The sequence below is a fragment of the Haloarcula rara genome, from assembly GCF_029338235.1.
In the GTDB taxonomy this organism is placed as follows: domain Archaea; phylum Halobacteriota; class Halobacteria; order Halobacteriales; family Haloarculaceae; genus Haloarcula; species Haloarcula rara.
On sequence record NZ_CP119785.1, the window covers coordinates 1,819,769 to 1,876,009 of the forward strand.

Sequence of the window (56,241 nt, forward strand, 5' to 3'; positions counted from 1 at the left end):
AGATGCGAGAGCTTCTGGACGCGGACGGCGCGGAGATAATCGACATCCGCTCGCCGGCGGCGTTCCGGCGGGGCCACATCCCCGGCAGCGAGAACGTCCCGCTGCCCTCGCTGGTCGACAGCGTCGAGCAGTTCGACGACGCCGAGCGGGTCGTGACGGTCTGTCCGAAGGGGAAATCCAGCGTCCAGGCCGCACGGCTCATCGCTTCCTACGAGGGGTTCGACGGCCGCGTCGAGAGCTTCGAGCCGGGGCTGACCGGCTGGGAGGGCGGATTCGAGGAGGGTGACGGGGCGGCCAGCGACGGTGGGACAGACGAAGGGGCGGGCGCCGAAACGACGCACGCCGACGAAGGGGCGGGCGCCGAAACGACGCACGCCGACGAAGGGGCGGGCGCCGAAACGACGCACGCCGACGAAGGGGCGGGCGCCGAAACGACGCACGCCGACGAAGGGCCCGACGCGCCGTTTTGAGTTCGCTGGGCTCTATATTCTATTGGGGGCTGTTTCGTCCGCGGATGCTCGGTCCGGTAAACCGGTAGTATCAGGCGTTTCTCCAGGCGAACTGTGGGGGTCGCGATAGCTACCGGAGTTCGCTCAGCCGACTGCCAAGCACCTCTCGAATCGCCCCGCTGTCCCCGCCGATACGGACGAGCTGATACCCCGCGTCGATGGCCGCCTGGGCCGCCATCGGGTCGTTCTGGATGCGGCCGATAGGCACGTCGGCAGCGAGACAGGCCTCGAGCGTGCGGTCGATGGCCGCCTCGACGGCGTCGTCGGTGTCCGCGAGCGGCTCGCCGTCCGACAGCGACATCGAGAGGTCCGCCGGCCCGACAAAGGCAAAGCCCAGCTGGGGCACCGACAGGAGCTCCTCGATGTTGTCGACGGCGCGCTGGTTCTCTATCATCGTCCCGACCAGCACCTCGCTGTCCTCGCCGCCGACGAAGCTGTCGACGTAGCCCGCCCACTCGCCCGACCGTCCCACGCCGACCCCGCGGTCGCCCACCGTACCGTCGTACGCGAAGTAGGCGGCCTCGACTGCCGGGCGCAGCTGGTCGGCGGTCTCGATGCGGGGCAACAGGATAGTCCGTACACCGGCGTCCAGCACCTTCCGGACGAGGGTGGGTTCGGGCTTGGGCAGCCGGACCAGCAGCTCGATGCCGCCCGCCTCGGCGGCCCGCGTCAGCGCCGCCAGCGCGGTGCTGTCGTAGGGGCTTGGCCCGCCGTGTTCGAGGTCCAGCCAGACGTAGTCCAGGCCGACGTCGCCCATGATCTCGATGACCGTCGGCGAGTAGGTCGCGGCCGCGGCGCCAAAGACCGTCTCGCCCGATTCGAGCGCCCGTCGAAGCCCATTTTCGCTTCTCATGGTGTTCGCTCCGCAGTGGCGCTCGCTGGCCCACCGGGGCGCGCCACCGCGCCGGACGCGACGGTCCGGGGCCGCCCTGACCGGTCGAGACGCTGTCGGCACGTAGCCGCTGTGTGTGGCATAAACTAACATATCACTGGCGACGACTTAAAATGTAGCCCGAACGACCAGTCCGCCGGCTGCCAGGTCGGGGCGAGCGTGGCGCTGTCCCAAACCATAATGTGGCAGAAAATGTTATACAATTTATGAGTCACGCAGACAGCGCGCTCGCAACGGACCTCCTCGTCATCGGGGCCGGTCCGGGCGGCTACACGGCGGCGATTCGGGGCGCTCAGCGGGGACTGGATGTCGCCCTGGTCGAGCGGGAGACGGTCGGCGGCGTCTGTATCAACCACGGCTGTATCCCGGCGAAGTCCCTCATCCACGCCGCCGGGTTCCAGCGGGACATCCAGCACTGGAACGATATCGGCATCGAGACGGGCGAGGTGTCGGTTGACTTCGACGCCGTCCAGGCCTGGAAGGACGACGTCATCGAGCAGTTGACCGACAACATCCGCGCGGGGCTGGACGCCCACGACGTCCGGCTTCTGGGCGGGACGGCGCGCTTTCGGGACTCTTCGACCGTCGTCGTCGAGGGCGAGCGGGGCGACCGAACTGTCGAGTTCGACCACGCTATCGTCGCGACCGGCTCCGAGCCCCTCGAACTCCCCGGGCTTGGGTTCGACAACGACCGCGTCATCTCCTCGCGAGAGGTCCTCCAGCTCGATTCGGTGCCCGACGAGCTCGTCGTCGTCGGCGGCGGGTACATCGGGATGGAGGCCGTCACGAAGTTCGCCAAGTTCGGCTCGTCGGTCAGGGTCGTCGAGGCCCGCGACCGCGTCCTGATGATGTTCGAAGAGGAGGTCGTCGACACCATCCAGGAGACCAGCGAGATGTACACCGACGGCATCTACACGAACGCGATAGCCACGGGGCTGGAGTACGACGAGGAGGGCCGGCCGGTGTTACTCGTCGACCACGACGGCACGGAACGGCGGTTCTCGGCCGACTACGTCATCGTCGCGGCGGGGCGGGACACGACGGCGGCCCGGGACCGTATCGCCCTGGAGAACACCGACGTCGAGCTGACCGAGGCGGGGTACATCGAGACGGACGACCAGCTGCGGACGACAGACGAGAACATCTTCGCCGTCGGCGACGCCGCAGGCGAGCCGTTCCTGGCTCACGTCGCCTACGAGGAGGGAAAGGTCGCCGCCGCCGCTGCGGCCGGCGACGACGCCGCGCTGGGCACCGACTACCTCCCGTCGGTGATGTACACCGACCCGGAGGTCGCGGTGGTTGGAAAGAGCGAGTCCGAGGCCCGCAAAGCGCACGACGACGTGCTTGTCGGCCGGGTGCCGATGTCCACCTCCGGGCGCGCGCTCTCGGCGAACAAACCCGCGGGCTACGTGAAGGTAGTCGCGGCCCCCAATGGTGAACTGCTCGGCGCACAGATTGTCGGCGCCCGCGCCTCCGACACCATCGCCGAGGCGACGCTGGCGCTGGAACTCGACGCCACCGTCGACGACCTCAGGGGGACGGCCCACGCCCATCCGACTTTCCCCGAGGCGCTTGCGGACGCCGCCGCCGACGCCGTCGGAGAGTCGATTCACTCCCACTAGCGCCGTTTGGCCCTGCTATCTCACATCCGTGACTGCCGGCCTGCAGACCGCACACTGATTGCCACTTGCTAACACATCCAAACAGCTATGGACATTTAGCTTTATAGTCATATCATGCAGTCTACAGGCAACGAGGCAGTACGCATCGGACTGAACGGCTTCGGGCGCATCGGACGCACCGTCTTCCGGGCGGCGCTTCAGGACGACCGCGTCGACATCGTCGGTATCAACGACGTGATGGAAAACGAGGAGATCGCCTATCTGGCGAAGTACGACACGGTGATGGGCACGCTCGACGGCGTCGAACTCAGCGACGGTGAGCTGGTCGTCGAGGACCACGACTTCGCCGCGCCGCTGTACGGCGAGACCTCGCCGGCGGACCTCCCGTGGGACGACCACGACGTCGACGTCGCCTTCGAGTGTACCGGTATCTTCCGCACCCGCGACGACGCCAGCCAGTATCTCGAGGCGGGCGCCGACAAGGTGGTCATCTCCGCGCCGCCGAAAGGGTCGGACCCGGTCAAACAGATCGTCTACGGCGTCAATCAGGACGAGTACGACGGCGAGGACATCGTCTCGAACGCCTCCTGTACCACCAACTCCGTCACCCCGGTCGTGGACGTCCTCGACGAGCAGTTCGGCATCGAGTACGGCCAGCTGACCACCATCCACGCCTACACCGGCTCCCAGAACCTCGTCGACGGGCCGAGCGGGAAGCCCCGTCGCCGCCGCGCGGCCGCCGAGAACATCATCCCCACGACCACCGGCGCCGCGAAGGCGGTCACCGAGGTCCTCCCGCAACTGGAAGGGAAGCTCGACGGGATGGCCATCCGCGTCCCGGTCCCGGCGGGCTCGATAACCGAACTCCTCGTGAATCTCGAGGAAGACGTGACCGCCGGCGACGTCAACGCGGCGTTCCGCGAGGCGGCCGACGGCCACCTCGAGGGGGTCATGGGCTACACCGACGAATCGGTCGTCTCCTCGGACATCGTCGGGCTCCCGTTCTCGACGTACGTCGACCTCGACCTGACGAACGTGGTCGGCGGGATGACCAAGATATTCACCTGGTACGACAACGAGTACGGCTTCTCCAGTCGGATGCTCGACGTCGCCGAGCACATCTCCGAGACGTAAACCGAAGCTGCGGTCGGGGTGGGTGACTCGTGCCCGTCCGGGCCGACACCCGCGCTCTGTGTTACCGGTCGTCCTGACCGCCCTTCTGTATCGCGTCGTCGTAGATAACGCCGCGTTCAGCGTCCAGCGTCACCACGTCGCCCTCGGTGGCTTCGTCGGAGACGGTCGCGCCGGAGACCATCGGAATCGACAGCTCCCGGGCGACCACTGCCGCGTAGCCGGTCGTGCCCGCCTGGGCGTCGACGATGCCGGCTATCCGCCCGGTGTCACCGGTGAACTCCCCGTCGAAGTGTTTCGGCACACTGAGTATCGCACCCTCGGGCACGTCGTCGAGGTTCCCGTCACCGACCCGGTGGAAGGGCCCGGAAACGAGCCCCGGAACCACCGACTCCCCCCGGCCGACGGTCTCGGAGGCGACGTGGATTTTCAGCATGTTCGAGGTGTTGACCCCTTCGAGTTCCGTCATCATCCCCGAGAGGACGACGACCGTGTCGCCGCTCTCGACGGCCCCCGTCTCCAGGCCCGACTGGACGGCGCTGTTGATGACGGCACCCGCGCCCTCGGCGGTGTAGGGCGTCGTCGCGGGCGTGATACCCCACGAGAGGGTCAGTCGGCGCTGTACCTCCACGTTGGGCGTCGAGGCGACGATGGGAATCGACGGCCGGAACTTCGCGGCCTTGAGCGCGGTGTAGCCGGATTCGGAGGCGGCGACGATGGCGTCCGCGCCGATGTCACGCGCCAGGAACCGGGCCGAGCGAGCCAGCGCGTCGGCCCGCGATGGGTCGGCGTCCGGGACGTGCTGTTCGCGGTTCTCGCTGTACTCCGGGGCGTCCTCGACGTCCTGGACGATGTTGGCCATCGTCTCGACGACCCGCACCGGATGCTCGCCCATGGCCGTCTCACCGGAGAGCATCACGGCGTCGGTGCCGTCGAGCACGGCGTTGGCCACGTCGGAGGCCTCCGCGCGCGTGGGCCGGCGCGCAGTGGTCATCGAGTCCAGCATCTCCGTGGCGGTGATGACCGGGACGCCCGCCTCGTTGCACTTGCGGATGATACGCTTCTGTATCATCGGGACGTCTTCGAGCGGGAGCTCCACCCCGAGGTCGCCGCGGGCGACCATGATGCCGTAGGACGCCTCGATGATGGAGTCGATGTTGTCGACGGCGATGTCCCGTTCGATCTTGGAGATGATGGGGATGTCCGCCCCGAGTTCCTCGAGCGTCGACTCGATTTCGCGGACGAAATCCCCGTCACGGACGAACGAAGCCGCCACGAAGTCGACCTCTTTCTCCGCGGCGACCTCCAGTTCGGTCTGGTCTTTCTCGGTGACGGTCGGCAGCCCCAGTTCGACGCCCGGGACGATGACGCCCTTGCGCCCGCCCAGTTTCCCACCGTTCCCGACGGTCGCCGTGATAGTCTCGCCGTCGACCTCGTCGACGGTGGCCGCGATACGGGCGTCGTCCAGCAGGATGCGGTCGCCCGGCTCGACCGCGGAGATGTCGTGTGAGAGCCCTATCTCCTCCGGCGTGGCCTCCGTTCCGACGACGAACCGCACCGTTGACCCGTCCGTCAGCTGGATGGGTTCCGCAAGCGGTGCCGTCCGGACTTCGGGACCGGGGAGGTCGTGCATCACCGCGACCGGGGCCGCGGTGTCCTCGTCGACCTCGCGGACCCGGTCGATGACTGTCCGGCGGTCCTCGGGCGTGCCGTGGCTCGCGTTCATCCGGGCGACGGCCATCCCGGCCTCGGCCAGCCCGGTCAGCGTCTCCACCGAGTCCGAGGCGGGGCCGATGGTACAGACGATTTTCGCCGACCGCATCTCAGGCCTGCTCCTCGATGCGCAGCAGTTCGTTCAGCTTCGCGGTCCGCTCGCCCCCGACCGTTCCGGTCTTGATGAAGGGGGCGTCCGTGCCGACCGCGACGTGGGCGATGGTGGTGTCCTCGGTCTCGCCGCTCCGATGTGAGATGACCGACTCGATGCCGTGCTCGGCGCCGCGTTCGATGGCGTCGATGGCGTCGGTGACCGTCCCGATCTGGTTTGGCTTGATGAGGATGCTGTTGGCCGACCCCGTCTCGATGCCCTCCTGCAGGCGCGAGGTGTTGGTCACGAACAGGTCGTCACCGCAGACGAGCGTCTGGTCGCGGACCCGGTCTGTCAGTTCGGCCCACTCGTCGAAGGCGTTCTCGTCGAGCGGGTCCTCGACGTACTTCAGACCGTACTCGTGGACCATCTCCTCGACGTAGTCTATCTGTTCTGCGGTCGATTTCACGTCGTCGTCGTAGACGTACTCGCCGTCCTCGTGGAGCTCGGAGGCGGCCATGTCCAGCCCGAAGCCGATTTCGAAGCCCAGTTCGTCGGCGACGGTCGCGGTGGCGTCGTCGACGATGTCGAACGCCTTCGCGTCGTCGATAGGCGGCGCCCACGCCCCCTCGTCGCCCTTGTTCGTCGGGATACCCTCGGCCTGGAGCAGCTCCTTGATGTGAGCGTGGACCCGGGCGTTGGCGAGCACGGCGTCCTCGACGCTCGGTGCGCCGACCGGCACCGAGAGGAACTCCTGGATGTTGGTCGCCTCGGCGGCGTGGGCCCCGCCGCCGATGACGTTCCCCAGCGGCGTGGGGGTCGTGTTCCCGCGGAAGGTCCCGCCGAGATGGTTGTACAGCGGGATACCGATGCTGTCGGCGCCGGCCTTGGCGGCGGCCATACTGATGGCGACGGCCGAGTTGGCACCGATCTCCGAGAAGTTCGTGGTCCCGTCGGCCTCCCGTAGCGCGGCGTCGACCGCCCGCTGGTTCTCCGCGTCGACCTCGCTTACCAGGTTCGGGACCGCTTTCTCCTCGGCCCGCTCGATGGCGTCGGCCGCGTCCAGTTCGATGGCCTCGTGTTCGCCCGTCGACGCCCCGCTGGGCGCCGCCGCGCGGCCGAAGCCACCGCTCGTCGTCGAGACGTCCGCCTCGACCGTCGTGTTCCCTCTCGAATCCAGTACGCGTCGCAGTGTGATGTCGGTGATGCGTGTCATGGGTGCTCCGAACGGGAGCTGTGTGACCGGTCAGTGAGTATTACCACAGATGAATTTCACTCCCGCTGTCATTTACTTCAAACATCGCGATAAAAGGTGTTCCGGTGGTTCTGGTCCGGGACGGTCGCTTACATGACTCTCCTGCGGTGGGGCAGTGAGTCGGCATCGAGGCGGGTGGCGCCTCGCTTCACTCAGTCGGCGCTTGCTCCGCGGGTCGCGTCGACTCGCGGCTCCGCTCCCCGCGTCGCTTTCGAGGCTTCCTTCGCTGTGCTCAGGAAGCCTCGCCCTGCTCCACGGTTCCCGGTGGTCACCGTTCCGGTACGAGGGCTCGTTCGCGTTGCTCACTCGCCCTCGCTCACCACGTCCTCGTCGGTCGGGCCCTGCCCGTCGAACTCGGCGACGACCTCGTCCAGCCGTGCCGGGTCCTCGACGTGGGGGAGCCGTTCGTCGGCGGTCGTCGACTCGGCGTCGACGCCCAGCTTGTCACAGGCCAGGTCGGCCGCCGCTTCGGCCATCTGCCGGTAGGTGGTCAGCTTCCCGCCGACGATGCTGGCCATATTCTCGACGCCGTCGTCCGCGTGGTCCAGCAGGAAGAAGCCACGGGAGATACCGCGGCCGCCGCGGGCCTGCTCGTCGGGCGCGAACAGCGGTCGGATGCCCCACCAGGTCCGTATCTCGGGGGCGTCTTCCACCGGCGGGAGCATGTCCCCACACTCCGCTCGGGTCCGCTCGACCTCGGTCTGGTCGGTCTCGTAGTCGTCCGGGTCGTCGACGTCGACGCTCGTCGTCCCCAGTACCACCTCGTCCTCGTGGGGGACGACGATGTCGCCGTCGTCCGGGTCCCGACAGCGGTTCAGCACTGGGTCGAGGTCGTCGTACTCGACGGAGACCATCACGCCGCGGTTGGGTTGCATCTCGACGTCCAGCCCGGCCATCTCGGCCAGCCGTCCCGCCCAGGCCCCGGTCGCGCTGACGACGTAGTCGGCCTCGATGGTGTTGTCGACGCTGCCACCGACCTCGACGCCGGTGACCGTGTCGTCGTCGACGTCGATGCCCTCGACCGGCGCGTGGGTGTGGACTGTCGCGCCGTGGTTTCGGGCGTCGGCGGCGTTTGCCGCACAGAGCCGCGACGGGTAGATGACCGCGTCGGGCACCGTCATCGCCCGGACGGTCTCCTCGGCGAGGTTCGGGACCCGCTCGCGGGCCTCGTCGCCGTCTAGCTCCTCGACCGGGATGCCGATGTCTTCGCAGGCCGCCCGTTTCTCGTCGAAGTAGTCGGGGTCGTCCGCCTCCAGCTGGACGAACAGCCCCCCGGTGTCGCGGATGCACGCGCCCGCGATGTCCCGGAGTATCTCGTTCTCTTCGAGACACTCCTCGGCCCCCACGCGGTCAGCTTCGGCGTAGCGGGCACCGCTGTGGAGCAGTCCGTGGGAACGCCCGGAGGTCCCGCTGCCGATGCCACCGCGTTCGACGAGCGTCACGTCGACCCCGCGCAAGGCGAGGTCGCGAGCGATTCCAGCGCCGGTTGCACCGCCACCGACGACGAGTACGTCTGTCTCCTGTGACATACCTTGCAATTAGGACAATTGACATATCATTTTATCGACGCTGCTGCAACTGGTAGCTATCGGGCGAGTACGCCCGGCGCCGCCGCTCACTGGTCACGGAATGGTGGCTCAGTTGAACGTCTCGTCACAAGGGGCTCAGCGGGGGTAACTGTTCGTCATCGCCACCACTGTCTCGTTCACTTTCGTCGCTGAAAAGTTCGTCTATTACCGAGGGACTGTTACCGAGATTCAAGGCCCTACAGCGGTACCGTCTCCAGTGTGAAACGACCTACGGCGCAACGGGTGCGTCACTGTCGGTGTCGAGCCCGTGCAACGGGACATCACCGGAGAACTCGAATTCATCGTACCAGACCGTCGGTCGTTTTGCTCGCCCCTCGTCTTCCAGTTCGATGAGCCCGTAGTCGGCAAGTTCGTGAACGTTTTCGGTTACTTCCGGGGGATGTCGATCGACGATACGTGCGAGTTCGCGGATGCTCGTGGGCTCGTATTCGACGATGGCTTCGAGCAGTTCGAGATTCGTGGGTCGGAAGATACGGCCGAACGTTGCGAGGCTCTCGATGCTGAGTCGGGACGGGTTCGGGTCCACCTCTTCTCCGTCGTCGATGGATGCGAGCGTCTCTTCGAGGCCAGTTCGGTTGGGGCGCGTGCCGATCGTGATGTGGAGCGTTTGGGTCATGGATGGTGTATTGATGTGGTTGGCTACCATTCGATGCGTTTCTCGGGCGGGAGCGCAGCACGCCAGGCTTGATAGAGTGTCTGGAGGCCTTCGTACTCGATTTCAAACACCTGTCCCGCGATATGCAGTTCGTGCGGACCGTGATGGTTGTCGAAGCGGATGATGGGCTCGTCAGCACCGGCTTCGCCGTAGTGGAACGCGTACTTGACACCCTCGGGATACTGGTCGGAGTCGGGCACCTCGAGGATGCGTATCCGGACGACAGTTCCGTCGTCATAGGCTTGAATTTCATCTTCCAATACCTCGACATCGTCTCCCATCGATGGTTGTTAGTCTGTACCCTAACAACATGAGTGTTAGGGTATAAACTAACAGTGTAGAAACGACGGTCCGTCGGTCAAATCGTGATTTGGTCACTACAGTGCCTGTGTTGATCGAGTCAAGTAGTCCGAGATAGAGCGTTCTTGATTCTGCGTGCCCCGTATAATCCAGCAAAGTTGAACAGCCATATCACTGATCACAGGTTCCAGAAAGCTCGCCCCATCGTCAGTGAGGGCGACTAATTCCGAACCGTTCACGAATCTATTAATAGAAACTGGGTCTCAGCGGGGGTAACATTTCGTCATCGCCACCACATCTGTGTAGCGGCCTCTCGGTGAAACTCGTTTATTCGCGGACGTCCGGGGAGACCGGAGAGCTGTCCCGGTCGGTGACACAGCCGGTCGTCAGTCAACCGCGCCACAGCCAGGACGGACTCACAGCAGTGCGTGCCGAGACGACGGATGCGCCTGTCAATGGTGCCGACCCCGAACCGAAAGCGATGTGTAGCGTACATAGATAGATACGGGCAATGTATAGCGACATTCTGGTTCCGACGGACGGCAGCGAGTCAGTCAAACAGGTACTGGAACACACGGTCGACATCGCCGAGGGACGGGACGTCACCGCCCACGTGTTGTACGTCGTCGACGACCGGGCGTTCCTGGCGATGGACGACGAGATGCACGACGAGGTCCTGGAGAATCTGCGAGCCGAGGGGCAAGCGGCCGTCTCCACGGTCCAGAAGGCCCTCGAAGCGGAAGGAATCGAGGTCTCGACGGCTATCTCCCGGGGGGACCCGGCAGACCGCATCGTCTCGTACGTCGAAGAGGCCGGTATCGACCTCGTCACGATGGGGACACACGCGGGCGAGTACGAGAAGAACATGCTCGGAAGCACGTCCCAGAAAGTCGTCACGAAGTCGCCCGCCCCGGTCCTCACTGTCGACGTGTCTGAGTAGCGCGACGCGGTACGCCAGTCTCGTCCGGTGGCACAGCCGCTCGCGGGTCGCCCTGACGGCCGTCGTCGTGGTCGGCTCGATGCAGAGTATGGGTGCCATTTTCGTCGCCGCGATGCTCGCGATTCCCGTGGCCGCGGAGACTGTTGTGGGCGGGTTCAAGCGCTCTGTCGTGGGCGGACAGATAGCCACACTCTCCGGTGTGTCGCTGTCGTACAGCTCCGATTTGACCGCCGGTGGCGCTGTCGTTCTCGTCGCTATCGGTATCGTCGGGGTCGTACGGCACCACTCCCGCGCCCGATACACCCCACTGACCGGCCACATACCGCCGGTTCGCCACCGGATACGGCTGCCGAGCCACACCGTTATTTAGGCTCGCACGGAAATATTGTAGTATGGCTTACACGATGCGACAGCCCGTGGCCGCCGACTTCGACGAGGCAGTCGAGACGACACGCACCGCCCTCGAGGACGAGGGTTTCGGCGTCCTCTGTGACATCGACGTCCAGGCGACGTTCGAGGAGAAACTCGAAGAAACGTTTCAGCAGTACCGGATTCTCGGCGCGTGCAATCCAGCGCTCGCTCACGAGGGGCTGGGCGCCGAACCGGACCTCGGGGCGCTCCTGCCCTGTAACGTCGTGGTCTACGAGACCGACGACGGTGCCGTCATAGTGAGTGCCGTCGACCCGGACCGGCTCATCGGGATGACCGACAACGACGCGCTGGACGCTATCGCGGCGGACGTCAGCGACCGCTTCGAGCGCGTGCTGTCGGCTATCGGTGACGAACTGGCGGCGCCGTCGGAGGCCTGACGCCCGCGACTCGCCGCCGGACTAGCGGACGGCGCGCTTGCGCTCGATGACCGGCTGATGTGGACTCCGACCGTCTCGACCAGCAGCTGCTCGTCGGTCGAGACCCCCGGAACCCGGGGGTCCGGGTCCCACAAAACAGCCCGTTCTGTGGCGCTCGCCGTCCGCCAGTACCCCCCCGATGTCGCTCCCGAGCGTGAACCAGAACGGAGGTCGCTCGGAGAGGCAGGCGAGCGCAGTGTCGTGCCTACTCACGGCCGCCACTCGAGACACGAGAATATATCTGATTACTAATTACTTACTGCCGCTGGTGTCGTGCAATATCTGGAAAACAACTTTTGCAGCGCTATTGAGCCGTCCCTGACCATGGAAGGACTTGTATAGTAGTAGTACGTATTTTGACAAACAATGGGTAACGGGTGTCTGAGGAAGTGGCTGCATGAGTCGTAGGTCACCGGACGAGTCCCCCACACAGCCGACGGTTATCGCTGCGTGTCCAGCCGTCGTCCAGTCGCTGTTGCACAGCGGCGATATCGGTGTCGCACTCGTGGGGCAAACCGCGACGGTCGAGTGGGTCAACGAACCGCTCGAGACCTACTTCGGACTTGAGGCGAACACTGTCACGGGCGAGTGCTACGAGTCGTTCGTCGAGACACATCTCGCGCCGTCGCTCGCGAATCCCGACACCGTCTCGGCGTCGCTCGATCCAGCCGACCGGGACGGGTCTGACCGACCCGAACTGCACGTGCTGCCACGGGACGGCCGACCCGAGCGGCGGCTCAGATACCACGTCCATCCGATAGCGTCCGGGCCTGCTTCGGGTGGCCACCTACTGCAGTTCACCGATATCACGGCCGAGCAGTCGACGCCGGACGAGCGGCCCGCCACCGAAACGACACCGGATACCACGGCGGAAACACAGCGGGCGGCCGAACAGCGACGGACCAAGGAGTTCCTGTGCGATACCCAGGCGATGGCTGAGGTCGGTGGCTGGGAGGTCGACCTTCGCTCTGACACCCTCCGCTGGACCGACGAGGTGTACCGCATCCACGGGCTCCCCACGGCGTACGAGCCGACCGTCTCGGACGCGCTGGCGTTCTACCACCCGGAGGACCAGGCCGACGTGACGGCGGCGTTCGAGCGGCTCACGACCGGCGGTGAGGCGTTCGACCTCGAGCTGCGCATCGTCACCGACGACGACGAGGTCCGCTGGGTCCGGGCGCTTGGACGACCGTGGCGAGACCACGACGGCGACCAGATAGGCGCCAGCGGGGCCGTCAAGGACATCACGGACAGGAAGTCCCGCGAACGGGAGCTCCGGCGGAAGAGCCGCGCGCTCGATGCGGCCCCGGTCGGCATCTCGATTACGGACCCCTCGCAGGACGACAACCCGATGATTTACATCAACGAGAAGTTCGAGGCCCTGACCGGCTACGACCGCGACGCCGCCCTCGGGCGGAACTGCCGGTTCCTGCAGGGGGAGGCGACCGACCCGGACAGCGTCGCCGAGATTCGCGCGGCGGTCGACGCCGCCGAGCCGCTCTCGACGGAGCTGCGGAACTACCGGCAGGACGGCACCGAGTTCTGGAACCGCCTCGAACTCGCGCCGGTCCAGGACGACGCTGGCGAGGTCGTCAACTACGTCGGCTTCCAGCAGGACGTGACCGAGCGCGTCGTCCGCGAGCGCGAACTCTCGGAGTCGCGCAACCGATACCGGACGCTCGTCGAGAACTTCCCGAACGGTGCCGTCACGCTCGTCGACCGGGACCTGCGGTACACGATGGTCGGCGGAACGCCGATAGATGTCGCCGAGACGACCGCTCGGGAACTGCAGGGCCAGAAACTAACGGCTGCTCTCCCGGCGGCCCTCGCGGACCTGCTGGTCCCCCACTATCGGGCCGCCCTCGACGGCGAGGAGCGGTCGTTCTCCGGCGCGATTGGGGGCCATGATTACCGGTTCCGTATCGTCCCGGTGACCGGCGACGACGGGGACGTCTTCGCCGCCATGGGGGTCTCGCAGGACGTCACCGACGAGATGGACCGCGAACGGGAGCTGCGAGAGACCAAGCAGCGACTGGACGTCGCACTCGAAGAGACGGACACCGGCGTGTGGGTCCTGGACGACGAGGCCGAGACGGTCACGGCCTTTGGCACGACTACCGAGCTGTTCGACGTCGACTCGTCGACCGACTACGTCGAGACGTATCTCGACAGTATCCATCCCGAGGACCGACCGGCTGTCGAGGCCGCACTGGAGCGGTCCCGGAGCGAGGGCGCCCGGTTCGACACCGAATTCAGAGTCGAAACGCAAGGCCGGGACCGGTGGGTCCGCGGCCGCGGGAAATTCATCGACAAGCCCGATGGGAGCGGGAAGCAGCTCGTCGGCGTTACCACTGAGGTCACCGAGCGGAAACACCGAATCGAGGCCCTCGAACGTCGGGAACGAATCCTGCGTGAACTACACACGGCGACGCGTGAGTTCTACCCGCCGCGTTCGATGGCCGACATCGCGTCGTTCCTGGTGGAGTTCATCGAGAACGCCTTCGGGCTCAGTTACATCAGCGTCAGGGAGTTCGACGAAGAGACGGGCACGTTGCAGCCGTCGGTGTGGTCGGACGACCTGGCGGCGGGCGACGCCGGGCTGGAGCCGGTCTCACCCGGGGATAACCCGGTCTGGCAGGCCTACCGGGACGGCGAAACGACGGTGTTCACCGCCGACGAACTCGGTGCGTTCGCCGAGGCGTTCGACGTCCCTATCACGCAGCTGCTGGTCGCACCCGTCGGTGACTTCGGCGTGACGCTCGCCGCGACGACCGACGGCGGCCGATTCGACCAGGTGCACATCGATATCATCGACGTGCTGGTCGCCAACGGCGAGTCGGCGTTCCAGCGGCTCCGGAGTGACGGCGTCCGGTCCGAGATCGTGGCCGAACTGTCGGCCCAGCAAGCCCGCGTCGAGGAACTCCAGGGGCTGGTCGACACTATCCAGTCGGTCCAGCATCGGCTCGGCGAGAGCGACAGCCGGGAGACGCTGGAGTCCGGCGTCTGCCGGGAGCTCACTGCGACCGACCGAATCGACTTCGCCTGGATCGGGCGGCCCAGGGGGAGCGAGACGAACATCGCACCCGTCGCCTGGGCCGGTGACGCCGACGGCTACGTCGACACCACGCTCGCCGGCGAGACGACCGGAGCGCTCCCCGCCGTCCGGGCCGCCCGGGACCTCGACCCCGTCTCCGTCCCGAAGATTTCCAGTCACGTGTTCGACGAGCCCTGGGCGAAAGACGCGCTGTCGTACTCGTTCAGTTCGGTGCTGAGTACGCCGCTCGTCTACGACGACGTGCTCTACGGCGTCCTGACGGTCTACTCCTGTACCGAGGGCGCGTTCGACACGCTGTACGACAACTTCGTGACGGACGTGGCCACGCTGCTGGTGAACTACAGTCGGATTCTCGAGCAACGCGAAGCCGGCTCACAGCAACAGCACACGACACTCGAGTTCGAACTCACCGGCCAGACGTACCCGCTCCAGCGACTCGCGAACGCGACCGACAGCACCGTCCAGTTCGACACCGTCGCCGAGCACACGCCCGACGACGTCCGCATCCTGGCGACGGTGCTGGAGGGCGACGCCGAGGCGGTGCTCGACCACGCCCAGTCGATGGCGAGCATCGATACGGCGTCGTGGTTCGGCAGCGCCGACCACCGACAGCTCAGCCTGGTCGTCCGCAAACCGTTCCTCGCGACGCTCGTGGGCAAACACGGCGGCCGGCTCGTCGAGACGGTCTCGAAACCGGACGTCACGGCGGCCACTATCGAACTCCCCGACAGCGTCTCGAAACGCCCACTGCTCGACTCGCTCACCTCGCGCTACGACCGGATAGAACTCCTCGCCCAGCGCCACTCGGCCGACCCGGCAGTCGGCGGGCAGGCCGACTTGACCGACGTTCTGACCGAGCGCCAGTCCGAGATACTCAACGCGGCCTACCACGGCGGCTACTACGAGACGCCCCGCGGCGTGACCGGCGAGGACCTCGCCGCGAGCTTCGGCATCTCCAGCCCGGCCGTGTACAACCACCTCCAGGCGGCCCATCGCCGCATCCTCCGAACGGTCCTCGACGTCGGGGCCGGTACGGACGACTGAGACGGATTGCGGTCGTCCCGCTGGGGCGTTTCCGGACGCACGGCGACCGTCAGACGCTACTTCACGCGGTTCTCGAGCGAGTCGAGCTCGCGGACACCGTAGACGAGCTTGACATCGGTTTCGGGCTCTGTGACACAGAGCAGACAGATATCCTTCTTCTCGACTTCCGCTCGCGTGAGAAACTCCTGTCCGTCGTCCATGTCGACCTCGCCGTCGACGATGACGGCGGAACATCTGCCACATCGGCCCTTGCGACACTTCAGCGACCAATCGAGCCCCTCGCGCTCGGCGGCGTCGAGTATGCTCTCTTCGTCGGATACCGTCACGCTGCCGTAGTCCGCTCGGTCGAGGTCGGCTTCCGCCGCCTTCCTGAAGGTACTCTTCTCGTGTAAACGCCACTCTCGGTCCGCAACGACACCGTAGCTGAGGTACTCGACCTCGGGCATCAGCGTCAGTTGGTCGGCCGGGCTATTATATATTGCGAGTATTGTAAAATACACACAATAATGTGCTCGGTTCTATCTGTCTGTCAACTACTGCCGTGGTCGAGGGATGGTATCCACAGCTGATAGCCAGGGGTTAACCATCTAACCTCACGGGCCTGCCACCGATTAACTGTCTATCCTCGACGCTGAACCAGTACTGGCACGACTCCGGTGTATGCGGCTCACAGAGAAACTCAGGATTGACGAACTGAACCTCAGACCGAAGCTTATCGCGTCCTTTCTCCTCGTCGCGCTCCTTGTGGGGGCGACGGGCGTCCTCGGCTACCAGAGCGTCGAGAAGCTCGACGAAGAGGCCCACCGCATCGCCGCCGACGGCAAAGACATGGGCCACGCCGCGGAGATGCTGGTCGCTATCGAGCAACAGCAGGTCGCCGTCCAGTCGGCCCAGCTCGGCGAGTCGGACGCCAGGGCGGCATACGACGAGGCCGGGTCCCAGTTCGAGGCGGAAGCGGCCGCGATGGACGCGGACGGCGAGGAGGTCGAACAGCTTGAGGCGCTCCAGTCGACCCACGCGGAGTACGACAGCCTGGCGACGGCATACTTCGAGGCTAAAGCCGCGGGCGACGACGCGGCGGCGACCGAGACGCTCACCGAGATGGACGACAAGCGCCTCGAGATGGAAGAGCAGGCCCACACGCTCGAAAGCACCGCCGAGGAGGATATGGACGCCCAGGTGGCAATCGCCGACAGCACCACGCAGACGACCCAGATGGAACTGCTCGTGTTGACGGTCCTGGCGTTCGGGATGGCGGTCGGTATCGGGATACTGCTCAACCGTCACATCACGCCACCGCTGGAACAGCTGTCCGCGTCGGCGGTCGCCATCAGCGAGGGCGACCTCGACGCCGACCTCGAGCGCCGCGAGATGGACGACGAGATCGGCCGCATGGTGGGCGCGTTCGCCGACATGAAGGAGAACCTGACGGGGGTGTTCGCCGACCTGGACGGCGTCAGCCGGGACCTCGAATCGGGCTCGCTCGACCGCGATATCGACACGGACTACCCCGGCGCGTACGGGGACATCATGCGACGCCTCGACAGCGGGACCGACGAACTCACCGGGAGCTTCGACGAGATCGAGGCCGCAAGCCAGGCCCTCCGGACGGGGCGGTTCGACCACGACATCGACGCCGACCGACCCGGTCAGTACGGCGCGGTGCTCGCCGACTTCGACAAGGGCGCCGGCCGGCTCGCAGAGAGCTTCGACCAGATATCGATGGCCGGCGACAACCTCAAGCGCGGCCGACTCGACCGCGACATCGACACGGACTACCCCGGCGAGTACGGGGCCGTCCTCGCGGACCTCTCGGCCGGCGTCGAACAGCTGCGAGCGAGCATCGCCACCGTCCAGAACGTGGCCGACGAGGTGGCCGGGACGAGTCAGCAGGTGGCCGGAAGCACGGAGGAGATAGAGGCCGCAAGCGACGACGTGGCGACCTCGGTGACGGAGATATCCCAGGGCACCGACGTCCAGAGCGAGAAACTCCAGGCGGCCGCCACGGAGATGAACGACATGTCCGCGACTGTCGAGGAGATTGCCTCCTCGGCCGAGGAGGTCGCCGCGACCGCCCAGACCGCCGTCGACCGCGGCGAGACGGGTCGGGACCACGCCGCCGACGCCACCGACGAGATAACCGCTATCGAGTCACGCGCACACGAGGCCTCCGACCAGGTCGCCGCGCTCGACGCGGAGATGGAACAGATCGGCGAGATCGTCGAGATGATATCCGACATCGCCGAGCAGACCAATATGCTGGCGCTGAACGCCTCTATCGAGGCCGCCCGCGCCGGCGACGCCGGCGAGGGCTTTGGCGTGGTCGCCGACGAGATAAAATCACTCGCCGAGGAGGCCGGTAACGCCACGACGAAAATCGAGAACCGCATCGAGGAGATACAGTCGACGACCGGCGAGACCGTCGAGGACATCGAGGAGATGACCGACCGCGTCCAGTCCGGCGCCGACACCATCGAGGACGCGGTCACGATGTTCGACGAGATCGCCGACGCCGTCGAGCAGGCCGAGAGCGGTATCCGGGAGATCAGCGAGGCGACCGAGGACCAGGCGGCCTCCACCGAGGAGGTCGTCTCGATGGTCGACGAGGTGTCGGGCGTCAGCCAGCAGACTGCCGCCGAGGCGACGAACGTCTCCGCCGCCTCTGAGGAGCAGGCTTCGTCGCTTTCGGAGGCGTCGTCGAACATCCAGCAGCTCTCTGCCCTCGCCGAGCAGCTCCACGACAACGTCGAGGACTTCGACGTGGGCGGCGCGGTCACCGACCCCGGCTCGACGGGCCGGTCCGTGCAGCCGGGGCCGACTGACAGCTCTCGCTCGCCCGGCCGGCCCGACGATTCGTCCGGGCCGACGGTGAAAACCATCGAGCCCGGGACGGACCTGTCTATCGCGGGCACCGACGGTGGGCGGGACGTCGACCCGGACGCGGGGGACCGCCCGGAGGCCGACCGATGACGGCCGCCGTCGCCGGCGACGCGCTCCCGGAGCAGGTGCTCGAGTTCACGCTCGGCGCGGAGCGGTACTGTGTCGGGCTCGATGACGTCGAGGAGATTGTCACGGCCGATTCGGTGACGCCGCTGCCGAACACGGCTCCGGCGGTCGCCGGCGTGATGGACCTCCGCGGGTCGACGACGACGATTATCGACCCCTCGGTGGTCCTCGAGGTCCCCGACACGCACCAGTACCAGCAGGTCGTCGTCTTCGACGGCGAGGACCGACTGGGCTGGCTCGTCGACAGTGTCGAACGGGTCAGCGGGTTCCGGGACGCGGCGGTCGACACTGTCCCCGACAGCCCCTACCTCAACGGTGTCATCAGCGACGACGGGCAGTTCACTATCTGGCTCGACCCGGCGGCCGTCACCAGCGCCGTCGACGCCGCCTGAGTGCGGTTTCGGCCGTAACACGCACCGTCGTGCGACCGACTACGTGGCCACGCGGTCGCTTCGTTTTGCACTCGCTTCGATTGTGTCGCCAGTCTCCGTCGCTGTCCGAGCGAGTCACGCGGTCGTGACGGTCACAGTCAGGACAGTTGTGTGGCTGGCGGCTACGCGCTGGAAAAACTACCGCGGCCGGTCAGTCGGTGCTTGGCTGCCTACCGAAGAACGTAATCTCGTAGCGGGTGGCTCCGTCGGCGTCGGTCTCCTGGCCGGACAGACGGGCGTATTCGCCGTCGGCCCCGAACTCGTAGATGAACCCGCGGACGAGGCCCCGCTCGAACTGGTCGGGGTATGGCGTCGCGAGCACCAGCTCTCCAGTCGCGGCGCCGACCGTCCTGAACGACACGGTGTCGCTGCTCTCTCGGTGCCACATCCCGTACCAGTCTTCGAACGCCGACAGGGCCGCTTGCAAGTTCGTGACGCCGGGAGGCGACTCCAGTATCGCCGGGAGGAATCGGCCAATTCGCTCGACAATCTGCACCCCGACGGCCGCTTCCAGACGCGCGAACACGGTCAGTAGCTCGTCCCGACCGTACCACGACTCCCGGTGCAGTTCGGTCAGCCCGCCGGCGGCCATGTGCTGCTCGGTAAACGTCCGGAAGGACCCCGAGACGGCGGCGACCGTGTCGGGTATCGCGAGGAGCCACCGACCGCTGACGCTCGCGCCGTCGGCCATCGACCGGGGACCGGCCACTGCCACTTCGGCCGTCTGGCCGTCCCGGGCTGGTGGCTGGCGTTTGAATCGAGCCTCGCTCTCACTGTCCGCTGGGACGAGTCGGGTTAGCTGTCGGTTCTCCGTCGTCAGGGGTGGGTTCTTGTTCGCCATATCGGTTTGCGCGCTGCTGTGGCTCTCTGTCCCGACCCGATGCTACTGAGCTATCAGGTTCAGTATGTAACCGACGTGTCGATTGGCTGGTTAGACATCTAATCCCCTGCTCGGTCTCGCCCCACAGCTACCCGGGGGCGTCTGCCCTGGCCTACACCGCTATGTACCGCTATATAACGAACTATAGCAATACTTATTCTCCCGAGACGAACCTTGCCCTCATACCCGAATATACTCCTATTATAAACGGGTTTAATACTCCTTGTGCCTGTTTCTGGTGATGACGCAGGACCCACAGCGGCTCTCAGACACCGTTTCACGACGAAAGTTTATCGCGGCGACAGGCGCGGCCAGCGCTGCCGCAATTGCCGGCTGTACCGAGAACACGGGCGAGGAGTCCGAGGGTCTCTCGGGGGACGTCGTAGTCAAGGGGAGTAGCACGGTGTTCCCTGTCTCGGACACGTTCGCAGAGAATTTCATGGAGGAGAACTCCGACGTCAACGTCACTGTCGACTCCACGGGGAGCGGTGGCGGGTTCAAGAACCACTTCTGTCCCGGCGAGGCCGACCTCAACGGTGCCTCGCGCCCCATAACGGGCGAGGAGGAAGAGCAGTGTGGCGAGAACGACGTCACACCGGTCGAGTTCCAGGTCGCCAGCGACGCGGTGACGATGGCAGTCAACAACGAGGCCGACTTCGTCGACTGTGTGACTCCCGACGAGATGTCCCAGATATGGCGCGAAGGCGGGGCAGAACAGTGGTCGGACGTGCGCGACGAGTGGCCCGACGAAGACATCGTCAAGTTCGGTCCAGCCGAAACCTCGGGGACCTACGACTGGTTCAACGAGAATATCGTCGGCGAGGACTACAACCACACGGCCGAGCACCAGCCGACCGAAGAGGACGAGACCATCGTCGCGGGGATTCGGGACAACGAGTACGCGATAGGCTACTTCGGCTATGCCTACTACAACTCCAACTCCGACGACGTCAAGGCCCTGGAGGTCGACGGCGGCGACGGGTGTACCGAGCCAAGCCTGGCAAACGCCAAGGACGGCTCCTACCCGATGGCTCGACCGCTGTTCATCTACGCCTCGGAGTCCTCCCTGGAGGAGAAAGACCAGGTGTACGCCTTCCTGGAGTACTTCCTGGAGAACGCGGAAACCGAAACCGTTGAGGACATCGGCTACGTCCCATCCAACACCGAGCTCCGGGACCAGAACCTTTCGAAGCTCGAAGAGTACGACACCGGGTCGTCGACGTCGACCGAGTAAGCGCCCCGGCGAGTACCCACCCTGTTTACCATGAGTACAGACACGATCACGTCACGCCCCGCTGGACTGGCCGCACGAGAGCGTATTTATAAGTACGTACTGTTTGCCTGCGCGTGTGCGTCCATCCTCGTAACGTTGGGAATCGTCGGCCTGCTGGCCAGAGACGCCATCACCTTCTTTACCGCTGTCAACCCGATAGCGTTTCTCACCGGGACCGAGTTCAACCTCTCGCGGGGCGAGTTCGGCGTGCTCCCGCTGCTGACCGGAACGTTGCTCGTCACCATCATCTCGGCGGCGGTGGCACTCCCTATCGGTGTCGCAGCGGCGGTCTATCTGAGCGAGTACGCGAGTGACCGAATGCGGTCGGTCCTCAAGCCCGCCCTGGAGATTCTGGCCGGGATTCCAACTGTCGTCTACGGTATCTTCGCGCTCGTCTACGTGACGCCGTTCCTCCGGGTCTTCGGTCTCCCGCTGAATACGTTCAACGTCCTCAGCGCGTCGCTGATGGTCGGTATCATGATTATCCCGATGGTCTCGAGCCTGAGCGAAGACGCGATGAGCGCCGTTCCGGACTCTCTTCGAGAGGCCGCTTACGGCGTCGGCGCAACGAAGTACGAGGTGTCGACCGGCGTCGTCATCCCCGCTGCGGTCTCGGGTATCTTCTCGTCGTTCATCCTCGCGCTCTCGCGGGCCATCGGCGAGACGATGATAGTCGCCGTCGCCATGGGGAGCCGGTCGCGGCTCTTCGATTTCTCGGAACCGCTGGCGAACCTCTGGCGGGGGAACCAGCCCATGACGGCCGCGATGGTCCAGATAAACGGCGCGGACTCGGTCAGCGGTGTCGGCTTCCAGAGCATGTTCGCCATTGGCCTCACGCTGTTCGTTATCACGTTTCTCATGAACCTCGCAAGTAACCGTATCGCCGCGCGGTATCGGGAGGAGTACAACTGATGGCGACGCCGGGACGGGAAATCGACTGGGCCGGGGAGACGGGTCAGGTCAGTCGCCTCCGCGGCGTCGCCTTCGAACTGGCGTGTCTCGCAGCCGTCGGGGTCGCGCTCGTGTCGGTGCTCGTCTTGCTGCTGTACGTTGCGACTGACGCGCTCCGGCCGTTTTCGGCCGACCCGGGATGGCATCTGGTGTTCTTCCTGACACTGGTCGTCCCGACGCTTGGTACTGCAGTCTACTTCTATCGGCTCGAAGAGCCCGCAGGCGAAGTCGCCTACGCGACGACCGGCCTGCCAGTGGTAGGGATACTGTTCGCCGCGGCACTCGCGGTCGTACTCGACATAGAGCTGGTGACCGCGCTCGAACTGTTCGCACTGCTGGTCGCGACGCTGGTCGCGGCCGGTATCGTCGTCGTACACGGCAGATACCGGCCGGGAGCCGCCCTCGAACGGCTCGGGGTGGTGGTCGCTGCGCCGGTCGTCACGGTGTTTGGCGTCCCACCGGTCGAAGTCATACGGGCACTCAACGGCGTTCTCTCGCTCATCGGACTCCCGGCAGTCTCTGGCGCTCGGCTACCGAGTCTCCGGGAACTGATTTTGCTATCCCCGGTCGCTCCTCTGGAGTGGATTCTGGTCATCGTCTCGGTCACGATACCCGTCGCCGGGGCGCTCGGCCTGTTTGTCGCACGGAGACGGGAAAACAGACGGGACGGGCTCGCGTTCGTCGGCGGGGCCGTCGCGGCGACGCTGCTCGCTCCGGTCGCAGGCCCCCTGCTCGGCATCGGTTCGACCGGGTGGGTGCTCGCCGTCACGTTCTGTCTGCTCCCGCCTGCGGTGTACGTCGAAGGCGTCGTTCGACGCAACGAGGGCGTCCACGGACTCGCGTTCCCGCTCGTACTGGTCGGCGGAATCCTGCTCGGTGCCGTCCTGGTCCGCCAGTTCGGCTTCGCCCCGCCGGACTCGTGGCTCGACTGGCAATTCCTCACCAGCGCTCACTCGCGGACACCGGAAGACGCCGGTTTCTACCCCCCGATAGTCGGCTCGATAATGTTGCTCATCGTCGTCGCCGCGTCCGCGTTCCCAGTCGGCGTCGGTGCGGCAATCTACCTCGAAGAGTACGCGCCGGCAAGCGGCCTCAGCGGGAAGTTCGTCGAACTGGTCGAGATAAATATCGGGAATCTCGCCGGTGTCCCGTCGGTCGTCTACGGCCTGCTCGGGCTGGCCCTCTTTATCCGGGCGATAAATATGCCCTCGGGGGCGGTCATCGTCGGCGGACTGGCTGTCGGGCTGCTTATCCTCCCTATCGTTATCATCTCCGCACAGGAGGCGCTTCGAGCGGTCCCCGACTCGCATCGAGAAGCGGCCTACGGGATGGGGGCGACGCGCTGGCAGGTGACCCGGTCGGTCGTGTTGCCGCAGGCGATTCCCGGCATCCTGACCGGGACTATTCTCGCGGTCGGTCGCGCCATCGGGGAGACTGCCCCGCTCCTGATGATCGGGGCGGCGGCGTCGGTTCGGCTCGCTCCGAACAGCTTCTCCGACCAGTTGCCGGCGATGCCCCGACAGATATTCGCCTGGTCGTCGAACCTCGAGCCCGAGATTCGCCACGGCGTGCTCGCGGCCGGTGTCGTCACGCTGCTCGTCGTGTTGCTGATAATGAACGGAACGGCGATACTCATCCGGAACAAGTACCAGCGAGAGCTCTGAGACAATGGCTAACGAAAACCTCAACACGACCGCAAGCACCGAGTCACAGTCAACATCGACCGAAGACCCGACGAGCGAACCACTGGTCGAACAGTCGATTTCGGTAGACAGCGAGCGTAGCCACACCACGGCGAACGCAGACACTGTCATCGAGTCCCGTAATCTCGACGTGTACTACGGCGAGACACAGGCGCTGCAGGGCATCGACCTGGCGATTCCCGAGAATCAGGTCACCGCGATGATAGGGCCCTCTGGCTGTGGCAAGTCGACGTTCCTGCGGTGTATCAACCGCATGAACGACCTCATCGATATCTGCCGTGTCGAGGGCGAACTCACGTTCAACGGCAAGAACGTCTACGACGACGACGTCGACCCAATCGCGCTGCGTCGGCGAATCGGGATGGTGTTCCAGCACCCCAACCCCTTCCCCAAGAGCATCTACGACAACGTCGCCTACGGGCTGTCCGTCCAGAACATGGACGTAGACGTCGACGCGGTCGTCGAAGAATCCCTGAAGAAGGCCGCGCTGTGGGACGAGGTCAAAGACCAGCTCGATAAGAGCGCGCTGAACCTCTCGGGTGGGCAACAGCAGCGCCTCTGTATCGCCCGCGCCATCGCGGTCGACCCCGAAGTCATCCTGATGGACGAGCCCGCCTCGGCGCTTGACCCCATCGCGACCTCGAAGATAGAGGACCTCATCGAGGAGCTGGCCGAGGAGTACACGGTCGTCATCGTCACCCACAACATGCAACAGGCCGCACGCATCTCGGATACGACCGCCGTCTTCCTCACCGGCGGGGAGCTGGTGGAGTTCGACGATACGAACAAAATCTTCGAGAACCCCGATAGCCAGCGCGTCGAGGACTACATCACTGGGAAGTTCGGGTGAGCGCGATGGAGACACGCAAGATACAGCAGGTCGGCGGCGGCACCTACACCGTCTCCCTGCCCAAGGAGTGGGCCACGGCGGCCGACATCGAGCCGGGTGCGGTCGTCGCCTTGCACAGCCACATCGACGGCACGCTGGTGGTCCAGACGGACGTCGGGGAGGCTGGTGTTGAGCCGCTGACGCTGTCGGTCGTCGATGTCGACTCGGCGACACTCGAACGCACGCTGTGGGCGGCCTACGCCGCTGGCATCGACGCCCTAGAACTCGAGTTCTCCGACGGCGTCACCGAGGAAACCCATCGGCGGGTCGAGCGGGTCACCCGAAACCTGACCGGCGTCACGGTCACCGACTCGAGCGACGACGCCGTCCAGGTCCGGTCGCTGCTGGACGTCGAGGAGGTGTCGATAACCCAGTCGGTCCGACAGCTCCAGTTCGCGGCGCTGTCGGCCCACCGCGAGGCCACGGCCGCCCTGACGGCCGCGACCCTCGAAGCCCCGAGCGGACAGGGTGACAGCACCGACCGCATCGCCGCGATGGTCGACCACTACGTCCAGCGCGGGTTGGATTCGCTGTCGGTGATGGACGCGCTGGGACTGACCCGCCCGGCCCTGTTCGACCGCTGGGTCACCGCCCGCGAACTCGCCCGCGTCGTCGACCACGCCGACCGGATAGCGACGACTGCCGACCGGCTCGACGACCCCGTCGACGCCGCGCTCGCCGCCGATGTCGACGACCTGGCCGACCGCAGCCGCGACCTCGTTCGCGAGTCGGTGGGCGTCGTCCTCGAGGACGCAGGCGACACGGCCGCCGCTCGCCGCTGTCTCGACGACCGCGACGAACTGGTCGCGGACATCCGCGCCTTCGACCGCCGGCTGTACGAGACCGACGCCGCCGACTACCGACTCACCCACGCCGTCGACGCGCTCCGGCGCACGACCGAGAGCGCCGGTACCGTCGCCGAGGTCGGTCTGCAATCGCTGCTGCGCGAGCGCTGCTCGTCGGCGTCGGTCGCGGTCGGGCAGGCGCCCTAGGGACTGTCGGCGTGGTTCCGTTGCTCCCAGCGTGAGTCCCACCGGAAAGCCGTTTTCGCGACCCTATTGTTCCCCGTCGTGCTCCTCCTCGGGCATCTCGCCGTCGAGGACCCCGAGCAGCCAGTTGAGGAGCCGTGACACCTCACACTGGGCCGGGACGCGGTAGTCGGCGGCGGTCGAACGCTCGCCGACGAGCACGCCGAAATCGCCCTCTTCGAGCACCCTGAACGCGTCCTCGTCGGTCGTGTCGTCGCCGACGTACACCGTCCGCCAGGAGGCCGGCACCTCGTCGGCCAGCCACTCGACGATGGCGCCCTTGTGCCAGTCGACGGTCGGTTTGACCTCGACTATCATCTTGCCGCTGCCGGTCTTCAGTCCCGTAACGGGGTCGACGACCTCGTTCACGATGGCCGTGACCTCCTCGGCCGAGGCGTCTTTCGCCCGCCGGTAGTGGACGGTGAGGGTGACCGCCTTGTCCTCGACGTGGACGCCTTCCATGTCCGCGAGGCGCGCTTCTATCTCCTCGCGGACGGTCTGGAGGTCATCCATCCGCGCCTCGGCCTCCGGGTGGACCTCCCGCTCGCCGTCGACGGTGTACTCCAGTCCGTGGTTGCCGACGTAGCGGATGCCCTCGATGCCGACCCGCGGGCGGAGGTCGGCCAGCTGGCGCCCGGAGACGACGGCCACCATCGTGTCGGGGTGGGAAACAAGCCGCTCGACCGCCCGCCGGTTGGCCGGCGTTATCTCGGGGGCGTCCGGGTCGTCTTCGATCGGCGCGAGCGTCCCGTCGAAGTCCAGCGCGACCAACAGCCCGTCGGCCGCCCCGAGCTGTCGGTCGATGCTGTAGACGTTCGCGACCGGCGTCTGCTGCTGGGCCGTCATGGTTTTCCCCCCGTCGGGAGCTCCGGCTCTCTCACCGACCCTTCCCCGTCGCGCAGTGCCATGGCTGCCCGGAGGTTCAGCCCGGTCCAGGTCGCGAGGTCGTTCTCGGCCACCTGTTCGCGGAGGCGTTGCATCCGGGCACGCTTCTCGGCATGGCGCATCGACAGCGCCTCCTCGATGGCGTCGGTGAAGGCGCCGGTGTTCTGGGGTTTCACCATGAGTGCGGCGTCGAGCATCCGGCCCGCGCCCGCCTGGTCGCTGAGGATGAGCACGCCGTCCTCGTCTATCTGGGCCGCGACGTACTCCTGGGCGACGAGGTTCATCCCGTCCCGGAGCGGACTGATGAGCGCCAGGTCGCTGTGGCGGTAGAGGCTCGCAAGCGCCTCCGGCGAGATGTACTCCTCGAAGGAGAGGACGGGCGTCCAGTCGTCGGTGCCAAACCGGTCGTTGACGCGCTCGACGGCCGCCGCGATGCGTTCCTGGATGGCCTGGTAGGCGTCTATCTGGGTGCGGGTCTCGCTGCCCTTCTCGACGTACGTGAGCTTCCCCTGCCACTCGGGGTTTCGCTCCCAGAACTGCTCCAGGGCCCGGAGTCGCTCGGGGATGCCCTTGCTGTAGTCAAGCCGGTCGACGCCGACGGCGACGGTGTCGGCGACGTTGTACGTCTCGGTAAAGTCTGCCCAGAACTCGTCGGCCTCGCTACTGCCCGCCCGCTCGGCGATCTTGTCCACCTCGACGCCCATTGGGAACTCCGTGACCTGCGTCTCGTAGCCGTCGTAGGTCACCATCCCCGATTCGTGGTCCACCTCGGCCTCGTCCAGCGCCGTCTCGACGCAGTGCAGGAAGTTCTCCCGGTATCTGGGGACGTGAAAGACGAGCAGGTCGTTGCCGAGCAGTCCCTCGAGTATCGCCTCGCCGTGGGGACAGCCCCGGAAGGTGTCCCAGGCCGGCCAGGGGATGTGCCAGAACTGCATCAACACGGTCTCGTCGGCGACTCGCTCGCGGGCGATGGCGGGCGCGAGCGCGAAGTGGTAGTCCTGGAACCAGACGATGTCGCCGGGGTCGGTGTGGGCCTCGACGGCGTCGACGAACCGCTCGTTGACCGACTGGTACTGCTCCCAGTAGCGCTCCCACTCCCTGACGTTCGTCAGCGCCGAGTGACAGATGGGCCAGAGCACCTGGTTGCTGAACCCGTAGTAATAGTCGTCGACCTCGTCCTCGTCGAGCCAGACGCGACGGAGCGTGTAGCCGGGGTCCTCGGGCGGGGCCGGGACACAGTCGTTCTCGTCGACGACCTCCCGGTCGGCGTCGCCGTCGCCCCACGCTACCCACGTCCCGCCCACCGACTGCATCACCGGGTCCAGCCCGGCCGTCAGGCCGCCGGCCTGGACCTCGACGGCGATGTCGTCGCCGTCGTAGGTGTGGCTATAGGGCTGTCGGTTCGACACCACGACGAGCCCGCCCGACCCGATGGCGTCCGCCCAGTCGGTCGACTGGGCTCCGTCCGGGTCGGCGTCGTCCGCACCGGTCGTATTGTTGCTCATCTGACGTAAAATGTCGAACCGAACTAATATATACGAACGGCTTGCAGCTGCCACCTCGACGAACGAATCGGAGATAGCGGTGCTCTAACGGCGATTGAGAGCGGTGGCTCTGTCGGCGCTTCCTCGACCGTCCCAATACCTGCGACGGCGCGGGAAAACCACCGGTTTATGCCAGTGGCCCCACGAATCCCCGCCAATGACCGTCCGCCACGAGGGACTGACTATCGACTGGCTGGGCTACGCCACGATACGCATCGCGGGCGAGGACTGCGTGGTGTACACCGACCCCGGTCGCTACGGTGTCCTCACGGGGGAGTGGGAGCCACACAGCGACGGTATCGGCCATCCGCCGGCGACCGACTACCGCGCAGAGGACGCCGACGTCGTCTGTGTCACCCACGTCCATCACTACGACCCAGAGGGCATCGAGCGGGTCGCCAACGAGGACACCACTATAGTTGCCTTCGAAGGCATCGATGGCCGCGACGTCGAGCGAGACCTCCCCTCTATCGTCGACCTCCCCTACGAGGTCCGGACCGTCGACGCCAAATCGAAAATCGACGTCGACGGCGTTCCCGTCTGGACCTCGCCGGCCCACAACGAACCCGACGGCCCGCACACGCTGCCGGACGGCACCCCCTACCACCCGGAGGGCTTTGGCTGTGGGTTCATGGTCGCGGTCGACGGCACCCGTGTCTACTACCCCGGTGACAGCGACGTGTTGCCGGGCCACCGAACGCTCGAGACCTCGGTCTTCTGTCCGCCCATCGGTCCGCGGGCGACGATGGACCGCCACGAGGCCGCCGGGCTGGCGGCGACTATCGAACCCCGACTCGTCATGCCGGTCCACTACAACACCTTCTCGAATCTGGAAGCCGACTCCCGCGAGTTCGCCGCCGACGTGGCCGAGGCGGGGATTCCGGTCGTGCTGGACGAGCGGTGAGCGTGTCCGCGCCGAACTCGTCATAAATATTGTATTAACAATAGATTTACAGTATTGGGTGTGGTTGTCTAGCTATGGAGATTACGGATGTTTCCGTGGACGGTCTGATGAGCGACGACCTCGTGACTGCTACCGCCGATACGGCTATGGACGATGCCTCGAAACGCCTCCTCGACCACGATATCAGTTCGCTCGTCGTCGTGGATTCGGACGGGCATCTGGAGGGGATTCTGACCAGCACGGACTTCCTGGAGCTTGCGACCGGCGAGCGTTCCTCGGCCGGCGACACCGTCGAGCAGTACATGACGACCGACGTGGCATCCGTCGGCGCGGACGCCACGATGGTGGAGGCCGCCGCCAGGATGATGTCCCACGACATCCAGCACCTGCCGGTGGAAGACGAGGACGGCACCGTCGTCGGGATGTTCTCCACGACGGACCTCACCGCGCATCTCGCGTATCTCCAGGCCTAGGTGTGACCCGCCAGCGCTAATCACCTGGCCCAACGAGGTGGGGTATGCCCATCGCCGACCTCTCCCAGCCCGTCGAGTCCGGGATGCCGGTGTACCCCGGCGACCCCGCCGTCAGCGTCGACGCTCACGCGACGATGGCCGCCGACGGCTACCGCGTCTCGGCGCTCTCGTGTGGCAGCCACACCGGCACCCACGTCGACGCGCCGAGTCACACCGAACCCGACGGCAGGGCTATCGACGGCTTTCCCGTCTCGCGGTTCGTCCGCGACGCGGTCCGTGTGGACCTGCGCCATCTCTCCGCCCGCGAGGCGATTCGGCCCGCCGACCTCCCGACGGTCGACGCCGAGGCCGTCGTCCTGTGGACCGGCTGGGGCCGATACTGGGGTGACGCCGACTACCTCGCCCACCCCTATCTCACGCCCGCCGCGGCCCGCCACTGCGCCGAGCAGGGCTACGACGTGGCCGTCGACGCGCTCAACGTCGACCCGACGCCGGCTCCAGGTCCGGGCGCGACCGACGGGGCGGGCGGGAGCGGCGACCCGCACGCGACCGACGGGGCGGGCGGGAGCGGCGACCCGCACGCGACCGACGGGGCGGGCGGGAGCGGCGACCCGCACGCGACCGACGACCACGCCGTCGGGGGTGCCGGCCCACCACGAACTGCTCGGGAACGACCGGCTCGTCGTAGAGAACCTGACGAACCTCGGCGACGTTCCCGAGCGGTTCGAACTCGCCGCCGTCCCGCTCGCGCTCGCCGACGGCGACGGCGCCCCGGTGCGAGCCGTCGCACGCTGGGACTGACCGCCGCCGTGGGCGGGCCGCTGGCCGGGAGTCGACCGCGCCGATAGGTCGCCCTTCCCGTCTTTTTCGGGGCCAGAGGGGCAATATTTACGACTCTATCGATTAATTTAACAAACACTCTCTACTGGATACGGGATGACGGCTGTACCCACGCATATCCGGGAGTGGCCACCGGTGCGGGGTCGTCGACAGATTACCGATGATGAACTACGAAACCACTGCGGACACGAGCATCGAAGCCGCAAGCGACGCGCGGACCGACGGCGGGGCCGCCGGGGGTGGGGCCGCGTGAACCGTCTCTTGCTCCTCGTCGCGGCCGTCGTCTGCGTCGGCGTGCTGGCGTCGCCGGTGGCGGCCCAGCAGACGACCGACACCCCGACTCCCGAGTCGGGCAACGAGACGGCCGACCAGGGGCCGTCCGACCGCCCGGTCACGTCGCCCAGCGGCTCGCCGGTGACCTACGACTCGCCGACGCCGGCGAGCTCCGGCTCCGGGCCGGGCTTCGGGGTGACGGTCGGACTGGTCGCCGGACTGGTCGGTGCGGTGTTCGCCGTGCGCCGACGGACGTAACCGCTGTTTTCGGGGGCGCGAGGCCCCTGCTCTTCGCCGCTACGTCTCCCACGCCGCCCACTCCCGGTGAGCGGCTGCCACGGCTCCGACTTCCGCCGTCGAGAGCCGGCCCTGCTCGGTCAGGACCGCCGTGACGGCGTCGGCCGGCGTCACGTCGAAGGTCGGGTTCGCTACGCGAACGTCGGCCTCGCCGTCGTACAGCTCGCCGGGGTCGCGGGCTTCGAGGTCGTAGCGCCCGTCGGCGGCGACCTTGTCGCTGGCCGCGACGACGAGGCAGTCGATGCCCGCCGCAGCCGCCGCCAGAGCAGCCCCGCGGGTGCCCACCTTGTTGACGACGCTGCCGTCGGGCAACACCCGGTCGGCCCCGACCAGTACCGCCTCGGCGTTCCACTCGTCGAGTTCGAACGGCAGCGCCGCGTCCGTCGTCAGCGTCACGCCCGTCGACTCGGCGAGCGACTCGGCCACGCCGACCCCCTCGCCGCCGGGTCGGGACTCGGCCACCAGCACCGCCTCGGGGTCGCCCTGCCGGAGCGCCGCCGCGACGGTTCCCGACCGCGAGAGCGTCGCCACCCGCGCCGGGAGTTCCGACGCGGCCACCCGCGCGGCCTCGCGGTCCGCCCCGACGGACTGTTCGATGGCGCCGCGGGCGGCCCGCTCGATAGCCGCTGGGGTCTCCTCGTCGCTCGCGGCCGTCATCACCTGGTTGCTGCGGTTTTCCAGCACTGCCATCGCGGGCCGGGCGTCCCGCAGGCGACGGGCCAGGTCGGCCAGCGCCGCCCAGTCGTCGCCCGCCCGCTCGCTCGTCTCACCGGCGTCGTCGTGCCCTTCGACTGCGAGGGCTGTCTCGTCCCGCAGCGTCTCGAGCCCGCGCAGGGAGAGCCACGCCGACCCGTGCGTGCGGTCGGAAAGTGTCGCCACTCGCGGACGGACCCGGTCGTAGCTGGTCCAGAGGCGTGGGACCGTCTCCCGGCGCAGGATTTCGGGTGCGTGGACCCACTCGTGCCCGGCGGTCTCCTCGTTCGTCTCGGCCGCTCGCGAGTCACAGTCGAAGAGGAAGGGGTGGACCAGAAAGCGGTACTCGCCGTCGTCCACACTGACGGGCTCGCCCGAACGGACGAGCGAGACGGCGTCTGCCAGCCCGGTCTCCGCTTCGATTGCGGCCCGTGCGGCTGTTTCGGGCGCTTGCTCCTGGCCGTCATCGTCTCTGACGTGTCCTGCCACGCCGCCCCAGCGCCCCCGATAGCTTCCGACGGCGTCGCTGCGCCGGAGGAGCAGTAGCTCGCCGTCGTTACGCAGGAAGCAGGTGACGACCGACCGTTCGTCCATACCGCAGCGAAGGCCGGCGACCCAATCAAGCTATGCCACAGCGTCCAGCAACTGGTCGATCTCCCCGGGCGTATTGAACACGTGAATCGACGCCCGCACGGCTTCCGGGTGGGGGAGCGACCGCACGACGATGCCCTGCTCGCCGAGTCGCTCGACGGTCGCCTCGGGGTCGTCGGCCTCGAACGTGACGAGGCCGGATTCGTAGCGCTCGGGGCTCAGCAGACGGTCGCCGAGGCCCTCCTTGAGCCGGTCGGTCAGGCCCGCGACGCGGGACTCGACGGTATCGAGCCCCACGGACTCCATCGTCTCGATGGCCTCCGCGAGCGCGACGTAGGGCGCCGGCGAAGTGGTCCCGACCTCGAAGCGGCGGGCGCCCTCGTGGTAGGTGTACTCGTCGGCGCCCATATCCTGGACGCTCCGGTAGCCGATGCGGGTCTGGCGGAGGCGGGCGAGCGCGTCGGGGTCGGCGTACAGCATCCCGCTGCCCCACACGCCCAGCAGCCACTTGTGGCCCGCCGTCGCGACGAAGTCCGCGCCCCACTCCCCGACGTCGACGGGGTGTTGCCCGACGGACTGGACGGCGTCGACGAGCACCTGCGCGCCACCGTCGGACCGACGGTCCGACGAGGATCGCCTCGCGTTACTCGGCTCACCCGCGTCGTGCGCGATGTCGACCATCTCGCCGACCGGCAACTGGGTCCCGTGGCTCCAGGTCAGTGAGCTGGTGAGCAGCAATCTGGCGCCGTCTACGGCGTCTTTCAGGTCGTCCATGTCCACCCGCCCGGCCTCGGTTTCCACCACCCGGACCTCGACGTCGTGGGTGTCTGCCAGCCGGTCCCAGGGAAGGGTCCCGGCGGGGTGTTCGAGGTCGGTCCGGACGACCACGTCGCCGGGCTGCCAGTCGATGGCGTTCGCGACGAGGTTGATGCCGTCGGCCGTGCTCCGCGTGAGCGCGACGTCTTCGGGCCGAGCGCCGAGATGGCTGGCGGCGACCTCGCGGGCCGCTTCGAGGGCGTCGAAGGCGACGGTGTAAGGCCCCTCCTCGGCCGGGGCCTCGAAGGCGTGGTGCTCCAGAAAGTCGGTCGCCGCTCTGACGACGTTGCGCGGGCTGGGCCCGCTCGCGCCCGTGTTGCAGTACGTACAGCGGTCGAGCGCGGGTATCGCCGCGCGAAGCTCCGCAGGGTCCATACGTAGTCGTGGCCGACTGGGCTCTTCAGCCCTGTGCCCCAGGGGCCCAGTTGCGGGGGCGGGACATGGATTAGACTAGTCTAAATAAATAGTTCGATAACAACGATTAATAAGTTGGCGCGCCCTATCTCCCGTAATGACGAACGAGACGCGACAGACGACGGACAGACGGGGCCGCTCACGTCGCCAGGTGCTCGCCGCCGGTGGCGGACTCCTCGCGACCGGACTTGCGGGCTGTCTCGGCGGGAGCGCGGCCTCGCGCGACCCGGTGGCGGTGGCCTCCTTCTTCAGTTTCTACGACTTCGGCCGCGAGATAGCGCGCGAGACGCCCCTGACCGTGGAGAACCTCGTCCCGACGGGGCTGCACGGCCACGGGTGGGAGCCAAACGCCAGCGTCACGCGGGACGTCATCGAGGCCGACGCCTTCGTCCACGTCGGCCCGGGGTTCCAGCCGTGGGCCGACCGTGCCATCCAGACGCTGCAAGACGACGACGTCGACACGGCACTCATCAACGTCCGGGAGGGCGTCGAACTCGTCGACCTGGCGGCGTCGCTGGACCCCGACGAGGAGGGCGTCGGCGAGGAGCAGGGGAAGGACCCGCACTTCTGGCTCGACCCACAGCGGGCCGCGCAGTCGGTCGACAACATCACCGAGGGCTTTGTCGACCTGCTGCCCGACCACGAGGACACCTTCCGCGAGAACGCCGAGACGTACAAATCCGACGTTCTAGCGCGCATCGACGACGACTACCGGGCTATCTTCGACGCCGCCGAGCGGGACGTGGTGCAACTGGCCGCTCACAACGCCTTCCAGTACATCGGCGTCGCCTACGGCGTCGAGATGCGCCCCATCGTGACGAATCTGGCCGCCAGTGACGACGTGACGCCAGCGGATATGCGGGACGCCCAGGCGTTCATCAGGGAGAACGACATCCGATACATCGCCAACGGCGTCTTCGAGTCCCGTCGGCCGGCCAGGCAACTGCTTTCCGAGACCCGCGTCGAGGCGTACTTCCCGGTGACGCCCTACGCCGGCGTCCGAGAGGACTGGGTGGCCAAAGAGTGGGGCTACGAGGAGATAGCGGACACCATCAACATGCCCACCTTCGAGGTCGTCCTCGGCAACACGGCGCCCGAAGACGCCGGCCCCGACGGCTGGGCCGAGGAGTGGCGGAACTTCGAATGAGCGACCAGACCGCAGACCCCGTGGTTGCCCTCGACGGCGTGACCTTCGGCTACACGGCTACGCCGGTCGTCGAAGATATCACACTGGAAATCGACGCGGGCGAGTACGTCGCCGTCGTCGGCCCGAACGGCTCGGGCAAGTCCACGCTCATGCGACTCGCGCTCGGCCTGCTCGAACCCGACACCGGCCGGGCCCGGCTGTTCGGGGAACCCGCCAGCACGTTCGACGACGGCGACAGACTGGGCTACGTCGCCCAGCACGCCAGCGCCGCGAAATCGATGCCCATCACGGTCCGGGAGGTCGTCAAGATGGGACGATTCCCCCACGTCGGCTTCGGCCGGCTCTCCGCCTCGGATTGGGCCGTCGTCGACGACGCTATCGAGACCGTCGGGATGACTGCCTTCAGCGACCGGCGGGTGACACAGCTCTCGGGCGGCCAGCGCCAGCGGGCCTTCATCGCCCGGGCGCTGGCGGGTGAGGCCGACTTGCTAGTACTCGACGAGCCGACCGTCGGCGTCGACGTCGAGTCCGTCGCCGACTTCTACGAGCTGCTCGACTCGCTCCACGCCGAGGGCATCACCGTCCTGCTCATCGAGCACGACCTCGGCGCCGTCACCGAACACGCCGAGCGCGTCGTCTGTCTCAACCGCGAGGTCTACTTCGACGGCCCGACCGACGAGTTCGTCGCGGGCGACGCCCTGGGCCGAGCGTTCGGGACCGCGGCGAGCCTCGTGGGGGACGAGAAATGAGCGCCCTCGCGCTACAGACCGGCCCGCTCGACCTCGTCTTTGCGCCCTTCTACTGGGTGCTCGCGCTCTGGTCCGGGCTCATGGACTGGCTCGCCGCCGCGACCGGGCTGGAACTGCTCCAGTACGGGTTCATGCACCGGGCAATTCTCGTCGGCATCTGCATCGGCGTGATGGCCCCGCTCATCGGCACCTTTCTCGTCCATCGGCAGCTCGCGCTCATCGGCGACGCGCTCGCCCACACCGCCTTCGCCGGGGTCGCCATTGGCCTGTTTCTCAACGCGGTCCTCGACCTGGGCGTCTCGCCGTATCTGACGGCGGTCGTCGTCGCGATGCTCGCCGCGCTGTGTATCGAACTCATCACCGAGGCGACCGACGCCGACAACGACGTCTCGATGGCTATCGTCCTCTCGACGGGCTTCGCCCTGGGGACGACGCTCATCAGCCTCAACGCCGGGGGGCTCTCCGTCGGTGTCAACCAGTTCCTCTTCGGGAACCTCTCGACGGTCTCGGCCGAGAACGCGGCCATCCTGCTCGCGCTCTTTACGGTTATCGTCGGTGTCGTCGCCGTCACGCGCAACCAGCTGCTCTATGTCACCTTCGACGAGACCGCCGCCGCCGTCTCCGGGCTCCCGGTCCGCTGGTACAACCGCGTGACGGTGATGCTGACGGCGATGGTCGTCGTCGGCGCGATGCAGATAATGGGCGTCATCCTCGTCGCCGCGATGCTCGTCGTCCCCGTCGCCGGCGCGACGCAGGTCTCCCGGAGCTTCAGCGAGTCCATCCTCGTCTCGGTCGTACTGGCCGAACTGGCGGTGTTGCTGGGTATCGGCGTCGCCTACTACGCCGAGGCGACTGCGGGCGGGGTCATCGTCCTCGTGGCCGTCGCCATCTACGTCGCTGCCGTCGGCCTCGGCAAGCTAAAGGACCGCGTCGGCGACACGACGGCCCCGGTCGCGGGTCCGGCCGGTGCCGAGGAGACGGACGCGGACTGACCGAGCGAGGATTTCGGAACCGATATATCTGGACTCGTAAATATCTCTCTCACGACGGGCGATGGAGTCCGCCTGCCCCAACCACCCGGTCGCTCGCTGCGGTCGCGACGGGGTTGATGACTCCTTCTCCAGCCAGTCGCTATGACAGAGTCACACCCACTGCTGACGGTCGAAACGATTGTCCTTATCGGTATCGGCGGCTTCGCCGGCTCGAACCTCAGGTACTTCGTCGGGTCACTGGTCCCCGGGCTACAGGGCACGCTCCTGGTCAACGCCCTGGGGAGCTTCGCGCTTGGCTTCCTGCTGTACGAGGCGATGCATCTGGGCCTCCTGGCCGACGAGACAAAGCTGGCCGCGACTACCGGCTTCCTCTCCTCGTTTACCACCTACAGCACCTTCGCCGTTGAGACCGCCCTGACGCCCGAGTGGGCCGTGGCCAACGTCGCCGCCAGCTACGCGCTTGGCTTCGGCGGTGTCTTGCTGGCCCGCCAGGCCGTCGCCGTCCTCGAACGGAGGGAGCACCGATGGTGAGCATCGAGCCCGCCCATCTGGTCGGGACCGGCGGCGCCATCGGCGCCCTCTGCCGGCACTATCTCGGCGCGGCGGTCGACGTCGAGGGGTTCCCGATGGGGACGCTCACCGTCAACATCGCCGGGAGCTTCGTCCTCGCGCTGGTCACCTTCGCGGGTCTCGGGAGCGACATCCTGCTGTTCGTCGGCACCGGCGCCTGCGGCTCGTTCACGACGTTCTCGTCGTTCTCCTTCGACACCGTCCACCTCTGGGAGTCGGGCAGGCACCTGCAGGCCGGATTCAACGCCATCGCGAACCTGCTCGGCGCACTGGCGGCCATCGGGCTGGCGTGGGGCCTCGTCGCGCTGGTCGGCCTGTAGGACGCTGCCCCCGTTCCCTGGTCCCGTCCTCGCCCTTTGATTTTTGCCCGACCATTCAAATATGAACCCGCGACCACCCCGGCCTATGCTGTACTCACTGTGGCGTGACGAACGGGCGATAGAGGGGCTCCCAATCAGGCTGGTCATCGCGCTGGTCGTCGGCGTGGCCTGTCTCGGGGTGATGATGAGCACGATATCGGGGGTGGAAACACTCCAGGTGACAGAGGTCGACGTCGAACCCGACCCCGAGGTGACGGGGCCGGGCGACACCGACGTGACGGTCACCGTCGTCGACCCGAAGGGGTCGCCGGTCGCCGGCGCAACGGTGGTCGCAAAGAGCGGGACGGCCACACTCGACAGCGTCACGACGGCAAAGGTCGGCGACGACGGCGAAGCGGAGCTGTCGCTGGACCCATCGTTGGGGCCGAACCAGCAAGAGGGGACGGTAACGTTCTCGGTGAAACCGCCGTCGAGCGGGAACTACCGTGACGAACAGTCGAACACGGAGCTACTGGTGGTGAGAAACAAGTAGCGTATCAGTCGTGACGAATCTCAGACCGGCCCCAGGACTGCGGCGCGGTCGGACGTGCGATGGTCCCCCCGGCTACGCGTCCCAGTCTATCCAGTCTTGCTCCCAGCCGGCGCGGGACTGGGCCGACCGCTCGGCGCGCTCGCGGTCCTCGCGGCGGGTCCGGTTGCGCTCGACGGTGTCGGCCTGCTCGCCCTCGACGAGCATCGGCTGGAAGGCGACGCTGCCCAGGCGCTCGGCCCGGCCGTCGGCGTCGACGATAGCCAGCGTCTGCTCGTTCGCGCCGAGTGGCATCACCAGTCGCCCGTCGTCGGCCAGCTGGTCGAGCAGGGCCCGGGGCGGTTCGATAGCCGCCGCCTCCAGTAGAATCCGGTCGTAGGGGGCGTACTCTGGCAGCCCCTGGCGCCGTCGCGGCGGTCCACGAGGACGGCCTCGTGGCCCGCCTCGGCGAGGTTCGAGCGCGCTTCGTAGACGAGCCGGCGGGTGATGTCGATGGCCTGCACGCGGGCGGCGCCGACTCGCTCGGCCAGCACAGCGGCCGTGTAGCCGACGCCGGCGCCGACGACGAGCACCTCGTCGCCCGCCTCGGGGGCGAGCGCCTCCAGCAGGCGAGCGGCCGTACTCGGCGAGAGGACGCGGGTCCCCAGTCGCTCGAAGGGCCGGTCCGAGTAGGCCTGCTGCTCGCCGACGAAGGCCTCGCGCGGGACCGACCGCATCGCTGCCGAGAGCCACTCGCTCTGGACGACGCCCTTGCTCTCGTGTTGCAGGCTGTCGACCATGTCGCCCCGGAGCACCGCTGGGTCCATAGTCGAGATTCCAACCGGAACTATAAGAATGGCCCGACGCCGGTCCCGACCCGTCGCCGTCGGGCGGTCAGTCCGGCTACCAGGCCGACCAGGCGGTCGAGGACTCGTCGCGGACGTAGAGGCGGTTAATGTCCTTCGCGAACACCATGTCGCCGTCGAAATCCAGCTTCTCGTGCTGGTAGCCTTCGGCGTCGTCGCGGACGTGGATGCCCTCGACAGTGAACTCCTCGTCGCCGAACTGCTCGGTCTCGCCGACGGTGAACTCGTAGTCGCCGGGGACCTGGAGCTTGAAGCTCTCGGTCTCGTCGTGGCGGCCGTCCTTCGGGTGCATGGTGACGTTGACCGCGACGTTCCCGACCGCGCGCGACCAGATGGTCCCGACGGCCTCGACCGGGGCTTCTTCGGTGCGCCCCTCGTCGGTCTCCAGGCTGGTGATGCGGGCGGAGACGACTGCCTCTTCGGTCTCCAGCAGGAACTCCTCACCGACGGCCAGCTGTTCGCCCTCGGGAACGTCGACCTGTGCTTTGAACGATTCGCCGTCCTGCGAGACGACGACGTCGCGCTGGACCGTGGTGTCCTCCGGCAGCGTCTCTTTGTGGACGTGGTCACACTCCGTACAGCGGACCGTGACGTGGCCGCCGGGCTTCAGTACCTCGTGAACCGTCTCGATGTCCGGCGAACAGGCCGGACAGGGGAGCCCGATTCGCTCCCCGGGTGTCGCGTCGCTCATACGGACGTGTTCTCCGCGGGGGCGTAAATGGTCGTCGCACCGGCGCTACGCGTGGTTCGCTTTCTCACTCTCCTTGCCAAACAAATTTATCGCTTCAGCGAGACCATCCGATGATGTTGCCCGCCTGGTCCCGTTCCGATTCGCTGGCCGCCGGCATCACTATCTTGGCGGCACTGTTCGGTATCGCTCTCTGGCCCCGGCTGCCCGCCGAGGTCGCCATCCACTTCTCCGCGACGGGCACGCCGAATGACTACGTCCCGAAAGCAATCGGGGTCGCCCTGCTTCCGGCCATCATGCTCATCACGCAGCTGGTGCTGACGGTCGGCACAGCTGTGGACCCCCCGTCCCATCCGCAGACGGGTCCGGCTATCACGGTTGCGACGACCGGTTTTCTCGCTCTCGTCCACGTTCTCGTCCTCGCCTGGAACGCCGGCTATTCGGTGCCACTGGAGGGCTTGCTGGTCGCCTCACTCGTCTTCGCGGCGCTGCTTGTCGGCTACACCGTCTGGCGCGAGGAGTTCGCTATCAGCTGACCGGCAACACAGTGGCGCCACCAGAAGACAGGAGTCATCGCCCTCTCCGCCAGGAGGTTCGGTTTCTCGGTCGCGGTTCCGTGACGGCTCACTCGCCACGAGGAAGTTCCACTTCCTCGCCGCGCTCGCGGCTCACTGCGTTCACGGGTCGCTGTGCTCCCCGTTCACCATTGAGGGCCTCACTTAGTTCGGCCCTCGCTCTCACCGCTCACCTTGTGGGAGGTCTACGACCTCCCCGCGTTCGCGGCTGCGCCGCTCACTCACCACGAGGAAGTTCTACTTCCTCGCCGTCCGCATAGACGGTCGGCTCCGTCAGGATACCGTCCAGATGGATGGGCGCGTGGGTGTCCCCGCCGATGGCGTGGTCGTCGCCGATGGCGATGTGGACGGTCCCCCCCGCTTTCTCGTCGAGCAGCACCGAGCCGACGAGGTCGGTGACGGCGACGTTGGTCCCGATTCCCAGCTCGGCCAGGTTGTAGGCGTCCTGGCCCACCTCCTCGGCGGCGGTCTCGACCTGCTCGCGGATGTCGGGGTCCGAGATGTCGGTGACTGTGCCGTCCTCGACCTCGAAGGAGAGGAGCTTCCCGTCGAGTTTCCCGTGGGGGCGCATCGTCCCGTCGACGACGAAGGTCCCGTCGGCCGTTTCGGGCGCGATGAACACCTCGCCGGCGGGGAGATTCGACATCTCGCCGGCGTCGTGGACGATGCCGGTGTCGAGATACCACTCACGGTCGCCGACGGTGAAGGTGATGTCGGTGCCCTGGGGCGTGGTGACGCGAATCTCGTCGGCGTCGCCGACCTGCGTGAGCACGTCCTCGCAGTGCTGTTCGATGGCCTCGTAGTCGGCGTCAAGGCCCATCAGGAACACGCCCTCGGTGATGCCCGGCAGCGTGGCGACGCGGGCGCCGGCGGCGTTGGCGTCGCTGCGGGCCTCCGTATGTGTGAGGCTCTTGGTCGTCGGCGCCAGCACCACGTCGGCGGTCCGCATCGCGCCGGCCACTGGGCGGGGCGGTTCCTCGCCGTGCTGCTCGCCCGGCGGGTAGCGCACGAAGACCGTGTCGTCGGTAATCTCGCCGGCCACCCGATAGAGGGCCTCGCCGATGGCCTTGCGCTTGTCGTCAGTGATGACCGCACACGACTCGCCGGGACGGAGGTCCATGCACTGCTTGATGGCCGTCTCGGCGGGGACGCGGAGCGAAGAGTTGTCCATACCCGGGCCTGGGTCCCTGAGGAATTAACTCTTGGTGGGGCCGACGCGCCGTCGTCAGGTCCTGTTCCGTGGTATCGTGTGACGGGTACAACTATCCGAGTAAGAATCTTTAATCATTAATCACAAAGAATATATTCCATGGCAGGGAACCCACAGCCATGCTCCATGTGGGCATCAACGGCTTCGGCACGATCGGCAAGCGGGTCGCCGACGCGGTGCGTGTCCAGCCGGATATGACGGTCGCTGGCGTCGCCAAACGCTCGCCGAACTTCGAGGCAACCATCGCCGTAGACCGGGGCTATGACCTCTTTGCCGCCGGCGAGGACGGCGCCGCGCCGTTCGACGCGGCGGGGCTCCGGACCGCGGGCACGGTCCGGGAGATGGTAGCGGCCAGCGACGTGGTCGTCGACACCACGCCGGGCGGGGTCGGCGAGACCAACGCCGACCTCTACGCCGACCACGACACGCCGGCCATCTTCCAGGGCGGCGAGTCGGCCGACGTGGCCGAGGTCAGCTTCAACGCGCGGGCCAACTACGACACCGCCGTGGGCGCCGACACCGCCCGCGTGGTCTCCTGTAACACGACCGGCCTCTCGCGGTTGTTCGCGCCGCTACAGGAGTCCTACGGCATCGAGAAGGCCCGGGTGACGCTGGTCCGTCGCGGCGGCGACCCCGGCCAGACCGGTCGCGGCCCCATCAACGACACCTTGCCCGACCCGGTCGAGATTCCCTCCCACCACGGTCCCGACGTCCAGACGGTGTTCCCGGACCTCGCCATCGACACGATGGGGATGAAGGTGCCGACGACCCAGATGCACACCCACTCGGTCAACGTCACGCTGGAGTCGGCCCCGACCGCCTGCGAGGTCCGGGACCTGCTCGGCGCGGAGTCCAGACTCTTCCTCATTCCCGAGACGCTGGGCATCGACGGCGCGGGCAAGCTCAAGGAGTACACCCGCGACGCCGGACGCCCGCGCGGGGACGTCTGGGAGAACTGCATCTGGGCCGAGTCCGTCACCGTCGAGGGCCGCGATTTGTATCTGTTCCAGGCCATCCACCAGGAGGCCGACGTGGTGCCCGAGAACATCGACGCGGTGCGGGCGCTCTCCGAGCGGACCGCCAGCGCCGAGCAGAGCATCCACCGGACCGACGAGGCACTCGGCGTCGGGCAGGGGCTCGTCCAGCACGAGTCCGAACCAGCTCGCGCCGAGGGGACCGCGGACGACTAGTTTCCGGGGTCGGTAAACAGCGTCCCCTGCGCTTCCAACCGAATTTCTGAGAGCCAGAAAGCCCTCGGGAGCGTTCACTGCCCTTGCTAGTCGAACAGCCCGGCGACGTCGTCGTCCTTCTGGCGTTCGCGTTCGACGTGGTTCGAGAGGTGGGCGTAGACGAACCCGCGGTCCGCCGGCTCCTGCACGAACGCGAACAGCTGGCCGACGAACCGACCTTCGCCCTTTTCGTCCAGTTCTTTCCGAGCGTAGTCGACGGCGTCGGCGACCACCGCCTCGTCGTAGCCGTCGGCCTCGGCCAGTACCTCGGCAGCGACCGCCGCCGCCTCGAAGTCGAGGTCGCCGTAGCCCACGGCGACGCCCTCGTGGGTCAGTTTCGGCGGGTTGTCCCAGTCGACGCTCCCGGGGTCGTCGGCTACTCGCGCGAGGAAGGGTCTCACGTCGTCGAGGTTGACGCCGCGGTAGTCGGCGGGTAGCGCCGATAGATACTCCCCCGCGCTCTCGGCGAGCCCCCGGGCGCCCGACCAGTTCTCGTCGGTGCCGTGGTGAACGACGGCGGTGAACTGGATGAGCCCGTGCAGGAATCGCTCTTCGTCGCCCGCATCGAGGTCGATCCAGTGGTCCTCCCAAGCGTCGTGGGCGGCGTGGTATCGGCCGGCGTTGTAGACGGTGATGCCGGCCCGAAGGTGGGCGTGCATAGATACTAGTGGCGAGTCGACGCGGAAAACCCTGTCTTCGATGCGTGCCGGGACTGGGCCCCATCGACAAGCGATGCTGGGTATAGACATTCTCTCACGTGGCTCGAGCACCGCCCTTCGCTGTTTAGGTCAGCACCAAAAACGCGGCGACAATAGCGGTACAGTACAGAAACACTAGCTGCAGCACCGACCCGGCCCACTGCCTGACGGCCGACGTCTATGGGTCGTTGAGAACAAACGCCTGGTCGGTTTTGGGGTCGTAGTACGCAGTGCCGTCGGCCTGGTTTGCGATCCACTCTGCCCCCCTGCTTTGCCCCCTCCTTGGGGCTTTGGTGACTGATACCATCGGGAAACGGATTCACGCTTCAGTTGGTGGAGCCGTTTCGCTGGTAGGTAAATTCGACCGCCGGGCAACAGCCCCATTCCGGATCGCTACTATCCCGTATGTCGCAGACGTGACTCTCCTTGACCTGACACGGGACCGGGACTGCTCGATTAGCACTCGAACGAAGCCATTGCTCCCGTTTCGAGCAGTCGCGTCGGTACAGAACGTAGACGAGGAACCCGGCGCCCACAGCGATGGCGTCGAACCCCAGCAGAAATGGTATCCCTCGCGACGTATCCTGGTACAGGGCCACTGCGAGCAGGAGCAATGACATGACAATGTATAGCTACTCGAAGGACTTGTCGTTCGAGCTGTTGTCTCGCATCGCGTCGAGACGGCGCTCCCGCTCCCGCTCATCCATTTATTTACCATCCTGAAAATTCCTGGCAATAACTGTTTCGGCGCACTGAGCGGCTGTACTCGCGGTGTTCGCCGTTCGGCGCTGGTAACCGATCCCAGGGTCCGCCTCTACTCCATGTAGCCGAGCTGCTGCAACCTATCGGCCACTTCCTCACTGGTACCCTCACCACGGGCGCCGATGTCGATGGGGTCGCGCTCGCCGACGGAGCGCTCCTCGCTATGGATGGGCAACACCTCGCCGACCATATCGGTCGGGATGTCGACGCCGTGGGCGGCCAGGATGGTCGGCGCCATATCCGTAATCGAAATCTGGTCGAGTTCGCCCTCGCTCGCGAAGTCGGGTCCGCTGGCCAGGAAGATGCCGTTGCGGGTGTTCTCGGCGGCCCAGCGGTCCGGCGCGGTCGTCACCTCGCCGCCGCCGATGCCGTCGTTGACGTGGACCCCGTCGCGCATATCCACGACGACCTCGGGGCCCTCGTCGACGTACTCGCCGCTGTAGACCTCTTCGCCGCGATAGACGCCGTCGAAGACTTTCCCCTGGCTGTCCTCGACGGCCCGCAGGTCTTCGATGAGCTGGTCACGCACCGATTCGGGCGTGCCGGGAATCAGGTAGATGGGCCCCTGGCCGCTGGCGACGGCCTGGGTCTTCGTGAGGTCGATGGCTTCGAGCTTGCGGGCGCGCTTGGCCCCGGCGCTCTGGGGGACCAGCTGCTGGATGGACTCGGGGACAGTCTTGGCAAGCAGGTCGACGACGCCAGCCTTCTTGGCTACCCCGAGGACGTTCTCGCGGGTCAGCCCGAGCGGCCGGAAGAAGTCCTCGACGGTCCGCTCGTGGGCCTGGTAGCCGTTCTGCTCGAGCCACTCGTTGATGTAAAACTCCGTCGTGGTGGCGCCACAGCCGTGGTCTGACATCAGAACGAGATTGAGGTCGTCCATCGCGGCCAGTTCACCCAGCCACTCGTCTATCATCTCCCAGGCGCGCTTGGTCGGCTCGTCGTTCCAGAAGAAGTGCTGGAGGACGTTCAGGTAGAACAGCGTCACGTGGACAAAGTCCAGCTCCTCCTCTTCGAGCAGGTGCAGGGACACCTCGAAGCGGCTGTCCATCACGTCGAGGATGGCGTCGACCTCGGCGCCCCGTTCCTCGTTCGAGGACAGTAGCGGGTCGGGATGGACCCGGTAGTCGAACAGCTCTTCCAGTTCGTCTTCCAGGCCCTCGGGCGCGGCGTAGCCGCTGTCGATGCTTCGGTATTCGCCCTGGACGGCGTCGGGGCCGCCGGCGACGACGGGCCCGCCAATGTCCCGGGGCGGGTACATCGTCGGCATGTTCACCACGCCGGGGGTCTGGCCGTCGTCGGCCAGGTAGTCCCACAGTTCGGCCGTCTTGAAGTCGCCGCCCTTGGCCACGTCGATGCGCTCGTTCTCGAGGTCGATGTGCTCGAACCAGAACACGCCCAGGCCGCCCGGGTCCTTCCCGGCGGAGTAACACTTCCAGTTCGGGAAGGTCACGGGCGGGAGACAGCTCTCGGTCTCCGCCCAGGTGTGGTCTTCCCGGAGCGCGGCCAGGTTCGGCAGGTCGCCAGCCTCAAGCCACGGGTCGAGCAGCCGCCAGCTCGCGCCGTCGAGCCCGACGACGAACGTCCGCGTCATACCCCAACTCCCCGCGAGCGCCCCAATAGGTCTTTCCGTCTCGTCGCGGCGGTATGACAAAACGCATATATACGGTTGCTGAATATCGGGCAAATAGTGCGTACCGTCGCCGTCATTCCCGCGTACAACGAATCCGAGACCATCGGACCGGTCATCGAGGAGACCGGAGAGTATGTCGACCGGGTCGTCGTCGTCGACGACGGCTCCAGCGACGACACCGCTGCCATCGCCCGCGAACACGGCGCCGTGGTCGTCGAACACGTCTTCAACACGGGCGTCGGCGGCGCGGTCCGGACCGGCTACCAGTACGCGATCAAACACAACTACGACTGGGTCGTCCAGGTCGACGCGGACGGCCAGCACGACCCGGCGAAGATTCCCGAACTCCTGGAGGTCGCGACCGACGGCCACGACATGGTCATCGCCAGCCGCTATCTGAACGAGAGCTACCAGGACTACTCGGCGACGCGCAACGTCGGCATCCAGTTTTTCACTCGGCTGGTCAACGCGCTGGGCGACATCGAGATTACGGACGTGACCAGCGGCTTTCGCGTCTACCGGGTGTCGATGCTCGAATCGATACTCCACCGCGGGGACAAACACTGGGCCATCGAACAGACACTGGAGGCCGCCAAGGGCGGCTACCGCATCACCGAGGTGTCGACGAAGATGCCCACCCGCGAGGAGGGCGAGTCCCAGTTCACCCTCGACACCTTCGCGCTGTATCCGATTCGGATGACCGACACTATCCTCCGCGTCCTTCTCTTTCGCTAACTATGGTCGAGTACACCCTCGTCAACCTCATCGCGCTGGTCGTCGGTATCGCCTTCCTCGTCAACGGCTACATGATGGTCAAACAGGGACGGGAGGCCATCGCGCTCTTCGTCGTCTCGCTGGCCATCGGCGGCGGGCTCATCGTCGTCGCGGTGTTCCCCGACATCTTCCGGGTCGTCGCGACGGTCCTGGGGCTCGAACTGAAGGCGCGGGCCATCCTAGTCATCTCCAATTTGACGCTCTTTGTCGTCGCAACCTACCTGTTCAACCGCATCGGGAAGCTCTACGACCGCCTCTCGCGGCTCAACGAGGAGGTCAGCCTGCTGCGCAGCGAGGTCGAGGAACTCCGAAATGAGTGACGCCGCCGGCCGCGCAGTACTTTCCATCGACGTCGAACTGTTCGACCAGACGCCAGCCTACCGGTCGGCCGAGGGGACGACGGACCAGCAGGGTATCGGCCTGCACGGACTGGAGTGGTTCTGGGAGACGCTGGTAGAGCGCGACGCATCGACGACGTGTTTCGTCGTCTCCTCACTGGTAGAGCGCTACCCAGACCACGTCGAGGCGCTGGCCGACGCGGGCTTCGAAATCGCCTCCCACACCCACTCCCACCAACTGCTCTCCGACCTCGACGCCGACGAGCGCCGCGAGGAACTGGCTTCGTCCCGGGAGCGGCTCGAATCGCTCACCGGGCAGTCCGTCACCGGCTTTCGTGCCCCCGTCTTCGACATCACCGACGACCACTTCGACCTGCTCGCCGAGACGGGCTACGGCTACGACTCCAGTGTCGTCGCCAGCCGTGCCATCCCGGGTTGGTACGGCGGCGAGTACGACCTCGAAACCCCCGCACCGGCGACGGCCGTTGACCCCGACGCGCCCGCCGGTCTCGCCGAACTGCCCGCCAGCGTGATGCCCGGACTGCGCCTCCCACTGACCGGGACGTGGCTGCGCTTTTTCGGCCCGCGTTACACCGCGCTGGGGATGCGCCTGCTCGCCCGGCGGGGAATTACGCCGGTACTGTACGTCCACCCCTGGGAACTGGTCGGGCTGCCGAAGGTCGAGGGGGTCCCCGCGCGGGTGTACTACCACACTGGCGAGTGGATGCGCGAGGCGCTGCGCTACATCCTCGACCAGCCCTTTGATTTCGTCACTGCCCGGTCCGTGCTCGAGGGCGCCCTCCCGGACGGGACTGACCAGAACCGACCCGCGGACGGGCAACGGAAGGGGTAACGTGACGGCGAGCCGGCGCGATATAGCGATTTCGATACTGCAGTACGGCGTCGGCATCGCCGCGCTCGCGTACCTCCTCTCGCAGGTCGATATCGCCGCCGTCAGCACGCGACTCCGGGCCACCGAGCCAGACGTGCTCGTCGCCATCGTCCTCGTCACCCTCGGCGGCGTCGTCGCCCGCTTTGACACGTGGCGGGCGGTCCTTGCACCCTTCACACACGTGGCGCTGCTGACCGCCGGCCGCGTCGACCTGGCGGTGAACTTCGTCAACCAACTGCTCCCGTCGCGGCTCTCCGGTCGCCTCGCCGCGCCCTTCATCCTGAAAGCTGAGACCGGTATCGACTACGGCGACGCGACCGCCGCCGCGGGCGCTCACACAGGTATCTACGCCGTCTTCTACGGTCTCGTCTCGGCCGTCGGCCTCCTCGCCATCGTAGGCCGCGTCTCCACCGGTCTGTTGCTCCTGCTCGTCCTGTCGACGGCGCTGTACCTCGTCGCCGGCGTCGTCGTCCTGCTGGCTGGAATGAACCTCACCGTGCTGGACCGGCTGGTCGGCGTCCTGGCGTCGCTGGCCGAGCGAGTTCCCCGATTCGGGAGCGCGCTCGCCGACCGGGTCCGGGCTATCCCCGACATCACCGAGGCCTCTGCGGACGCCTTCGGCCGCATCTCGACGGACCCGCGCATCTGGCTGCGCTACGGTGCCGGGTGGGCCCTCGCGCTCGTCGTCGCCCCCGGTATCCGGGTCTGGCTACTCTTTCTCTCCTTCGGCGCGGCGGTCGACCCACTCTTGCTCCCGCTCTACCTGGTGACGGCCTACAGCATCACGCTGCTCCCGCTCACGCCCGGTGGCATCGGGGTCACGGAGGCGACCGCCACCGCCGTCTTCGTCGGGCTGGGCGTCCCCGAGGCGGTCGTCATTCCCGTCATCTTCCTCGACCGGTTCCTCGGCGTCTACGTCCCCGCTGTCGTCGGCTGGTACCCAACGCTCGATATGGATCTATCGGTGTTGTAGTGGTTCTGTTCGTCTCGCTCCTCGTGGGTTCGACTCACCGTTCCGTGGATGACTCGCCCCTTCCAAGACGACGCAGGTAGCACGGCCGGCTATTGACAACTCAGTAGTAGTATTGGGAAAAAAGAACAATTTTACGCCACACATCCATAGTCCGCCTATGGACGAACCCCAGTTCACACTCTATCGTAGCTGTACCCCAGTTACGGATGTGATATACGAAGCAGACACAGCCAGGACACCCACCGATGCCATCGTCCACGCACTGGCAACGGCGACCGATACCGAGCCCACCGAGTTGACCCCATTATACGACTCTATCGATACAGAGGCGCTCAACCAGATGTTCGGTGAGCACGGCGGAGCCAGAGATGCTAAAGCGGTTCTGGGTTTCCAGGTCGAGAACTGGAACGTATTCGTTCGCGGTGACGGACGCATCCGCGTCTGTGACGCTACCCGCCAGACCGACCCGGAACCTGTGTTCCAGGGGAAGCCGGCTTGATAACCCGCCCGACGCCCTGCGCCCGGAGCTACTGGCCAAAGAGCTAACGACCCGGGCTCTCTGCATCCGATATGGCCGAAGACGACGAACTCGAAACCATCGTCGCCGGCGGCGTCACGATGCTGACGTTGCTGGTCGCGTTCGGGCTCATGTTCGCCGGCGTCCCCTGGTTCTGGGTGGCCTTCCCCGCCGGATTCGGCGGGTTGCTTCCGATGGCGGTGGGCGCGACGCGGCTCTACCAGCGTCGACAGTCCGCTGACAGTAGCTTCAGGACCGACGAGGACGACGCGCTGGCGACGCTTCGGGAGCGCTACGCCCGTGGCGAGCTCACCGAGGCGGAGTTCGAGCGACAGGTCGAGCGGTTACTGGAGACGGAGGACGTCCGGACGGCCCGCGAGCAGGGTCGACCGCGCCGCGAACAGGAGCGTGAGCGCGACTAGTCGAAGGGGTGTTCGTGCGGGCTCGTACAGGGCTCGGTACGCTGGAGGATGAGGGTGTACTGGTTGGCTCTGAGCTCCTGTTCGTCGGCGTACTGGTCGGTCTGTGGGACGACGCCGTAGCGCAGCAGGTCCGTGTAGTCGCCGGGCGTCGCCCGCTGGGGGACGAAATCCGGCGGCCGCTCGCCGAACTCGGCGGCGATTTCGTAGTCGGTCTCCTCCTCGACCAGCGAACGGATGTACTGATACTCCGGTTCCCCGTTGCGGTAGTAGGTGCCGTTTTTCAGATACAGGAGGTCACGATAGCCCAACTGGATGTACTCGGGGCAGGGGCTCTGGGCCGCGCGATCCAGGGACTGCTGGTTGACGTTCATCCCGTGGGGTATCGCGGTGTCCTGGATGTTCACGCGGTACACCTCTACCGTGTCGTTCTCGTCGGCGTTGTCGACCAGCCACGATTCGGCTTCGTCCCGGGGCATCGAGGCGAACCCGACGGTGCCCATGCCGGCGTATATCGCCGTCGTCACGAGCAAGAGAGCCATCACGGGACGGGCGACGGCCGGGTTCCACTCGCGCAGGTCCGAAAGCGCGTTCGCCAGCAACAGCGCCAGCAGCGGGAACGTCGGCAGCAGGTGGTGGACCCGGAAGTCGTGCCACTGGGAGAACATCCCCACGTAGAGGACGAGCATGACGAGCACGAGGACGATGCCGTACCGACCCTCGCGGCGCTTGCGCAGCCCCGCGACGCTCCCGACGACACCGGCGACCGACGCGAAAAACAGCGGTAGCCCCATCCCGCTGAAGTACCCTCGCAGGAACCACCACGTGATAGGTGCGTCCGGCCCGGTCGGCCAGTCCACCCGCGAGGCCGAGCCGCCGAAGATACGCTCTACTATCTGGTCGAACCCGCCCACCATGAACGTCGGGAAGCCGAGCAGTATCGTCACCAGCCCGAGCGTCGCGCCGGTGACGAGCAGCCGCGGGGAAAGCAGGGTCCTGACAGTGTCTCCGTCACTCCGCAGCGCCCGGAGGGCGTGTGCGGTCCCGACCGCCAGGATGACCGGCGCGGCGGTGAGCTTGAACGCGATGGCGGCCCCGCCACAGGCCGCACCGACGTAGAAGGGCAGCCGCTCACCACTGTCGACGTAGACGTACAGGAAGTTCAGCGCCAGCAGGACGAAAAACAGCGCTGGCATATCCTCGCCGCCCTCGTGGGCGATGGTGAGAAAGCCAAAGGTCAGCGTGAGGATGGTCGCGGCCAGCCTGCCGGTCGCCCGGTCGACCACGGCGGTTCCGAGCCGGTAGGTCAGGTAGACAGAGCCAAGCGCGAAGGCGACGTTGAACAGCCGGACGAACGCCATGCTCCAGGTCCACACCCACTCGGGCGTGCTTGCCCACAGGTCGTAGTATCCAAAGGCCGGGTTCGGGTAGCCAATCGACGTGAAGATGTCCCCGCGGCCGGTCACCAGTGCGACGACGAGGACCGGCAGCAGCGCCAGCGCGAACAGGTACAGCGTCGCGCCGAAGGGGACGCGACTCCACTTCACGCCGTTTTGGAGCGACTCGATGCTCGGGTCCGCCAGCACCCGCCCGTAGGGGACCATCGCGTCTATCAACCGGTCCTTCTCGTCCCGCGTCGCGAAGTTCGGGATGCGGTGGAAGAACCAGAAACTGGCCAACAAGGTCGCAGCGACCATGATGTAGGGGAGGTACGGGTCGGTGCGAAAGTCCTCTCGGACCTGCGACCGCACCCGGTCGAACAGCACTCGCCCGGGACTTAACATACCTCGACAAACCCCCAGGGACGACAAAAGTCGTCTGGTCTCACGCGGACGGTACCTGTGACCGACGTTGCGGTCTCCGAACCATACTGTCGCTTTCGGGCGCCTACCGCCGGGCTACAGAATTTCTCATCGGGCGCGTGAACGCGCGCTAACCATTAAATCTCAGACGTAACCGGTAGTAATTTGTAGCGGGTTCTCTACCACGTGATATGAACCAACTGACGCTACGCCGCGGGCTGCTCGTCGTTGCAGTGGTCCTGCTCGTCGCAGTGGCCGGCTGTAGCGGCCCCTCCGGCGGCGCCACGCCGACGGCCAGTGAGACAGCCAACGGGACAGCCAGCGGAACCGAGAACGCCACCACGACGCCGGCAGCGAGTACGGATACGCCGGGGGAACTCGGGACGGTCACCGAGGAGGGAGAGCCGGCGCCACCGGAGACCGAGACCGAGTCGGCTCCTGACCTCGAAGCCAACAGCTCCGGGGCCGACCTGGACGGCGAAGAACTGAACAACGCGACGCGGGCTGCCGTCGAGGACGCCGGCTCGTACACGACCGAGTCACGCTCCTTTACCGCTTTCCGGTCACAGCGTGGCCAGACAGTTACCAGCGGGACCAGCACGACGCAGGTCGACCTCGAAGCCGGGCAGGGACTTCGCATCTCGGACCAGTCGGTCGCCAGCCAGCGGGGCACGCAGAACGTCTCGACGACCGTCTACACCGAGGGCAACACGTCCTACCGGCAACGCATCACGAGCCAGGGAACGAACTACTCCACGCAGGAGGGCGCTCGCACCAACCGCCGTGGTATCATCCCCGTCAACACCAGCAACTTCTCACAGAACCTGACGGCCGTCACCGCCGGGTTTGTCTGGGAGACGAACGGCACAACCACTGTCGACGGTGACACGGTGACGGAGTACACGCTCGCCGGTCTCGAGGACCAGGATGAGTTCACCGAGGGTATCCAGGGCACGCTGACCGATATCAGTGGGACGCTCTCCGTCGATGACGACGACGTCATTCGACAGGTATCGCTTACTCGTGAGGTAGAGAGCCGGACCGGAACGTCGACGCTACAGAGCCAACTCGCGCTTTCCGAAATCGGTTCGACCACCGTCGAGGAGCCCGAGTGGACCTCGGAAGCCGAGGACGCCGACTCGTCCTGACCGCAGCCGTCAGACGACTGTTTAATCGACCCGCTGACACCCCTTCTCACTGCTCTTTTTTGTGTTGTAGTAGCCCGCCCAGTCAGCGGTGCGCTCGTCACGGCAGTCCTGCCAGTTGCGGTGTTGTGCTGCAGAGAAACGTCCGGACGGAGTTCCACGCGAGCGAAGCGAGCGTGGAGTACGTCCGTACGTGAACGAAGTGCATCGTCCAGCGAGATTTGAACTCGTGAAGACGTTCCGGGTCGCTCACTTCGTTCGCTTCCCGGGCGTGCGCCTTCTCTGCTCAAATCTCCTCGGTCGTTTTCACATTCCACACACTCCTCGCTGTCGCTCGTCGCGTTGTGGAATGGAAAACGTCCGGACGGAGTTCCACGCGAGCGAAGCGAGCGTGGAGCACGTCCGTACGTGAACGAAGTGAACGTCCGGACGGAGATTTGAACCGAGGCGAGAAATGCTCGCTTCGCTGCGCGTTCCTCGCGTGTTCAAATCTCCTCGGTCGTTTTCACATTCCACACACTCCTCGCTGTCGCTCGTCGCGTTGTGGAATGGAAAACGTCCGGACGGAGATTTGAACTCCGGTCCCTGGCTCCGCAAGCCAAGAGGATAGTCCACTACCCTACCCGGACTCATGTTGGAGGAGGGTGGTCGGTATGAAAAGGGTGACGGTTCGACCCCCGTACGCGAGGCGTGCTCATACCACGCTCAAAGTCGCGTTTGACCCACGGAAAAGGCCTTTGTTTCAGGGGATGCATCGCCGTGTATGAAACGACGAACGCTCCTCGGCGCTATCGGTACGACCGGTCTCGCCGCGCTCGCGGGGTGTCTCGACGACGGTGGCGGTGACGGGACCCCAACCGACACCGGCACAGCCACCGAGACTCCCACACCGATGCCGACGCCGGCACCGTCGCTTACCGGCTCCGGGTTCGAGGTCGACTCGATAGAGGGTGGCACAGAGACCGACAGCGCGACTGTCAGTGCCGACGGGACGGATGTCGTCGTCGAGGGGACCATCTGGGGGGAAAACGGCTGTCAGACCGCCGAACTCGGCAGCGCCAACTACAACGACGGCACGCTGACCGTCGCCGTCGAGACGGCCGAGGATTCGGAAGCTGGCGACGCTTGTACCACGGCAACCGTCGAGATCGACTACACGGCGACGGTCGAGTTCGAGAACGGGACACCGGAGACCGTCGTCGTCACGCACGACCGTGGCGACGGGCCAGAGTCGGTCGTGACCACCTCGCCGTAGCGACCGGAGATTTATATCCGATAGCGGGGCCACCCTGTCGTATGGCGAGTTCGAGGACAGAACCGACAGACGGTAGCGGGTCGCTGTGGCAACGACAACGCTTAAGCGCGCCCCAGACCTGGCTCCCATAGATAATGGGCGAGATAGCAGACATCTACGCGGACTTAGAGACCGACGTCTCCGAGGAGGAGTTCCGCGAGGCCGTCGAAGAGAAGGTCGAACAGATGGGTGGCCTCGCCGACGAGGAGACCGCGGCGATGTTGCTGGCCCACGAACTCAACGAGGGGGAAGTCGAGACCATCGCGGACATCGAGCCGGGGATGGACGAGGTGAAGTTCATCGCGAAGGTGATGGCCATCGGCGACCTGAAGACCTTCGAGCGGGAGGGCGAGGACGAGGACGGTCGCGTCATCAACGTCGAGGCCGCAGACGAGACCGCCAGCGTCCGGCTGGCCTTCTGGGACGGCCAGGCCGTCGACATCGACGACGGGATGCTCTCTGTTGGCGACGTGCTCCGCGTGAAAGGCCGCCCCAAAGACGGGTACAACGGCCTCGAAGTCTCCGTCGACAAGGCCGAAGTAGACGACGACGCCGCCGTCGACGTCGAACCCGGTGACGGGTCGACCGTCGAGGCGCTGACGATGGGGCAATCGGACGTGAGCCTGCGCGGGCTGGTGCTGGACACCGACAGTGTCCGCACGTTCGACCGCGACGACGGCAGCGAGGGGAAAGTGTCGAACCTCACCCTGGGCGATGAGACCGGCCGCGTCCGCGTGACGATGTGGGACGACCGGGCCGACCGCGCGACCGAAATCGAGCCAGGCACCGCCGTCGAGGTGGTCGACGGCTACGTCCGCGAACGCGACGGCTCGCTGGAACTGCACGTCGGCGACGACGGCGCCGTCGACGAGATAGACGAGGCCGTCGACTTCCAGCCCGACGCCGACCCCATCGACGGCGTCGAGATAGAGCAGACCGTCGACATCGCCGGTGTCGTCCGCTCGGCCGACCCGGTCCGCACGTTCGACCGCGACGACGGCAGCGAGGGACAGGTCCGGAACATCCGCATCCAGGACGCCACCGGCGACATCCGGGTCGCGCTGTGGGGCGACAAGGCCGACAAGGACATCCAGCCCGGCGACGAGGTGCTGGCCGCCGACGTGGAGATACAGGACGGCTGGCAGGACGACCTCGAGGCCTCCGCGAGCTGGTCGTCGACTATCGTCGTGCTGGACGACGGCGCGAGCCCCGCGCCCACGCCCGAGGAACAGGCAGACGACCAGCACGCCGGGCTGTCCTCCTTTGGCGACGGCGGCGACGAGGGCGACACCGGCGTCGAGTCGACGGCAGCGGCGGGCACCGACGGGGGCGCTACGTCCGACGCCGCCGGCGCCAGCAGTGGCGCACAGGCCGCCGAACAGGTCGAATTCACCGGCACCGTCGTCCAGACCGGCGACCCGGTCGTACTGGACGACGGCGAGCAGACGATGAGCGTCGAGACGGGCGAACGCGTCCAACTCGGCCAGGAAGTCACCGTCCGCGGGGTCGTCGATGACGGCCGACTGGACGCCGACGACGTGTTCTGACGGAAACGACGCTACGGAAACTCTTAAGACCGCAACACTCCCGATTGTGGGTATGAGCGTCGAGCTTCCGTTCGCGCCCGTCGATGCGGTCATCCGACGGAACGCGGACGGGTTGCGGGTGAGTGCTGGCGCGGCAGAGGAACTGGCACGCAGAATCCAGGACCGCGGCGCTGCCCTCGCCACCACGGCCGCAGAGGAAGCGACGCGTGACGGCCGCAAGACGCTGATGCCCTCGGACTTCGGCGTCGAGGGCGTCCCCGACAAGGACGGTCTCGAGCTCCCGGTCGCGCCGGTCGACCGCATCGCCCGCCTCGACATCGACGACGACTACCGCGTCGCGATGGACGCCCGGGTTGCGCTTGCCGATATCCTCGAATCGTTCGCAGACGACGTCGCTGCCGCCGCCGCCGACCTCGCCCGCCACGCCGACCGGCGGACGGTCAAGGCAGCAGACGTCGAGACGTACTTCGAACTCGCCAAGTACTACTGAATGAACTTCGGCTACCGCGAGGTCTGTCTCGACCACGACACCGGCGAGCGCCACCCCGAGAGCCCCGACCGACTCCGGGCGGTCCGACGCGCCCTGAAGGAGTGCCACGGCGTCGACTACGTCGCCGCCGACGACGCGGACATCGACGTCGTTCGGGAGGTCCACGACGCCGACTACATCGAGGAGTTCCGCGAGTACTGCGACGACGGCGGCGGCCACTGGGACGCCGACACGGTCGCCGTCGAGGCGACGTGGGACGCCGCGCTGGCCTCGGCGGGCCTTGCCGTCTGGGCCGCCCAAGAGGCCGGTCCCGACGTTCGGGCCCGACAGACTCCCTTCGCGCTCGGTCGACCGCCGGGCCACCACGCCGTCGGCGACGACGCGATGGGCTTCTGTTTCATCAACAACGCCGGCGTCGCCGCACAAGCCGCCCTGAACCAGGGGGCCGACAGCGTCGCCATCTTCGACTGGGACGTCCACCACGGCAACGGCACACAGGACATCTTCTACGACCGCGGCGACGTGTTCTACGCCTCCATCCACGAGGACGGTCTCTTCCCCGGCACCGGCG

At 66.5% G+C, this 56,241-nt stretch carries 53 protein-coding genes, 1 tRNA gene, 3 pseudogenes and 1 riboswitch (2 of these 58 only partly in view); of the genes and pseudogenes, 37 read left to right on the forward strand and 20 right to left on the reverse strand.

Annotation, left to right across the window (positions count from 1 at the left end; translation table 11 throughout):
- Positions 1-329, forward strand: a pseudogene (locus tag P1K32_RS09720) (rhodanese-like domain-containing protein); its annotated part reaches 25 nt to the left of the window's first position; the annotation flags it as partial.
- A 250-nt stretch (positions 330-579) separates the two neighbouring features.
- Here P1K32_RS09720 and P1K32_RS09725 read toward each other — a convergent pair.
- Positions 580-1,362 carry an HpcH/HpaI aldolase family protein gene (locus tag P1K32_RS09725; protein ID WP_276249538.1) on the reverse strand — a complete coding sequence of 261 codons (783 nt, stop codon included), beginning with the start codon at positions 1,360-1,362 and terminating at the stop codon, positions 580-582.
- 245 nt (positions 1,363-1,607) lie between these two features.
- Here P1K32_RS09725 and lpdA point away from each other — a divergent pair, with 245 nt between their 5' ends.
- Both lpdA and gap read left to right on the forward strand, forming a co-directional pair.
- Complete coding sequence (gene lpdA / locus P1K32_RS09730; protein WP_276249539.1) at positions 1,608-3,023, forward strand: dihydrolipoyl dehydrogenase; 1,416 nt, start codon at positions 1,608-1,610, stop codon at positions 3,021-3,023.
- Positions 3,024-3,137: 114 nt separating this feature from the next.
- The gene (gene gap, locus P1K32_RS09735) at positions 3,138-4,157 is read left to right on the forward strand and encodes a type I glyceraldehyde-3-phosphate dehydrogenase (RefSeq protein WP_276249540.1); all 1,020 of its coding nucleotides are present in this window, start codon (positions 3,138-3,140) and stop codon (positions 4,155-4,157) included.
- A 61-nt stretch (positions 4,158-4,218) separates the two neighbouring features.
- On the opposite strand, the gene pyk is transcribed toward gap, so the two are convergent.
- The 5 genes from pyk to P1K32_RS09760 all read right to left on the reverse strand — a co-directional run bounded on the left by pyk (position 4,219) and on the right by P1K32_RS09760 (position 9,738).
- Entirely contained in the window at positions 4,219-5,976 is a 1,758-nt protein-coding gene (gene pyk / locus P1K32_RS09740; RefSeq protein WP_276249541.1) for a pyruvate kinase, read from the reverse strand.
- A 1-nt stretch (position 5,977) separates the two neighbouring features.
- On the reverse strand, positions 5,978-7,174 hold the full coding sequence (gene eno, locus P1K32_RS09745; RefSeq protein WP_276249542.1) for a phosphopyruvate hydratase: 1,197 nt from the start codon (positions 7,172-7,174) through the stop codon (positions 5,978-5,980).
- A 341-nt stretch (positions 7,175-7,515) separates the two neighbouring features.
- Positions 7,516-8,742, reverse strand: a complete 1,227-nt coding sequence (locus P1K32_RS09750) for an FAD-dependent oxidoreductase (protein ID WP_276249543.1) — start codon at positions 8,740-8,742, stop codon at positions 7,516-7,518.
- Between the two features lie 268 nt (positions 8,743-9,010).
- Complete coding sequence (locus P1K32_RS09755) at positions 9,011-9,418, reverse strand: HVO_A0114 family putative DNA-binding protein (protein WP_276249544.1); 408 nt, start codon at positions 9,416-9,418, stop codon at positions 9,011-9,013.
- Positions 9,419-9,441: 23 nt separating this feature from the next.
- Complete coding sequence (locus P1K32_RS09760) at positions 9,442-9,738, reverse strand: toxin-antitoxin system TumE family protein (RefSeq protein WP_276249545.1); 297 nt, start codon at positions 9,736-9,738, stop codon at positions 9,442-9,444.
- Positions 9,739-10,268: 530 nt separating this feature from the next.
- Here P1K32_RS09760 and P1K32_RS09765 point away from each other — a divergent pair.
- From P1K32_RS09765 to P1K32_RS09780, 4 genes are all read left to right on the forward strand, one after another.
- Positions 10,269-10,697, forward strand: coding sequence for a universal stress protein (locus P1K32_RS09765; RefSeq protein WP_276249546.1), 429 nt, complete (start codon positions 10,269-10,271; stop codon positions 10,695-10,697).
- A 52-nt stretch (positions 10,698-10,749) separates the two neighbouring features.
- Positions 10,750-11,067 carry a metal ABC transporter permease gene (locus P1K32_RS09770; protein ID WP_379691410.1) on the forward strand — a complete coding sequence of 106 codons (318 nt, stop codon included), beginning with the start codon at positions 10,750-10,752 and terminating at the stop codon, positions 11,065-11,067.
- A gap of 22 nt (positions 11,068-11,089) precedes the next feature.
- On the forward strand, positions 11,090-11,506 hold the full coding sequence (locus tag P1K32_RS09775) for a DUF302 domain-containing protein (RefSeq protein ID WP_276249548.1): 417 nt from the start codon (positions 11,090-11,092) through the stop codon (positions 11,504-11,506).
- A 436-nt stretch (positions 11,507-11,942) separates the two neighbouring features.
- A complete protein-coding gene (locus tag P1K32_RS09780; RefSeq protein WP_276249549.1) occupies positions 11,943-15,644 on the forward strand; it encodes a PAS domain S-box protein in 3,702 nt (1,233 codons plus the stop codon).
- Positions 15,645-15,700: 56 nt separating this feature from the next.
- Here P1K32_RS09780 and P1K32_RS09785 read toward each other — a convergent pair whose 3' ends face one another.
- Complete coding sequence (locus P1K32_RS09785; protein ID WP_276249550.1) at positions 15,701-16,090, reverse strand: 2Fe-2S iron-sulfur cluster-binding protein; 390 nt, start codon at positions 16,088-16,090, stop codon at positions 15,701-15,703.
- A gap of 214 nt (positions 16,091-16,304) precedes the next feature.
- On the opposite strand from P1K32_RS09785, the gene P1K32_RS09790 reads away from it, so the two are divergent.
- Both P1K32_RS09790 and P1K32_RS09795 read left to right on the forward strand, forming a co-directional pair.
- Positions 16,305-18,614 carry a methyl-accepting chemotaxis protein gene (locus P1K32_RS09790; protein WP_276249551.1) on the forward strand — a complete coding sequence of 770 codons (2,310 nt, stop codon included), beginning with the start codon at positions 16,305-16,307 and terminating at the stop codon, positions 18,612-18,614.
- Positions 18,611-19,042, forward strand: coding sequence for a chemotaxis protein CheW (locus tag P1K32_RS09795; protein WP_276249552.1), 432 nt, complete (start codon positions 18,611-18,613; stop codon positions 19,040-19,042). Before P1K32_RS09790 ends, P1K32_RS09795 begins: the two co-directional genes overlap by 4 nt.
- Positions 19,043-19,232: 190 nt before the next feature.
- Here P1K32_RS09795 and P1K32_RS09800 read toward each other — a convergent pair whose 3' ends face one another.
- Positions 19,233-19,922 (reverse strand): hypothetical protein, encoded by a 690-nt coding sequence (locus tag P1K32_RS09800; RefSeq protein WP_276249553.1) that lies wholly within the window; start codon positions 19,920-19,922, stop codon positions 19,233-19,235.
- Positions 19,923-20,202: 280 nt separating this feature from the next.
- On the opposite strand from P1K32_RS09800, the gene P1K32_RS09805 reads away from it, so the two are divergent.
- From P1K32_RS09805 to P1K32_RS09825, 5 genes are read left to right on the forward strand one after another with little or no spacing between them, the layout of a single operon-like run.
- On the forward strand, positions 20,203-21,195 hold the full coding sequence (locus tag P1K32_RS09805) for a PstS family phosphate ABC transporter substrate-binding protein (RefSeq protein ID WP_276249554.1): 993 nt from the start codon (positions 20,203-20,205) through the stop codon (positions 21,193-21,195).
- A gap of 30 nt (positions 21,196-21,225) precedes the next feature.
- Entirely contained in the window at positions 21,226-22,146 is a 921-nt protein-coding gene (pstC, locus tag P1K32_RS09810) for a phosphate ABC transporter permease subunit PstC (RefSeq protein WP_276249555.1), read from the forward strand.
- Complete coding sequence (gene pstA / locus P1K32_RS09815; RefSeq protein ID WP_276249556.1) at positions 22,146-23,849, forward strand: phosphate ABC transporter permease PstA; 1,704 nt, start codon at positions 22,146-22,148, stop codon at positions 23,847-23,849. Before pstC ends, pstA begins: the two co-directional genes overlap by 1 nt.
- Before the next feature lie 4 nt (positions 23,850-23,853).
- Positions 23,854-24,738, forward strand: coding sequence for a phosphate ABC transporter ATP-binding protein PstB (gene pstB / locus P1K32_RS09820; RefSeq protein WP_276249557.1), 885 nt, complete (start codon positions 23,854-23,856; stop codon positions 24,736-24,738).
- Between the two features lie 5 nt (positions 24,739-24,743).
- Positions 24,744-25,769 carry an AbrB/MazE/SpoVT family DNA-binding domain-containing protein gene (locus P1K32_RS09825; RefSeq protein ID WP_276249558.1) on the forward strand — a complete coding sequence of 342 codons (1,026 nt, stop codon included), beginning with the start codon at positions 24,744-24,746 and terminating at the stop codon, positions 25,767-25,769.
- A gap of 63 nt (positions 25,770-25,832) precedes the next feature.
- On the opposite strand, the gene otsB is transcribed toward P1K32_RS09825, so the two are convergent.
- Entirely contained in the window at positions 25,833-26,651 is an 819-nt protein-coding gene (gene otsB / locus P1K32_RS09830) for a trehalose-phosphatase (protein ID WP_276249559.1), read from the reverse strand.
- A complete protein-coding gene (locus P1K32_RS09835; protein ID WP_276249560.1) occupies positions 26,648-28,195 on the reverse strand; it encodes an alpha,alpha-trehalose-phosphate synthase (UDP-forming) in 1,548 nt (515 codons plus the stop codon). Before P1K32_RS09835 ends, otsB begins: the two co-directional genes overlap by 4 nt.
- A gap of 196 nt (positions 28,196-28,391) precedes the next feature.
- Between P1K32_RS09835 and P1K32_RS09840 the strand changes: the two genes are divergently transcribed.
- From P1K32_RS09840 to P1K32_RS09855, 4 genes and pseudogenes are all read left to right on the forward strand, one after another.
- Positions 28,392-29,138 (forward strand): MBL fold metallo-hydrolase, encoded by a 747-nt coding sequence (locus P1K32_RS09840; protein WP_276249561.1) that lies wholly within the window; start codon positions 28,392-28,394, stop codon positions 29,136-29,138.
- Positions 29,139-29,212: 74 nt separating this feature from the next.
- Positions 29,213-29,611: a CBS domain-containing protein gene (locus tag P1K32_RS09845; RefSeq protein ID WP_276249562.1), complete on the forward strand. Its 399-nt coding sequence runs from the start codon at positions 29,213-29,215 to the stop codon at positions 29,609-29,611.
- Positions 29,612-29,655: 44 nt separating this feature from the next.
- A pseudogene (locus tag P1K32_RS09850) lies at positions 29,656-30,412 on the forward strand (cyclase family protein).
- 288 nt (positions 30,413-30,700) lie between these two features.
- Positions 30,701-30,982, forward strand: coding sequence for a hypothetical protein (locus P1K32_RS09855; RefSeq protein WP_276249564.1), 282 nt, complete (start codon positions 30,701-30,703; stop codon positions 30,980-30,982).
- Between the two features lie 39 nt (positions 30,983-31,021).
- Here P1K32_RS09855 and P1K32_RS09860 read toward each other — a convergent pair whose 3' ends face one another.
- Both P1K32_RS09860 and P1K32_RS09865 read right to left on the reverse strand, forming a co-directional pair.
- Positions 31,022-32,308, reverse strand: a complete 1,287-nt coding sequence (locus tag P1K32_RS09860) for an eIF2B alpha/beta/delta subunit family protein (protein WP_276249565.1) — start codon at positions 32,306-32,308, stop codon at positions 31,022-31,024.
- Positions 32,309-32,338: 30 nt separating this feature from the next.
- Positions 32,339-33,496, reverse strand: coding sequence for an aminotransferase class V-fold PLP-dependent enzyme (locus tag P1K32_RS09865; protein ID WP_276249566.1), 1,158 nt, complete (start codon positions 33,494-33,496; stop codon positions 32,339-32,341).
- A gap of 136 nt (positions 33,497-33,632) precedes the next feature.
- Here P1K32_RS09865 and P1K32_RS09870 point away from each other — a divergent pair, with 136 nt between their 5' ends.
- The 6 genes from P1K32_RS09870 to P1K32_RS09895 all read left to right on the forward strand — a co-directional run bounded on the left by P1K32_RS09870 (position 33,633) and on the right by P1K32_RS09895 (position 37,845).
- Positions 33,633-34,682 carry a metal ABC transporter substrate-binding protein gene (locus P1K32_RS09870; RefSeq protein ID WP_276249567.1) on the forward strand — a complete coding sequence of 350 codons (1,050 nt, stop codon included), beginning with the start codon at positions 33,633-33,635 and terminating at the stop codon, positions 34,680-34,682.
- The gene (locus tag P1K32_RS09875) at positions 34,679-35,431 is read left to right on the forward strand and encodes a metal ABC transporter ATP-binding protein (RefSeq protein WP_276249568.1); all 753 of its coding nucleotides are present in this window, start codon (positions 34,679-34,681) and stop codon (positions 35,429-35,431) included. The genes P1K32_RS09870 and P1K32_RS09875 overlap by 4 nt, the downstream gene beginning before the upstream one ends.
- The gene (locus tag P1K32_RS09880; protein WP_276249569.1) at positions 35,428-36,423 is read left to right on the forward strand and encodes a metal ABC transporter permease; all 996 of its coding nucleotides are present in this window, start codon (positions 35,428-35,430) and stop codon (positions 36,421-36,423) included. Before P1K32_RS09875 ends, P1K32_RS09880 begins: the two co-directional genes overlap by 4 nt.
- Before the next feature lie 48 nt (positions 36,424-36,471).
- Positions 36,472-36,556: riboswitch (Fluoride riboswitch) on the forward strand.
- 8 nt (positions 36,557-36,564) lie between these two features.
- Positions 36,565-36,954: a CrcB family protein gene (locus P1K32_RS09885; protein WP_276249570.1), complete on the forward strand. Its 390-nt coding sequence runs from the start codon at positions 36,565-36,567 to the stop codon at positions 36,952-36,954.
- On the forward strand, positions 36,948-37,313 hold the full coding sequence (crcB, locus tag P1K32_RS09890; RefSeq protein ID WP_276249571.1) for a fluoride efflux transporter CrcB: 366 nt from the start codon (positions 36,948-36,950) through the stop codon (positions 37,311-37,313). The genes P1K32_RS09885 and crcB overlap by 7 nt, the downstream gene beginning before the upstream one ends.
- An 85-nt stretch (positions 37,314-37,398) precedes the next feature.
- Positions 37,399-37,845 (forward strand): DUF7382 domain-containing protein, encoded by a 447-nt coding sequence (locus P1K32_RS09895; RefSeq protein ID WP_276249572.1) that lies wholly within the window; start codon positions 37,399-37,401, stop codon positions 37,843-37,845.
- A 72-nt stretch (positions 37,846-37,917) separates the two neighbouring features.
- Here the strand turns inward: P1K32_RS09895 and P1K32_RS17795 are convergent, their stop codons facing one another.
- The 3 genes and pseudogenes from P1K32_RS17795 to P1K32_RS09905 form a co-directional block, all read right to left on the reverse strand.
- Entirely contained in the window at positions 37,918-38,136 is a 219-nt protein-coding gene (locus P1K32_RS17795; RefSeq protein ID WP_379691470.1) for a hypothetical protein, read from the reverse strand.
- Positions 38,137-38,648 (reverse strand): annotated as a pseudogene (locus P1K32_RS09900) (protein-L-isoaspartate O-methyltransferase family protein); the annotation flags it as partial.
- 76 nt (positions 38,649-38,724) lie between these two features.
- Complete coding sequence (locus tag P1K32_RS09905) at positions 38,725-39,378, reverse strand: HVO_0476 family zinc finger protein (protein WP_276249573.1); 654 nt, start codon at positions 39,376-39,378, stop codon at positions 38,725-38,727.
- Positions 39,379-39,491: 113 nt separating this feature from the next.
- Between P1K32_RS09905 and P1K32_RS09910 the strand changes: the two genes are divergently transcribed.
- Positions 39,492-39,911 (forward strand): DUF1648 domain-containing protein, encoded by a 420-nt coding sequence (locus P1K32_RS09910; protein ID WP_276249574.1) that lies wholly within the window; start codon positions 39,492-39,494, stop codon positions 39,909-39,911.
- Positions 39,912-40,167: 256 nt separating this feature from the next.
- Here the strand turns inward: P1K32_RS09910 and P1K32_RS09915 are convergent, their stop codons facing one another.
- Positions 40,168-41,121 carry an aminopeptidase gene (locus P1K32_RS09915; protein WP_276249575.1) on the reverse strand — a complete coding sequence of 318 codons (954 nt, stop codon included), beginning with the start codon at positions 41,119-41,121 and terminating at the stop codon, positions 40,168-40,170.
- Positions 41,122-41,279: 158 nt separating this feature from the next.
- On the opposite strand from P1K32_RS09915, the gene P1K32_RS09920 reads away from it, so the two are divergent.
- Positions 41,280-42,350, forward strand: coding sequence for a type II glyceraldehyde-3-phosphate dehydrogenase (locus P1K32_RS09920; RefSeq protein ID WP_276249576.1), 1,071 nt, complete (start codon positions 41,280-41,282; stop codon positions 42,348-42,350).
- An 86-nt stretch (positions 42,351-42,436) separates the two neighbouring features.
- Here the strand turns inward: P1K32_RS09920 and P1K32_RS09925 are convergent, their stop codons facing one another.
- Both P1K32_RS09925 and P1K32_RS09930 read right to left on the reverse strand, forming a co-directional pair.
- Positions 42,437-43,048 carry a DUF309 domain-containing protein gene (locus P1K32_RS09925; RefSeq protein ID WP_276249577.1) on the reverse strand — a complete coding sequence of 204 codons (612 nt, stop codon included), beginning with the start codon at positions 43,046-43,048 and terminating at the stop codon, positions 42,437-42,439.
- Positions 43,049-43,901: 853 nt separating this feature from the next.
- Positions 43,902-45,440, reverse strand: a complete 1,539-nt coding sequence (locus tag P1K32_RS09930) for an alkaline phosphatase family protein (protein ID WP_276249578.1) — start codon at positions 45,438-45,440, stop codon at positions 43,902-43,904.
- Positions 45,441-45,536: 96 nt separating this feature from the next.
- Here P1K32_RS09930 and P1K32_RS09935 point away from each other — a divergent pair, with 96 nt between their 5' ends.
- The 6 genes from P1K32_RS09935 (at position 45,537) to P1K32_RS09960 (ending at position 49,395) form a co-directional block, all read left to right on the forward strand.
- The gene (locus tag P1K32_RS09935) at positions 45,537-46,214 is read left to right on the forward strand and encodes a glycosyltransferase family 2 protein (protein ID WP_276249579.1); all 678 of its coding nucleotides are present in this window, start codon (positions 45,537-45,539) and stop codon (positions 46,212-46,214) included.
- A 2-nt stretch (positions 46,215-46,216) separates the two neighbouring features.
- A complete protein-coding gene (locus tag P1K32_RS09940; RefSeq protein WP_276249580.1) occupies positions 46,217-46,573 on the forward strand; it encodes a DUF2304 domain-containing protein in 357 nt (118 codons plus the stop codon).
- The gene (locus P1K32_RS09945) at positions 46,566-47,444 is read left to right on the forward strand and encodes a polysaccharide deacetylase family protein (protein ID WP_276249581.1); all 879 of its coding nucleotides are present in this window, start codon (positions 46,566-46,568) and stop codon (positions 47,442-47,444) included. Before P1K32_RS09940 ends, P1K32_RS09945 begins: the two co-directional genes overlap by 8 nt.
- Position 47,445: 1 nt before the next feature.
- Positions 47,446-48,456, forward strand: coding sequence for a lysylphosphatidylglycerol synthase transmembrane domain-containing protein (locus P1K32_RS09950; protein WP_276249582.1), 1,011 nt, complete (start codon positions 47,446-47,448; stop codon positions 48,454-48,456).
- Between the two features lie 208 nt (positions 48,457-48,664).
- The gene (locus tag P1K32_RS09955; RefSeq protein WP_276249583.1) at positions 48,665-48,955 is read left to right on the forward strand and encodes a HalOD1 output domain-containing protein; all 291 of its coding nucleotides are present in this window, start codon (positions 48,665-48,667) and stop codon (positions 48,953-48,955) included.
- A gap of 71 nt (positions 48,956-49,026) precedes the next feature.
- Positions 49,027-49,395 (forward strand): SHOCT domain-containing protein, encoded by a 369-nt coding sequence (locus tag P1K32_RS09960; protein WP_276249584.1) that lies wholly within the window; start codon positions 49,027-49,029, stop codon positions 49,393-49,395.
- Here the strand turns inward: P1K32_RS09960 and P1K32_RS09965 are convergent.
- Positions 49,392-51,176, reverse strand: coding sequence for an ArnT family glycosyltransferase (locus P1K32_RS09965; RefSeq protein ID WP_276249585.1), 1,785 nt, complete (start codon positions 51,174-51,176; stop codon positions 49,392-49,394). The genes P1K32_RS09960 and P1K32_RS09965 overlap by 4 nt on opposite strands.
- A gap of 209 nt (positions 51,177-51,385) precedes the next feature.
- Here P1K32_RS09965 and P1K32_RS09970 point away from each other — a divergent pair, with 209 nt between their 5' ends.
- Positions 51,386-52,342, forward strand: a complete 957-nt coding sequence (locus tag P1K32_RS09970; protein ID WP_276249586.1) for a DUF7537 family lipoprotein — start codon at positions 51,386-51,388, stop codon at positions 52,340-52,342.
- A 553-nt stretch (positions 52,343-52,895) separates the two neighbouring features.
- Here the strand turns inward: P1K32_RS09970 and P1K32_RS09975 are convergent.
- Positions 52,896-52,968: transfer RNA gene (locus tag P1K32_RS09975), tRNA-Arg, on the reverse strand.
- A 134-nt stretch (positions 52,969-53,102) separates the two neighbouring features.
- On the opposite strand from P1K32_RS09975, the gene P1K32_RS09980 reads away from it, so the two are divergent.
- From P1K32_RS09980 to P1K32_RS09995, 4 genes are all read left to right on the forward strand, one after another.
- On the forward strand, positions 53,103-53,594 hold the full coding sequence (locus P1K32_RS09980; RefSeq protein WP_276249587.1) for a hypothetical protein: 492 nt from the start codon (positions 53,103-53,105) through the stop codon (positions 53,592-53,594).
- 134 nt (positions 53,595-53,728) lie between these two features.
- A complete protein-coding gene (locus P1K32_RS09985; RefSeq protein ID WP_276249588.1) occupies positions 53,729-55,180 on the forward strand; it encodes a single-stranded DNA binding protein in 1,452 nt (483 codons plus the stop codon).
- 52 nt (positions 55,181-55,232) lie between these two features.
- The gene (locus P1K32_RS09990; RefSeq protein ID WP_276249589.1) at positions 55,233-55,670 is read left to right on the forward strand and encodes a histone; all 438 of its coding nucleotides are present in this window, start codon (positions 55,233-55,235) and stop codon (positions 55,668-55,670) included.
- A protein-coding gene (locus P1K32_RS09995) for a histone deacetylase family protein (RefSeq protein WP_276249590.1) crosses the window boundary here: on the forward strand, positions 55,671-56,241 show its 5' portion. The gene runs 437 nt beyond the window's last position; the window shows 571 of its 1,008 coding nt (coding positions 1-571); its start codon is at positions 55,671-55,673; its stop codon lies beyond the right edge, outside the window.

Coding starts and splice junctions, on each gene's coding strand:
- P1K32_RS09725 (WP_276249538.1), bottom strand. CDS start 1,362: ATGAGAAGCGAAAATGGGCTTCGACGGGCGCTCGAATCGGGCGAGACG.
- lpdA (WP_276249539.1), top strand. CDS start 1,608: ATGAGTCACGCAGACAGCGCGCTCGCAACGGACCTCCTCGTCATCGGG.
- gap (WP_276249540.1), top strand. CDS start 3,138: ATGCAGTCTACAGGCAACGAGGCAGTACGCATCGGACTGAACGGCTTC.
- pyk (WP_276249541.1), bottom strand. CDS start 5,976: ATGCGGTCGGCGAAAATCGTCTGTACCATCGGCCCCGCCTCGGACTCG.
- eno (WP_276249542.1), bottom strand. CDS start 7,174: ATGACACGCATCACCGACATCACACTGCGACGCGTACTGGATTCGAGA.
- P1K32_RS09750 (WP_276249543.1), bottom strand. CDS start 8,742: ATGTCACAGGAGACAGACGTACTCGTCGTCGGTGGCGGTGCAACCGGC.
- P1K32_RS09755 (WP_276249544.1), bottom strand. CDS start 9,418: ATGACCCAAACGCTCCACATCACGATCGGCACGCGCCCCAACCGAACT.
- P1K32_RS09760 (WP_276249545.1), bottom strand. CDS start 9,738: ATGGGAGACGATGTCGAGGTATTGGAAGATGAAATTCAAGCCTATGAC.
- P1K32_RS09765 (WP_276249546.1), top strand. CDS start 10,269: ATGTATAGCGACATTCTGGTTCCGACGGACGGCAGCGAGTCAGTCAAA.
- P1K32_RS09775 (WP_276249548.1), top strand. CDS start 11,090: ATGGCTTACACGATGCGACAGCCCGTGGCCGCCGACTTCGACGAGGCA.
- P1K32_RS09780 (WP_276249549.1), top strand. CDS start 11,943: ATGAGTCGTAGGTCACCGGACGAGTCCCCCACACAGCCGACGGTTATC.
- P1K32_RS09785 (WP_276249550.1), bottom strand. CDS start 16,090: ATGCCCGAGGTCGAGTACCTCAGCTACGGTGTCGTTGCGGACCGAGAG.
- P1K32_RS09790 (WP_276249551.1), top strand. CDS start 16,305: ATGCGGCTCACAGAGAAACTCAGGATTGACGAACTGAACCTCAGACCG.
- P1K32_RS09795 (WP_276249552.1), top strand. CDS start 18,611: ATGACGGCCGCCGTCGCCGGCGACGCGCTCCCGGAGCAGGTGCTCGAG.
- P1K32_RS09800 (WP_276249553.1), bottom strand. CDS start 19,922: ATGGCGAACAAGAACCCACCCCTGACGACGGAGAACCGACAGCTAACC.
- P1K32_RS09805 (WP_276249554.1), top strand. CDS start 20,203: ATGACGCAGGACCCACAGCGGCTCTCAGACACCGTTTCACGACGAAAG.
- pstC (WP_276249555.1), top strand. CDS start 21,226: ATGAGTACAGACACGATCACGTCACGCCCCGCTGGACTGGCCGCACGA.
- pstA (WP_276249556.1), top strand. CDS start 22,146: ATGGCGACGCCGGGACGGGAAATCGACTGGGCCGGGGAGACGGGTCAG.
- pstB (WP_276249557.1), top strand. CDS start 23,854: ATGGCTAACGAAAACCTCAACACGACCGCAAGCACCGAGTCACAGTCA.
- P1K32_RS09825 (WP_276249558.1), top strand. CDS start 24,744: ATGGAGACACGCAAGATACAGCAGGTCGGCGGCGGCACCTACACCGTC.
- otsB (WP_276249559.1), bottom strand. CDS start 26,651: ATGACGGCCCAGCAGCAGACGCCGGTCGCGAACGTCTACAGCATCGAC.
- P1K32_RS09835 (WP_276249560.1), bottom strand. CDS start 28,195: ATGAGCAACAATACGACCGGTGCGGACGACGCCGACCCGGACGGAGCC.
- P1K32_RS09840 (WP_276249561.1), top strand. CDS start 28,392: ATGACCGTCCGCCACGAGGGACTGACTATCGACTGGCTGGGCTACGCC.
- P1K32_RS09845 (WP_276249562.1), top strand. CDS start 29,213: ATGGAGATTACGGATGTTTCCGTGGACGGTCTGATGAGCGACGACCTC.
- P1K32_RS09860 (WP_276249565.1), bottom strand. CDS start 32,308: ATGGACGAACGGTCGGTCGTCACCTGCTTCCTGCGTAACGACGGCGAG.
- P1K32_RS09865 (WP_276249566.1), bottom strand. CDS start 33,496: ATGGACCCTGCGGAGCTTCGCGCGGCGATACCCGCGCTCGACCGCTGT.
- P1K32_RS09870 (WP_276249567.1), top strand. CDS start 33,633: ATGACGAACGAGACGCGACAGACGACGGACAGACGGGGCCGCTCACGT.
- P1K32_RS09875 (WP_276249568.1), top strand. CDS start 34,679: ATGAGCGACCAGACCGCAGACCCCGTGGTTGCCCTCGACGGCGTGACC.
- P1K32_RS09880 (WP_276249569.1), top strand. CDS start 35,428: ATGAGCGCCCTCGCGCTACAGACCGGCCCGCTCGACCTCGTCTTTGCG.
- P1K32_RS09885 (WP_276249570.1), top strand. CDS start 36,565: ATGACAGAGTCACACCCACTGCTGACGGTCGAAACGATTGTCCTTATC.
- crcB (WP_276249571.1), top strand. CDS start 36,948: ATGGTGAGCATCGAGCCCGCCCATCTGGTCGGGACCGGCGGCGCCATC.
- P1K32_RS09895 (WP_276249572.1), top strand. CDS start 37,399: ATGCTGTACTCACTGTGGCGTGACGAACGGGCGATAGAGGGGCTCCCA.
- P1K32_RS17795 (WP_379691470.1), bottom strand. CDS start 38,136: ATGCCACTCGGCGCGAACGAGCAGACGCTGGCTATCGTCGACGCCGAC.
- P1K32_RS09905 (WP_276249573.1), bottom strand. CDS start 39,378: ATGAGCGACGCGACACCCGGGGAGCGAATCGGGCTCCCCTGTCCGGCC.
- P1K32_RS09910 (WP_276249574.1), top strand. CDS start 39,492: ATGTTGCCCGCCTGGTCCCGTTCCGATTCGCTGGCCGCCGGCATCACT.
- P1K32_RS09915 (WP_276249575.1), bottom strand. CDS start 41,121: ATGGACAACTCTTCGCTCCGCGTCCCCGCCGAGACGGCCATCAAGCAG.
- P1K32_RS09920 (WP_276249576.1), top strand. CDS start 41,280: ATGCTCCATGTGGGCATCAACGGCTTCGGCACGATCGGCAAGCGGGTC.
- P1K32_RS09925 (WP_276249577.1), bottom strand. CDS start 43,048: ATGCACGCCCACCTTCGGGCCGGCATCACCGTCTACAACGCCGGCCGA.
- P1K32_RS09930 (WP_276249578.1), bottom strand. CDS start 45,440: ATGACGCGGACGTTCGTCGTCGGGCTCGACGGCGCGAGCTGGCGGCTG.
- P1K32_RS09940 (WP_276249580.1), top strand. CDS start 46,217: ATGGTCGAGTACACCCTCGTCAACCTCATCGCGCTGGTCGTCGGTATC.
- P1K32_RS09945 (WP_276249581.1), top strand. CDS start 46,566: ATGAGTGACGCCGCCGGCCGCGCAGTACTTTCCATCGACGTCGAACTG.
- P1K32_RS09960 (WP_276249584.1), top strand. CDS start 49,027: ATGGCCGAAGACGACGAACTCGAAACCATCGTCGCCGGCGGCGTCACG.
- P1K32_RS09965 (WP_276249585.1), bottom strand. CDS start 51,176: ATGTTAAGTCCCGGGCGAGTGCTGTTCGACCGGGTGCGGTCGCAGGTC.
- P1K32_RS09970 (WP_276249586.1), top strand. CDS start 51,386: ATGAACCAACTGACGCTACGCCGCGGGCTGCTCGTCGTTGCAGTGGTC.
- P1K32_RS09980 (WP_276249587.1), top strand. CDS start 53,103: ATGAAACGACGAACGCTCCTCGGCGCTATCGGTACGACCGGTCTCGCC.
- P1K32_RS09985 (WP_276249588.1), top strand. CDS start 53,729: ATGGGCGAGATAGCAGACATCTACGCGGACTTAGAGACCGACGTCTCC.
- P1K32_RS09990 (WP_276249589.1), top strand. CDS start 55,233: ATGAGCGTCGAGCTTCCGTTCGCGCCCGTCGATGCGGTCATCCGACGG.